We start from the raw sequence: 57671 nt of genomic DNA on the forward strand, positions 1-57671 counted from the left end.
ACGGCAAGCTGCTGCGCTCCAAGGGGTTTTTCTGGCTGGCCAGTAAGCACCGCGATGCCGGTAGTTGGTCCCAGGCCGGCGGCCTGATGCGCCATGGTTTTGCCGGCCGCTGGTGGCGCTTTGTGCCCAAGAGTCAATGGCCCGAGGATCAGGAAAGTGTCGCGGCGATCATGGGCAACTGGCAGCCGAGCACCGGGGATTGCCGCCAGGAACTGGTGTTTATCGGGCAGAACATCGACTTCGTGCGCCTGCGCGCCGAGTTGGACGCATGCCTGCTGACCGACGATGAAATGGCCTTGGGCGCTGAAGGTTGGCACCTGTTGGTCGATCCTTTTGGCCCTTGGTACGAGGAGGCAGCCGCCTGATGCTGGCACCTGTGATTCAACTGCGCCCGGTGATTCGCCAGACCCGTGGGGAAACCCCGTTGGCCCTCGCCGACATCCTGGATAACGGCGTCAACCTGGCGCTGTGGCAGCGCCAGTTGCCGCTGCACATCGCCGAGTTTGGCGCGTTGCTGGTCTCGCTGGGCGAGCCGCTGGCGGAGTCGCTGGTGGTGGAGCTGGACAGCGAAGACGCCGAACCCGACTTGCAGGGGCTGGCCGCAGGCTGTCGTGACCTTGAGGGCTACGAAGGCTTTATCGCCGATGTTGCCTGGCTGATCAGCGCTTTTGCCTGCCTGCTGGGCGCCAAGCGCATTGGCGTGCGGCTGAGGCTACTGGACAAGGCCATGTGCCCGCGCTTTCACGTCGATCACGTGCCTGTGCGTTTGATTACCACCTATGCCGGTATCGGCAGCCAATGGCTGCGCGAAGGGGTGATGGACCGAAGTCAATTGAGTCAGGCGGACGCGGAGCCCACCGAGCGCATCGAACAGATCCACTGTGGCGAAGTCGCCCTGCTCAAGGGCGAAAAGTGGCGCGGCAACGAGGGCCATGGCCTGATTCATCGCTCGCCGGCCCTGGCCGCCAATGAACGGCGGCTGATTCTGACGCTGGATTGGCTGGCATAACCGGGTAGGATCAGCGTCTCTACACGGCCTGAATAATGTCCACGATGCTGCAGAATATTCCCACGCATGTGATTGCCGGCCCCTTGGGTGCTGGCAAGACCAGCTTGATCAAGCACCTGTTCACCCAGCGCCCGGCCAATGAGCGATGGGCGGTGTTGATCAATGAGTTCGGGCAGATTGGCCTGGATGCTGCGCTGCTGACCCTGGATGACGACGGCATTGCCATCGGCGAAGTGGCCGGTGGCTGTTTGTGCTGTGTGAATGGTGCGCCGTTCCAGGTAGGGCTAGGCCGCCTACTGCGTAAGGCCAAGCCGCACCGGCTGTTTATCGAGCCCTCGGGGTTGGGGCACCCGGCGCAATTGCTGGCGCAGTTGCGCCAGGCGCCCTGGCAGACCGTGCTCGCTGTCCAGCCTTGTGTGCTGGTGCTCGACGCCCAGGCACTGGCGGCGGGCAGACCGTTGCCCGACGCGCAACGCGAAGCATTGGCCAGTGCCGGGTTGCTGCTGCTGAACAAGGCTGAAGGGTTGGACGCCGCGCAACGTAGCGCAATCGAAAGGACCCTGCCGGCCTGCGAGATTTACTGGGCGCGGCAGGCGCAGCTGCCATTGGTTCGGCTACCGGGGGTTGGCGCACAGGCCGGGGCGGCTGTGGATAACTTTCAAGTGCCCCAGGGGCTGGCGCAAATCCCGGCAATCTGGAGCGATCCGTGCGTGCCGATTTGCCTGCATCAGGCGCAGGCCGGCGGCTGGAGCATCGGTTGGCGCTGGCACCCAAGCCAGCAGTTCGACCCCACGCGGCTGTGCCAATGGTTGCAGAACCTGGAGTGGCGTCGCGCCAAATTGGTTATCCACAGCGCCGACGGCTGGGTCTCGGCCAACGCTTTGGATAACACCACACTCACCTGGCAGCCCAGCGAATGGCGTCGGGACTCGCGTATCGAGCTGATCTTTGGCGAAGAGCAGGATGTGGCAAAACTGCAAAAAGCCCTGGCCGCTTGCCGTCAGTGACGGCTCTTGCCGTGCTCCTGGCGCCACTGGCTTAGTTCAATCACTTCGGCGCTGGGCGGCGGCGTCTTTATTTCAAACGGGTAGGGCGCCAGTTCGATTTGCGCGCTGTGGGCCCCAAATTGGGTGATGGTGCCGGGATGGCGGGCTTCGCCGGTCACCGTGAACTCAAAATTGTAGACCCGTGCCAAACGCCGGCGCCCGCTGGCGTCCTTGACGAAACCGATGCGTTTCAAGGCCACGGCGCCGTCGAGCAGTTCGATGTCGAGCTTGGCGCAATGCTGTTTGACCCTCTCCAACGCGCGCTCGCGCAGGCCGTGGTTGTGCCACACCCAGGCGGCAGCCGCCGCCAGCAGCATCAGCACAAAGATATTTCCCAGGGTCAGCATTCGATTTGCTCCAACAAAGTAAGGCCAGCTTAACTGCGTCTCCGGTCTGTCGTACAGGCTGCGTTTAGTCGCATACTGCGCGGCCAGAATTTAACGGTTTTACGGAAGTTTCCTGCATGAAACGTACGCCTCATCTGCTTGCGATCCAGTCCCATGTGGTCTTCGGCCATGCCGGCAACAGCGCCGCCGTGTTTCCCATGCAGCGGGTGGGGGTGAATGTCTGGCCGCTGAACACTGTGCAGTTCTCCAACCATACCCAGTATGGCCAGTGGGCGGGAGAAGTGTTGGCGCCCCAGCAAATTCCTGCGTTGGTGGAGGGGATCGCGGCGATTGGCGAGCTGGGCAACTGCGATGCGGTGTTGTCCGGTTACCTGGGCAGCGCCGCCCAGGGCCGGGCGATCCTGACCGGTGTGGCGCGGATCAAGGCCATCAACCCCAAGGCCCTGTACCTGTGCGACCCGGTGATGGGTCATCCGGAAAAAGGCTGCATCGTGCCCCAGGAAGTCAGTGATTTCTTGCTCGACGAAGCTGTGGCCATGGCTGACTTCCTGTGCCCCAACCAATTGGAGCTGGACAGCTTTTGCGGGCGTAAACCGCAGTCGCTGTTTGACTGCCTGGGCATGGCGCGGGCCCTGCTGGCGCGTGGGCCCAAGGCGGTGCTGGTCAAGCACCTGGATTACCCGGGCAAGCTGGCGGACGGTTTCGAGATGCTGCTGGTGACGGCAGAAGGCAGTTGGCACCTGCGTCGGCCATTGCTGGCGTTTCCGCGCCAGCCGGTGGGGGTGGGCGACTTGACGTCGGGCCTGTTCCTGGCGCGGGTGCTACTGGGTGACAGCCTGCTGGCTGCCTTCGAATTTACGGCGGCGGCTGTGCATGAAGTGCTGCTGGAAACCCAGGCGTGCGCCAGCTACGAGTTGGAATTGGTGCGGGCCCAGGACCGCATCGCCCATCCGCGCGTGCGCTTTGAAGCCACGCCGATCAGCCTCTGACACCACCAACCCAATGTGGGAGCGAGCAAGCCCGCTCCCACATTTTGATTGGGGTTACACGTCGGCCTTGATTTCCTGGTAGCGCTTCTCCAGCTCCTGGCGAATCTGCCGGCGCTGCTTGCCCTGGATAAACCGGCGCTTGTCTTCACTGTTCTGCGGCTGCAATGCGGGCACGGCGGCCGGCTTGCGGTCGTCATCGACGGCAACCATGGTGAAGAAGCAACTGTTGGTATGGCGCACCGAGCGCTCGCGGATGTTCTCGGTGACGACCTTGATCCCTACTTCCATCGAGGTGTTGCCGGTGTAGTTGACCGAAGCCAGGAACGTCACCAACTCGCCGACATGGATCGGCTCGCGAAAAATCACCTGGTCCACCGACAGCGTGACTACGTAGCGGCCGGCATAACGGCTGGCGCAGGCGTAGGCCACTTCGTCGAGGTACTTGAGCAGGGTGCCACCGTGGACATTGCCTGAGAAGTTGGCCATGTCAGGGGTCATCAATACCGTCATCGACAGCTGGGCGTTTCCGGGTTCCATAGCACACTCACGGTTGTAGGCATTGGTTGGGGGGGCACCTCTGCGGATGCTGGAATCATTGCGGCGTCATCCCTTACGGGACGCCGGGACGGGCCTTGCCGTCACGCCCAAGGCGATCTGTTTCCATATATTGCACCGGCTTTCTGCCGGAAGTCGTGGTGTTACCCTTGAAAAGCCCATTTCAAGGGCATTTCTTACGATTAAGGCAGACTTCTCCTTCCGCACATTGCGCGCCGTTGTAGCGGCCGCGTGGAAACCGGGACAGCGCCAGTACCCTCAAGGAGCCCCTCGCCATGCACGCCATCAGCTTTATCCAGGATTTGGCCGTGATCATGCTGGTGGCAGGGGTGGTGACTATCCTGTTTCATCGCCTCAAGCAGCCGGTCGTCCTGGGGTACATCGTCGCCGGCTTCATCATTGGCCCGCACACCCCGCCATTCGGCCTGATCCACGACGAAGACACTATCAAGACCCTGGCCGAGCTGGGAGTGATCTTCCTGATGTTCTGCCTGGGCCTGGAGTTCAGCCTGCGCAAGCTGTTCAAGGTGGGCGCCACGGCGTTTATCGCGGCCTTCCTGGAAATCATCCTGATGATCTGGATTGGCTATGAAATTGGCCAATGGTTCGACTGGAACACCATGGACTCGCTGTTCCTCGGCGCGATCCTGGCGATTTCCTCGACCACCATCATCGTCAAGGCGCTCAACGACCTGAAGATGAAAAACCAGCGCTTTGCCCAACTGATCTTTGGCGTGTTGATTGTCGAAGACATCTTGGGTATCGGCATCATTGCCTTGCTGTCGAGCATCGCCGTCAGCGGTACGGTCAGTTCCGGCGAGGTGTTTTCCACGGTCGGCAAGCTCTCGCTGTTCATGATCGTGGCCCTGGTGATCGGCATTTTGCTGGTGCCACGGCTGCTGGCCTACGTGGCCAAGTTCGAAAGCAACGAGATGCTGCTGATCACCGTCCTGGGCCTGTGTTTCGGCTTCTGCCTGCTGGTGGTCAAGCTCGAATACAGCATGGTGCTGGGCGCCTTCCTGATCGGTGCGATCATGGCCGAATCCCGGCAGTTGCTGAAAATCGAGCGCCTGATCGAACCGGTTCGCGACATGTTCAGCGCAATCTTCTTTGTTGCCATTGGCTTGATGATCGACCCGCAGATCCTGCTGCAATACGCCTGGCCGATTGCAGTGATCACCGTGGCCGTGGTGTTGGGCAAGATGCTGTCCTGTGGCCTTGGCGCGTTTATCGCCGGCAATGACGGCCGCACTTCGTTGCGGGTGGGTATGGGCCTGTCACAAATTGGCGAATTTTCTTTCATCATTGCGGCGCTGGGGATGACCTTGCAGGTGACCAGCGACTTTCTCTACCCGGTGGCGGTGGCCGTTTCCGCCATCACGACGTTGCTCACGCCCTACCTGATTCGTGGCGCCGACCCATTGTCCTTGAAGATCGCGGCGGTGATGCCGCAACGCCTGAGCCGGGTGTTTGGCATGTATGGCGAATGGCTGCGCAGTATTTCGCCCCAGGGCGAAGGCGCGATGCTGGCGTCGATGATCCGCAAGATCATCCTGCAGGTGGGGGTGAACCTGGCGCTGGTGGTGGCGATCTTCTTCACCGGCAGCTTTTTTGCCGCGCGCATTGGTGGGTATCTGGAAGGTTGGATCAGTGATCCGAGCTGGCAGAAGGCATTGATCTGGGGCGGTGCGTTGCTGCTGTCGCTGCCGTTTCTGATTGCCGCATATCGCAAGCTCAAGGCGCTGTCGATGTTGCTGGCGGAGATGAGCGTGAAGCCGGAAATGGCCGGGCGCCATACCCAGCGCGTGCGGCGGGTGATTGCCGAACTGATCCCGATTATCTCGCTACTGGTGATCTTCCTGCTGTTGGCAGCCTTGTCGGCCAGTATTTTGCCGACCAACAAGTTGCTGGTGTTGATTGCGGTGGTCACGGCTGCGGTGGCCGCCGTGCTCTGGCGTTGGTTCATCCGCATCCATACACGCATGCAAGTGGCTTTGCTGGAGACCCTGGACAATCACAAGGACACGCCGGAGCACTGACCACCACCCTCAACTGAGCGATCCACCGTAGGCGCCGGCCGGCCGGCGCCTACAAAGGCATCAGCTTTCCAGCCAGACGTCCCGCGCCCAGTGCCACACCGACTCCCAGGACTCTTCGGTTACCAGTTCTTCTTCGCCGGACCACAAAACCACCGTGCCGTCTTCTTCGACGCAGTAGTAGTCGTCGCCATCCTGGCAAATCGGGATCAGTTCGCGAGGCACGCCGATATCCCAGGCATTGGCGGCGACTTCCGGCAGGTAAGTGTGGGACTGGGGGTCGGTGATGGTCACCGGCTCCAGGCTGCCATACACCACATCGCTGACGGTCAGCAGGAATTCCTTGAACACAAACGGGATGTTGATAAACAGCTGTTCCTCGACTTCCACCAACTGGTCTTCGTCGGGCAGTTCCAGAGGAACCGGTACCGGTTCGTTGGCTTCACGCAATTGTTCGATAACTTCTTCCACGGCCGGGATCCTCATGCTAGATGGCGCGGTTTATAGGGGCGTTTTATACAGTAGCTCGCTATAAGTGCAACCGCGAAATAGAAAACCCGGTGTTGTCGGTTAAAACTGCTTTTCCAGCTTTAGGCTGATGCTGTTTTTGTCGTAGGAATAAAGCCAGTCGACATTGCTGACGACCTTGTTGTACTTGACCGTCAGACTGGGCACCGCATCCAGCACCGCCAGGCGTGGGGCACGCAGGATAAAGGTGTAGCCTTGTTCTTTCTCATTGCGTCGGTCATCGACGATAGCGCTGTAGGCATCGTATTGGCGCTTGCGGTACGAGGCGAACAACACGGCGCTGACGCCCACTTCGAAATCCTTCGCCACCCCCAGCCGCACGCCCTTTTGCAGGTAGGCCGCCGTGCGGTCCTGGGTATTACGTTCGGTCAGGTCTACGCCGCCGAACAGCGTCCACCGTTGGGGCAGGGCCTGCCACAGGGTGGCGTAGACCGAACTGATGCCGCCGTCGAGGTTGCTATTGATCTGGTGTTTGTAGGTCATGTCCTTATATTCGCCTTCCAGCTTGAACATGCGGGTGGCCGACAGTGTATGAATCCATTCGCCGCGCAGCCCCCAGGCGCTGTACATGGCGTTATCACCAATCGTATTGAATTCAAACGACGGCCCGAAGGCGTACTGGTTTTTGGCGTCGTGGTAGCTGTAGCCAGCGTTATTGATGAGGGTGCTTTCGTTGTACTTGCTCTGTTTTTCATAGGCCTGGCCATAGAGCAGCGAGCGCATGAACACCCCGTGGTGGCCGCTGATGGCCACGCGCTTGTTGAGCGTGGCCTCGTAGTCCGCGCCGTGGGCAGACACGGCCTTGGGCAGTGAGCGTTTGACGTAGATGGTTTCGTCGGGGGTGACGTAGCGATAAGTCACCTCGCTTTCCGGGGACTGGTTGAGGTTGTAGCCCCAGGTCGGGCCGATAGCCAGGGAGCCTTGCCAGTCTTCACGGTGGTCCAGGGCCTGGATAAAACTGTCGACGGTCTTGCCCACGCCCATGGCTTGGGCGTCCGCTGGGCTGAGGCTGCTGCTGATCTGCCGGAACGCGGCGTTGGATTCGCCATCCTTGCGGTTCTCGAACAATACCCGCGCCAGCTCCAGGCGCCCCGGCAGGAAGTCGCCCTGCAACGCCAGCAGCTGGCGGTAGTAGCTTTCTGCTTGTTCAAGGTTGCCATCGGCGCGGGCCAGGCCGCCGTTGGCATAGGCGGTGAGCATCGGGTCGTGGCCGGGCAGGGCGGTGTAGCGCTTGAGGTAATCCCTGGCTTGCGGCCATTGCTGGCGCTCGATGGACAGGTACACCGCGCGGCCCAGTTCATCGAGGTTGTTGCCGACGCTGTAGGTTTGCCCATCGATATTCAACAGCGGCGGGGCGCCGTCGCTGGGCAGTTCATCCTTGAGCAACTCGCGCTCTTGCTGATTGGCGCGGTACTCGATGGTCTGGTTCAGGCGCAGGCTGGTGTCCTGGTCGGCGGCAAATACCGCCGGGGTCATGCACAGCAGCAGGGAAAAGGGTAAAGCGTGGAGCGTGAGGGATCGCATGCAATAGGGCTGGGGCATTACCGGGCTCTCGGGATCGCTTCAAAACGCCAAAAGCAAGTGCCTGGGGGCAGGCACTTGCTTGGGTGGTGCTACAACAGGTTCAACGTGCGATTACTTGGCGACACCACCGAAGGCGGTGTCGTAGTTGCGGTCGGTGAACTTGGCGATACCGGCCAGCGACGCGGTGGCGCCTGCGCCGAAGAAGCTGCCTTGTGAGGTGCCGGACGAAAGCAGTGCGTTGGTTGCGGTATTACGCGCCTGGGCAGTACCGGCGAAGCCTGCGGTGGCGGTGTCGATGGCCGCGGTGACTTGAACTTTAAGCGCGCTGTTGCTCAGCGAGCCGGTCAAGGTTGGTGTAGCGTTGCCGAACGAGGCGGTCAGGTCGCCAGACAGCACGTTCGCCCCGGAGTAGTTGTTGATGCCCTGTACCGCGTAGGTCACGTTGGCTGTTGGCAGTACACGGCCAGCGGTGTCGCCGGAGTAGTACACGACGCGGGTTGGATCATTGTTGGCGCCGGTCTGCGACCACTCTCCGTAGTACACCTGTTGGTTGGCGACTTGTTTGAAGTCGAAGTTGCCCAGTGTGGAGTGAGAGGGTGGCATCATCGCGGTGGTAATGGTGGAGACACCATTGGCATCGGTGGCAGCCATACCTTTCAAACCGCTGAAAGCGACTTTCGTGCCGTTGTAAAAAGCGTTAACGCCAATGGCTGGCTGGCCTGCGGAACCTGGGTGGTTAGTTGAGCCTGAACCACTGGAGCCGTCGACGACGATCGTGCCATCGTAACTTTGACCAGAAGAAGTGGCTGCTTGAGCAACGCCAGCCAGACCCAGAAGTGCCACTGCCAATACTGTGTAGTTGAAAGATTTCATTTCATCATCCGTTGAGTGATTTAAATTAAGTCAACACGTCAAGCGTTTGCCAATTTCTTCTTTAGCCTCCCATGCAGTACCTCCCAAGTTAAAAAGTAGTGGTGAAAGCGAGTTTCAACGTTCGACCGGGTGCGGGCATGGCCGAACGCGTGAGTGGGTCGATGTAATAAAGGTTGCTCAAGTTGGTGCCGGTTAACTCGATGGATGCGTCATCGGTCAATTTATAGTTAACGTAGGCGTCATAAGTGATGATCTTGTCCCATGACATGGGCGTATTCAGGTAATAACTGACCATGGCGCTGTTGGGGTAGTTGTCATAGAACTTGTTTTCATGTTGGCGGTAATAAATAGCCCGTCCGCCCACTTCCAGTTTGCGATCAAGGAAGCGCGCACCTAACCCGAGGTTGGCAGTCCACTCCGGCATTGCCATGCTCACCAGGTATCCGCCTACAAAACCGTCTTCCACGCAGTTGGGGGTGCTGCCGTCGGTGCTGACGGAGACAGCCGAGTTTTCATCGCAGACTCTGTTTTTCAGGACGTGGCCGATACTCATGTCGGTGAAAAACCGTCCGTTATCGTAGCGGCCCTGGAACTCCACGCCGGAAGTGACTTGCTTCTCAAGGTTACTGAAGCGCAGTTGTGGGTCGCGTTCGATCACGTTTTTTGTCGTGTTGTAGTAATAGCTCAGCTTGATGTCGGCGCTTTCACTGCCACCCCAGCCGGCCAGGTTATGGATGTAGGCGGCTTCGTAGTTATGCGCATGTTCTGGCTCAAGCCCCCAGGGGTTGACCGATGAGGAAAAGCCCATGGTGCTTTCAAACATGCTTGGGTAACGGATGGCCTCGCTGTAGCGCAGGTAGACCCGGCCATTTTCCGAGGTATAGAAGGTTGCAGAAAGCGAAGGTGTCCAGCCACTGTCTTTCTGGTGTTTGGCTTTGATATCTTTTTCGTAGCCCTTGCCGTTTCCGGAAGAGCTGCAGGAAATAATATTTTCGCCTGCACTCAATCCATTGATACATGGATTGTTATAGCGTGAATAACGACCTTTTCCGTCACTCGCCCAATCCGCCCTGTGCTGAGTGTCTTGCACACGTGGCGTTTGTTGTTTGATTACGTCAATTAGCTCCTGACGTTCCGACTCCGGGGTATCAAACATATCCCAGAAAACTTTGTTGCTTGCAATTTGTCGATCGATGTCGGCTTGCAACTCAGAGTCGGTCAGCGTCTTTCGCGTGGTGTAATCCACCCGACGCCCGGTATCTTCAAATTGTGTTGTTATCCCACTCTTGTCCTGGGCACTTTTCAAGTAATCATCAAATGCCCAATAAGACGAATAACGCATCCCCGCCTCAAATTTGGCAAAACTTACGGGCCGCCAGTCGAATTTGAAGTTGTACTCCTGTTCCTCGCGGCGCCCGGCCCGAGGGTACATGCGCAACGTGTCGCTGATGATAGGGTCGTAATAGTTGTCGTTCGATCCCAACTTTTCATGCTGATAACTACCACCCAGGGTCAGGTCGAGGCTGTCGAGCAACTTCAACTTATTGCTTGCGGTCAGGCCGATACGATCATGCTTGGCGTTGGCCAGGGCGGTATTGCGGTACACCGGGTCGGCAATGGTGGTTTGATTGGGGACGCCACCGCTGCTGTAGGTATCGCTGCGGGTGTTGGTCATCCACAGGTTGGAATAGAAATCCACCCACGGGTTACCTTCGGGCTTGAGGTTGTATTCCAGGTTGTAGGCTTTGCTTTGTACATGGCTCAACGGCCATTGCGGCACGCCGTTGGTGGCGGCGTCGTAAGTCGTGCCGGGTTTAAAGAACGAGATCCGTGATGGCAGGATCTCGCCGTACAGCGCATCGGTGTCGCGATAGCCGAATTCCAGGGACTGGTTTTCATCAATCTTGAGTTTGGCCTTGCCCAGCCAGGACTCCATCTTGCTGGAGGTGTTGGGCACTTCATCGCCCGGTTTGTAGATAGTGGCGAGGTTGGGAATGTAGTCAAACTCGCCGTTGACTTTCTTCCCGCTGGAATAGAAGCCGCTCTTGTTCTTGCCTGCGTAGTGGTTGCCTTTTTCACGGAAGGCGTAGGCTGCCAGCAGTTCGAATTTTTCCTGGCGCGTGGCCAGTGCCAGGCGGTAGGCGGAGTCATCGCTGGACAGCAGTTTGTTACTGCTGCTGGTGCGTGGGTGTTTGTACAGCGAGTGATCGTAATAGCCCCTGATGGGTGAATATTCATAACCGGGGCTGGGCATTTGCCCGGTCATCAGCGTCGGTAGTTTGGGTGACACCGAGTTGTTGCTGCCTTCGATTTTAAGTTCGCCACCATATTCCTGGTCCTGCTTGAGCACATCGTCGACGTTTAGAGTGCTGGCCACCACTGCGCCGCCAATGCCGCTGTAGACGTTACGCTCCAGGTTCGGGCCCTTGAGCACCTTGATGCTGCCGATCAGGTTGGGGTCGATGTAGTTGCGGTTGTTGGCGCCCATGTAGCCGCGGTAAGCGGTGATTGCCTGTTCGGTACCGTCGATGGTCACAGGCACGCGGCCGGGGCCCTGGATGCCGCGGATGTTTGGGTCCAGTGCGCCGCTGTTGCGCGAGTCGCCGCTGTACACGTTGAGCATGCCCTTGAACATATCGGCGGGGGCTGCGCCTTTGTAGCGTTCGATCTGCTCCTTGCCGGCATACACCGAGGAGATGTCCTGGTCGTAGATATCGTTGTAGCCCTTTTCGTCCCGGGACTGCTTGCCTTCCATGCCCATGACGTAGGTCGGGTGCAAGTCGCCGGCCTGGATACCCGCCGAGTTCGGTGCCGATTGCACCTGGATGATCGGGCGCTCGGCTGAGCCGGTGAGGCTGTAGCTGACTCCTTGGTTGGCCAGCAGCGTTTGCAGCGCGGTGTCCAGGGACAAGCGCCCCTTGACCGGGTTGCCGTAGCTGTTGGTGAAGTCGTTGCTGCCCAGGTACAACTCGACACCGGCCTGGCGCGCCAGCAGGACCAAGGCTTGATCCAGCGCCAGGGCGGGCACGTCGAAGTTGTGCACGTCAGTGGCCGGGGCGTGGTTTGCGCTTGGCGCTGCCAGCACCGGGCTGATGGTGGCGGCATTGGCGACCAGCGCAATGGCGGCCGACGCAATCCCCAGGCTCAGTCGGGTGCGTTTTGTTGCCTGGCGTTTTTTGTTGTTCTCTTGCGTCTGCAAAACCGGCCTCACTAAAGTAAATAAGATTTATTCACATGTAGTAGAAACGGCCCAGCTGCAAAAACGCGATAGATCGTTATGATCTATAAATATTGTTATTTATATTTTTTTGAAATTGACGCCGTGCGAGGCGGCTCAGTAGATCAGTGTCAGTCCTGGCAGCTCGAACATGCGCCCGTGGACTTGCGCCACCAGATGTTCAAGCGCGGTGTCGAGGTTATCCAGGCGCATTACCGCACTGACCCGCACGTTGCGCAGGGCCTCGCCCTTGACCAGCACCAGCCCCGGTCGGTAACGGTTGATGCGGGCGGCGGCGTCGGCCAGGGATTCGCGTTGGAATACCAGCCGGCCTTCCTGCCAACTGGCCAGTTCCTCGGGGCTGGTGTTCAGCGGCACCAGGCCCGTTCTGGGGCTGAAGTGCAGGCTGTTGCCCTGCTCCAGCAGCGCGGAACCTGCGGCTTCATCGCGCCCGTGCTGGGTCAGGTTGACCTCGACCCGATGCTGCAGCACCCCCACCCAGCCTTCGCGATCCTTGCCGACACCGACCAGGTAACGCGTGCCTCGCGCGGTGATATCGGCCCCGGGCGCTTGTACGGTGAAGGGCCGCCGCTCCTGTTCATTCATTGGCGCAGGGGTGAAGACCGCCTCGCCCTGGCTCAAGCGCACCCGACGGGTCTGATCGTCGTAGGCCAGGCTCAGGATGCTGTGGCTGCCCAGTTGCACCTGGCTGCCGTCGGCCAGGGTGATCTGGCGCACCTCGCCAAACCCGGTGTGATAGTCGCTGTTCAGGGCCTGGACCCAGAAAGGTGGTGCCAGCAGCATCCAGCAGCCCAACGCCAGCGCCGCCACGGCGCTGCCGCCGACCACCGGCATGCGCAACCAGGCAGAGCGCGGCGGGCGTTGGGGTTTTACATAGCCGGGACGTTGCTTGAGCTGCGCGGTGGCCAGCCAAGCACGATTGGCGCGCTCGGCGGCAGCGGCGTGCAAAGGGTCGGCGGCCAGCCAGCGCTGAAACGCCTCGAGTTCACGTGCCGAAAGCTGTCCTTGGCGATGGCGCATCACCCAGTCGGCAGCTTTGCGCTCTACCGGGTCGATAGTCTGTGGGGAGGCGTTCACGGTTCGGTCTATTTACCTTTTGGCTCTTTGTCGTACACAAGGCTCAGCCCTCTTGGTCCGGCTCAAGCGCCCGGCCAATCCTGGCCAGGGCCATTGCCATGTGTTTTTGTACAGAGCTTGTGGATATCCGTAAATAGCGCGCGGTCTCTTTGTGCGTCATGCCTTCCACCCGGCACAGCATGAACACATCGCGGGTACGCGGCGGCATGCGTTGCAGCAGGCTTTCCAGGTGCTCCAGTTCCAACGCGCCGAGGGCCTGTTCTTCAGGGCAACTGGTTTCGTCTACCAGGGTGGCGAAGAAGGCGCTGGGGTCGTTGTCGTAGCGCTTTTCACCATAGCGGCGGTGATGGTCGATCATCAGGTTGTGCGCTACCCGAAACAGATAGGACGGCGCGCACAGCACGCGCTCCAGGCTCTCCAACTGGGCGATGCGCAGGAAAGTGTCCTGTACCAGGTCCGAAGCCAGGCTTGGGGAGCACTTTTTGCGCAACAGATACCGATGCAACGCGGGTGCATGTTGAGTGAACAGTTTTTCCAGCACGGCGGCACTTTCCTATGCTCGGGCAGAACCGGGGAGGGCGAGTATAATGAGAGTCGTTCTCATTAATCCAGCAAAACCCCATGCTGACTTTTCCACAGGCAAAAAAACACCCCGGCTGTGCAGGCTTCTTAAAGCGCTGCACAAGACCGGGGTGTTTCTTACAGCAGGCTGTAGGCCTTTGCGGATCAGCCGTTCTGGCGGATACCGGCTACCAGCCAAGGCTGGTTTTCGCCCTGTGGACGTTCCATGTTCCAGCTTTCGCTGAACACTTCGCCCTGGTCGAAGCGCGAAGTCTTCGACGTACCGCTGAAGGTCAGGGTAGCGATGGTCTTGTCGGCGCGATCATCCACACCTTCCAACTGCACGCGCAGGTCGTCGATGTAGGTCGACTGGAAGCCGTCGCCCAGTTCGGCACGTTCGCGCTTGAGGAACTCCAGCAGTTGCGGGGTCACGAACTCGGCGATCTTGTCCATTTCGTTGGCGTCCCAGTGTTGCTGCAGGGACTGGAAGTGGTTGCGGGCCGCTTCGACGAAACGCTCTTCGTTGAACCAGGCTGGCGCGTTGATCACCGGACGAGCGGCAGCAGGTGCTGCCGAGCCGCCGAAGATCGAACCCATGGCAGGCTTTTGCTCGAACACTTCACGCTGCATCGGCGCGCCGGCTGGAGCCAGGTGCTCCTGCTGCTTGCGGCGACGGGCGGCGATGAAGCGGAAGATCACAAAAGCGATGACCGCCATGATCAGGATGTCGAAGATCTGCATGCCCTGGAAGCCGCCGCCCATGAACATGGAAGCGAGCAGGCCACCGGCAGCGATACCGGCCAGAGGGCCCAACCAGCGCGAAGCACCGCCGGCCTTGGCAGCAGCGCCAGCGGCACCGGCTGCACCTGCGGTGGCAGCCGCTCCGCCCATGCCGCCAGCGGCTGGGGCCATTTGGCTGGTCTGGTGGCTCGGTGCTGCGCCGGAGCTTTTACCGCCACCGAAGCGTTTGGCGTTGGCGTCGAGGCTCATCGTCAGGCCGATGCACAACGCCATGGCGATGCTAAGAAAACGTTTCATAAAGGGAATTCCCATTTGTGGATTGCACGCGCGCCATGTTGCACAGGTGCAGAGGCAGTGGCTAGCGGCATAATGTTTCGGGCTTTTGCGTAAGACCTTTGCGAATGGTCTGTAGGACTAATTACAGATATTGGCCCGTACTGGTTAAAAACAAGGGCAAGGCGACCCATCTCACCGAGGCAGAGCGCCCGATCGTTCCCACGCAGAGCGTGGGAACGCTCAGTCAGACCGCTTCGAGCTTGGCGTAACCCATCATCAGCCACTTGCTGCCTTCGGCGAAGTTCACCTGCACCCTGGCCTGGGCTCCGGCGCCTTCGAAGTTGAGGATCACCCCTTCGCCAAAGATCGCATGCCGGACCTGCTGGCCAAGGCTGAACGGGGTCTCGGGAATTTCCGAGCCGGCAAACATGTTGCTGGAGTTCTGCTGCTGACCGCCACCAAACGGCCGGCTGACGCTATTGGACAAGCGCACTTCCTGAATCAGCCCTTTGGGCACTTCCCGTACGAAACGCGACACCTTGTTGTAGGTCTCGCTGCCATACAGGCGTCGTGTCTCGGCGTAGGTCATCACCAGGTTCTGCATCGCCCGAGTGATACCCACGTAGGCCAGGCGGCGTTCTTCTTCAAGGCGGCCGGGCTCTTCCAGGCTCATCTTGTGCGGGAACAGGCCTTCTTCCATGCCCACCAGGAACACGTAGGGGAATTCCAGGCCCTTGGCACTGTGCAGCGTCATCAGTTGCACGCTGTCTTCGTGCTCGTCGGCCTGGGTATCGCCGGCTTCCAGGGAGGCGTGGCCGAGGAACGCCGCCAGTGGCGACAGGTCGGCATCTTCCTCGCTGTTCTCGAACGCGCGGGCGGCGCTGACCAGTTCCTCAAGGTTTTCTACCCGAGCCTGGCCTTTCTCACCCTTTTCCGCCTCGTGATAAGCGATCAGGCCGGATTGTTCGATCACGGTCTGGGTCATCAGGTGCAGCGGCATTTCCAGGCATTTGGCGGCGAGGCTGTCGATCAACTCGACAAACCCACCCAACGCTCCGGCAGCGCGGCCGGTCAGGCCTTTATTGGCGATCAGCAGACGCATGGCCTCCCACATCGACACATCGCTGTGACGCGCATGTTCGCGGATCGCCTCGACGGTTTTCTCGCCGATGCCCCGTGCCGGTACGTTGATCACCCGCTCCAGCGCGGCATCGTTGCCGCGACCTTCCAGCAAACGCAGGTAGGCCATGGCGTTCTTGATTTCTGCGCGCTCGAAGAAGCGCTGGCCGCCGTAGATGCGGTATGGAATGCGCTCGCGCAGCAAGGCCTCTTCGAGTACCCGTGACTGGGCGTTGGAGCGGTACAGAATGGCGATATCACTGCGGGCCAGCCCGGTTTTCAGGGCGCTTTCAATGGTTTCCACCACGTAGCGCGCTTCGTCGTGCTCGTTGAAGGCCGCGTACAGGTTGATTGCCTCGCCTTCGCCGCCGTCGGTCCACAATTCCTTGCCCAGGCGCCCGGTGTTATTGGCGATCAAGGCGTTGGCGGCCTTGAGGATCCCGGCGGTGGAGCGATAGTTCTGCTCCAGGCGAATGGTCTCGGCGTCTGGGAAGTCGTCGGAATACTGGTAGATGTTCTCGATTTTCGCGCCGCGCCAGCCGTAGATCGACTGATCGTCGTCGCCCACCACCATCAGGCTGTCGCCGCCCTTGGCCAGCAGGCGCAACCAGGCGTACTGCACGGCGTTGGTGTCCTGGAACTCGTCCACCAGGATGTGCCGGAAGCGCTTCTGGTAATGGGCCAGCAAGCCGGGGTTGTCGCGCCACAGGTCGAGGGCCCGCAGCAGCAGCTCGGAGAAGTCGATGACGCCGGCACGCTGGCAGGCCACTTCATAGGCTTCATAAATGCTGCGCATGGTGGCCAGGAACAAGTCGCCACTGGCCTGGATATGTTGCGGGCGCAGGCCTTCGTCTTTCTGGCCGTTGATAAACCATTGGGCCTGACGCACCGGCCAGCGTTGTTCATCCAGGCCCAGCTCGCGGATCACCCGCTTGACCAGGCGTTGCTGGTCATCGCTGTCGAGAATCTGGAAGGTCTGGGCCAGGCCCGCCTCCTGCCAGTGGGCCCGCAGCAAGCGGTGCGCCAGGCCGTGGAAGGTGCCGACCCACATTCCGGCCGGGCTGATGCCCATCAACTGCTCGATGCGGTGGCGCATCTCGGCAGCGGCCTTGTTGGTGAAGGTCACCGACAGGATGGAATGCGGCGACGCGTTCTCGACCTGGATCAACCAGGCGATACGGTGCACCAGCACTCGGGTTTTACCGGAGCCAGCACCGGCCAGGACCAACTGACGGCCAACGGGGGCTGCTACGGCCTGGCGTTGGGCATCGTTGAGGGAATTCAGCAAAAGGGAGAGATCATCGCGCATCGGCGCATTCTAGGGTGCCGGGGGAAGGGGGGCAAATCCCATTGCCGGGTGGTCGGCACAAAAAAATCCGCGGCGATCTTCAATCGGCAAATAATCGATCCACGGTGATGACCGGTAAGTCATCGCCTGTAGCCCGCGCCCTGTCTTGTTCAGCCCCTCTGGGCCCAAGGTTTGCGATGGTTTATTCGCCGATTTTTATGATCCAGAGCAGTTTGGTCTGCCCGCCCGCTTGTGTATGCTCCGTCGACGTTTCGGGCTCACCATTATAAGAACACTGCCTATGACCCTCAGCACCGACTTGCCTGGCCCTTCTGTCGCGCCGGCGCAAGTTATCCGCAAGCACTACGCCATGGAGATGGCGGTCGAGCGCACGCGTCTGTTGTACCAAGGTTCGTTGCTGCCCACTTTATTGATGTTGATTAACGGTCTGGTCTGCGCCTGGTTGCTCTGGAGCCCGCAGCGCTACGTGCTGGTCGGCAGTTGGCTGGTGTGGTTGCTGGCCCTGGTGGCGATGCGCGTGATCCAGGTGGCGGCCTTCGATAGCGCCCTGCCCAGCCGGCAGGCGCAGCCGGTCTGGCGGCGTATGTTCATGTTGGGCTCGGCGGCCAGCGGCCTGACCCTGGCGAGCGCGGCCATTGTCCTGGTGCCCCTGGACAGTTTCGTGCAGCAGGCCTGGATCTTCGGCCTGATTGGCGTGGCCACCTTATCGGCCAGCGTGGCCTACGCGGTGAGCGTGCCGGCGTTTTTATCGTTTGCCTTGCCCTGCCTGGTGCCCACCATCCTCTATTTATTCTGGAGCGGCGAACCGCAACTGCAGGGCTGGAGTTACCTGGGCCTGATTCTGCTGGCATCCCTGAGCCTGGTGGCATGGCAGGTCAACCGCCTGATCCAGCGCGGTTTGCTGCGCCGGTTCCAGAACCAGGCCCTGATCGAGCACCTGCAGCAGGCCCGCCAGCGCAGCGAGCAGTTGAATCAGGACCTGGTGCGCGAGGTTGAGCAGCGGCGCCAGGTCGAGCAGGAGTTGCGTGAAGCCCAGGTCGGCCTGCAACACCGTGTCGAACAACGCGGCCAGCAACTGGACGCCGCCAGCCTGGCCCTGAGCAAAAGCGAAGCGCGCCTGGCGATGGCATTGCAGGCCAGTGAGTTGGGTTTGTGGGACTGGAACCTGCAAACCGACGAGGTCCACCACACCCAACTCAAGGAGTTGTTCGGCCTGGAGCCGGAATACGTCACGGCGATGTTGCGCGACCTCACGCCTCGCCTGCACCCGGACGACTTGCCGCTGCTCAAGCGCGCGCTGGTGGAGCACTTGAAAGGGCGCAGCGAGGACTACCAGGTGGAGTACCGCGTGCGCCATGGCGACGGGCGCTGGGTGTGGATCGAGGACCGTGGGCGCGCCGTGGAGCGTGCGGCCAGCGGGCGCGTGACGCGCATGCTCGGTACCCGGCGCGATATCAGTGCCGGCAAGGCGGTGGAAGAACAGCTGCGGCTGGCGTCCACGGTGTTCGAGGCGGCCAGCGAAGGCATCGTGATCCTGGACCCGGAGTACGTGCTGATTGCGGTCAACCAGGCCTTCAGTCGCGTGACCGGCTTTGATATCGACGACATGCTCGGGCGCAATGTCGTGGAGTTGCCGTGCAGCCGCGATGCCCGCCGACACTTCCCGGTGATCCGCCAGGCGTTGTTGAGCCACGGCAGTTGGCAGGGCGAATTGGTGGAGGCGCGCAAGAACGGCGAGCTGTACCCGCAATGGCTGCAACTGAGCGTAGTGCGCGATGTTCGGGGAAACGTGAGCCATATCGTGGGCTTCTTCGCCGATCTGTCGGCGCGCCGCGAATCCGAGGAGCGCATGCGCTACCTCACCCATTACGACGAACTGACGGGCCTGGCCAACCGCTCGCTGTTTCGCGAGCGCCTGCGCGAGGCCCATCAGCGGGTGCGCCAGGGCGGCCGCAGCCTGGCGTTACTGCATATCAACCTGGACCGCTTCAAGCTGCTCAATGACAGCCTGGGCCATGAAGTCGCCGACCAATTGCTGCAAAAAATGGCGCGGCGCCTGATCAACGCGTTGCCGGAGGCCGACACCATTGCGCGGTTGTCCGGCGATGAATTTGCGGTGTTGTTCGACGCTTATGGCAGCCTGTCGAGCCTGGCGCGAGTGGCCACCCGGCTGCTGGCCAAGTTGCGGGTGCCAGTGGCGGTGGAGGGACATGAGTTGGTGGTCAGCGCCTCAATCGGTGTCAGCCTGTTGCCGGATAACGCGCGGGAAATTTCCGCGTTGGTCAGCCAGTCGAACATGGCTATGCAGCACGCCAAGCATTTGGGCGGCAATAACTTCCAGTTCTACACCGACAGCCTGCAAGCCAGCACCCTTGAGCGCCTGCAGCTGGAAAACCAACTGCGCAAAGCCATCGATGAACGCCAATTGAAGGTGTTCTACCAACCCAAGCTGTGCCTGGCCACTGGCAAGATGAACGCCGCCGAGGCGCTGGTGCGTTGGGATCATCCGCAATGGGGCAGTGTGCCGCCCGGTGATTTCATTGGCTTGGCAGAAGAAACCGGATTGATCGTGCCGTTGGGCGAGTTCGTGCTGCGCCAGGCCTGCTGGCAGGCGTGTGAATGGCAGCGCCAGGGCCTGGCGCCGATCCGCGTGTCGGTCAACCTGTCGGTGCACCAGTTGCGCCAGGGCAAGCTGGTCAGCCTGGTGCGCCAGGTGCTGGACGAAACCGGGCTGGCCCCGCAGTACCTGGAGCTGGAGCTGACCGAAAGCCAGTTGCTCGACAGCGTCGAGCACATCATCGCCACCTTCCAGCAACTGCGCGACCTGGGGGTGAAGCTGGCGATTGACGACTTTGGCACCGGCTATTCGTCCCTCAGCTACCTCAAGCGCATCCCCGTGGATTACGTGAAGATCGACCAGACCTTTATCCGGGGCCTGGGCCAGGGGCGCGAAGACTTGGCGATTACCCGGGCCATCATCGCCATGGCCCATGGCTTGGCGCTCAAGGTGGTGGCCGAGGGTGTGGAGGATCAGCAGCAGCTGGATTTCCTGCGCGCCGAAAACTGCGATGAGGTACAGGGCTATTTGATCAGCCGGCCGATCGAGGCCGAAGGGCTGGCGGATTTGTTACGGAAAAATGCGGATTTTCCTGGCTGCTAGCGAGGCGCCATCGGGTGCTACATCGCATATGCCCGCTGATTCAGGGGGTAGTAGGGCGATTTAGTGATGCATCGAACGGGCAAATCCGCAATTCTTGTAGTATAACTACAAGCTTGCTACATCCCTGGCGCCTGCCAATAACAAGAGTCCTGCCCTTTGAACCTGTTGCAACATATCGCCCAGTCGCGCCACCTGTTACGCAAATCGGAACTCAAGGTTGCCGATCACGTGCTGCTTGACCCTGCGGCCGTGATGCACAGTTCCATGGCTGACCTGGCCCACAGCGTGGGGATCAGCGAGCCGACCATCGTGCGCTTCTGCCGCGCCATCGGTTGCTCGGGGTTCCAGGACTTGAAGTTGAAACTGGCCCAGAGCCTGGCGGCCGGTGCCAGCTTCGGGCAGTTTGCGATCCACGAAGACGACTCCGTCGCCGACTACAGCCTGAAAATTTTCGATACCACCCTGCACACCCTGATGGAAGTGCGGGAAAAGCTCGACCCGATCGAACTGCAAAAAGCCGTGACCGCCATGTCCCAGGCCCAGCGCGTGGAGTTCTATGGCTTTGGTGCCTCCGGCGCGGTGGCGGCGGATGCCCAGCACAAATTTTTCCGCCTGCTGCTGACGGCGGCGGCCTACAGCGACCCACACATGCAGGCGATGTCAGCGGTGACGTTGAAGCCCACCGACGTGGCGATCTGTATTTCCCAGTCGGGCCGTTCCAAGGACTTGTTGATCACCGCCAACCTGGTGCGTGAAAGCGGCGCGTCGCTGATCACCTTGTGCCCGAGCCAGACGCCATTGGCGGAGCTGTCCACGGTCAACCTGGCGATCGATGTGCATGAAGACACCGAGATCTATACGCCGCTGACCTCGCGCATCGCCCACCTGGTGGTGATCGACGTGCTGGCGATGGGCGTGGCGATGGCGCGTGGCCCGAGCCTGGTCAACCACCTCAAGAGCGTCAAGCGCAGCTTGCGCAGCCTGCGTCTCTCGCCCAAATCGGTCAAAGCCCTCGACGACTGACCCAAGGTCGCACTCGATCAACTGTAGGAGCTGGCTTGCCTGCGATAGCGGTCTGCCAGCCCCACACTTATCGCCTGAGGCACCGCCATCGCCGGCAAGCCGGCTCCTACAGTTTTGGCCGGTGTTGCATTCGCAAGATTCATCGTCCTGTAACCCTCGCGCCGCCAAACCGTCATCCCCCGCGCCCATCCTGAACTCCCCGTACTCGCATTGGGAGACTCGAAATGGCCCGGCACTACGAAGACAGCACCAGCACCGTCAAGACCCGTCGTCAGCAGGAAGACCAGCGCCGCATGGCATTCCGACGTGCAATTGAAGATCGCTGTGAACAACGCCAACTGCTGCAAAGCATCAGTGACTACCCGGAGCTGCACTGGCAGGCGCCCGCGGCTGCCCAGCGAAACGTTCAGCCAGCGCGCTGATCTGCACCCGTTCGCTGCGGATAAAGCCCAGGAACGCATGGGCCACCGGTGACAGGCGCTTGGCCTTGGCCTGCACCAGGCACCAACTGCGGTACAGCGGCAGCTCTTCCACCGCCAGCTCCTTGAGCCCACCGGTGGCCAGCTCCAGGTTCAGGGCGTGGCGCGTCAGCAGTGCCACGCCCAACCCCGCCACCACGCACTCGCGCTGCGCCTCGGCCGAGGCCACTTCCACCGTCTGGGTAAAGTGCACGCGCTTTTCCTTGAAGTATTCCTCGCAGGCCAGCCGTGTCCCTGAGCCCGGCTCGCGCAGCAACAAGGTGTAAGGCTCCAGGTCCTGCAGGCGCAGCGGCCCTTGCAGGCTCAGCGGATGGTCCGGCGGGGCCACCGCCACAATCGGGTTATTGAGAAACGGCAGGAATTCCAGGCCCATGTCCTGGGGCACCATGGACATGATCACCAGGTCATCACGGTTGTCCGACAGCCGGCGGATCACCTGGGCGCGGTTGACCACCGTCAGGTGCAACTGCACCTCCGGGTGCTGGCGCTTGAAGGCGGCGAACAAGTGCGGCACGAAGTATTTGGCGCTGGATTCCACGGCCAGCTTCAATTGCCCCTGCAGCGAGCCTTGCATGTCCGAGAGCTGCATATCGAGGTTTTCCAGGCGTCCGAAAATGTCCCGGCTGGCCCGTTGCAGGGCTTCGGCGGCTTCGGTCATGTAGAGCTTTTTGCCGACGTAGTCGAATAGCGGCTGGCCGATCAGCTCTTCAAGCTGGCGAATTTGTAGGCTGACGGCGGGTTGCGTGAGGGACATTTCCTCGGCAGCGCGGCTGTAGGAACGCAAGTCGCAGACTTCATTGAAGATTTGCAACTGGCGTAATGTCATACGCATCAATGACTTACGCATAATTCAAGACGGCTCGCTGGGTTTGTACGGCCAACTATAAGTCTTTACTTATACACAACCCAATAATTATTGATTTTTGTTAATCCCTAAGTGCGCATAGTGTGTGTCTCGCGACTGGCTTGAAACATTTGGTCACGCGCCGACCTGGTCTAGCAGGTCGATGAACGCAGCAATCGGCTCAAGGGAATTTCCAAGTGATAACAAAGATCCTGATCGCCAACCGTGGTGAGATTGCCGTCCGCATCGTGCGGGCCTGTGCCGAAATGGGTATCCGTTCGGTGGCGGTCTATTCCGACGCAGACCGGCATGCCTTGCACGTCAAGCGCGCCGACGAGGCCCACAGCATTGGTGCCGAGCCCCTGGCCGGCTACCTGAATCCGCGCAAGCTGGTGAACCTGGCGGTGGAAACCGGCTGTGATGCATTGCACCCAGGCTACGGCTTCCTGTCGGAAAACGCCGAACTGGCGGATATCTGCGCCGAACGCGGCATCAAGTTCATTGGTCCATCGGCCGAAGTGATTCGCCGCATGGGCGACAAGACCGAAGCGCGCCGCAGCATGATCAAGGCCGGCGTGCCGGTGACGCCGGGCACCGAAGGCAACGTCGCCGACATCGCCGAGGCGCTGACCGAAGGCGACCGCATCGGCTACCCGGTGATGCTCAAGGCCACCTCCGGTGGTGGCGGGCGCGGCATTCGTCGCTGCAACAGCCGTGAAGAACTCGAACAAGCCTTCCCCCGCGTGATCTCCGAGGCCACCAAGGCCTTTGGTTCGGCGGAAGTGTTCCTGGAAAAATGCATCGTCAATCCCAAGCACATCGAGGCGCAGATCCTCGGTGACAGCTTTGGCAACGTGGTGCATCTGTTCGAGCGCGATTGTTCGATCCAGCGCCGTAACCAGAAGCTCATCGAAATCGCCCCCAGCCCCCAGTTGACCCCCGAGCAGCGCGCCTATATCGGCGACCTGTCGGTGCGTGCGGCCAAGGCTGTGGGCTACGAGAACGCCGGCACCGTGGAGTTCCTGCTCGCCGAGGGCGAGGTGTACTTCATGGAGATGAACACTCGGGTGCAGGTGGAGCACACCATCACCGAAGAAATCACCGGCATTGATATCGTCCGCGAGCAGATCCGCATCGCTTCCGGCCTGCCGCTGTCGGTAAAACAGGAAGATATCCAGCACCGTGGCTTTGCGTTGCAGTTTCGTATCAACGCCGAAGACCCGAAGAACAACTTCCTCCCAAGCTTCGGCAAGATCACCCGTTACTACGCCCCCGGCGGCCCTGGCGTGCGTACCGACACGGCGATCTACACCGGCTACACCATCCCGCCGTTCTACGACTCCATGTGCCTGAAGCTGGTGGTGTGGGCGTTGACCTGGGAAGAAGCCATGGACCGCGGCCTGCGTGCCCTGGACGACATGCGCCTGCAAGGCGTGAAGACCACCGCCGCCTACTACCAGGAAATCCTGCGCAACCCGGAATTTCGCAGCGGCCAGTTCAACACCAGTTTTGTGGAAAGCCACCCTGAGCTGACCAACTACTCGATCAAGCGCAAACCCGAAGAGCTGGCCCTGGCCATCGCCGCCGCCATCGCCGCCCACGCAGGCCTGTGAGGAACATTCCAATGTCTAAGAAAATCTTCGTAACCGACACCATCCTGCGCGACGCCCACCAATCGTTGCTGGCCACCCGCATGCGCACCGACGACATGCTGCCGATCTGCGACAAGCTCGACAAAGTCGGCTACTGGTCCCTGGAAGTCTGGGGCGGCGCGACCTTCGACGCCTGCGTACGCTTCTTGAAAGAAGACCCATGGGAGCGCCTGCGCAAACTGCGCGCGGCGTTGCCTAACACGCGCCTGCAAATGCTGTTGCGTGGGCAGAACCTGCTGGGCTACCGCCACTACAGCGACGATGTGGTCAAGGCCTTCGTCGCCAAGGCCGCGGTAAATGGTATCGACGTGTTCCGCATCTTCGACGCGATGAACGACGTGCGTAACCTGCGGGTGGCCATCGAAGCGGTGAAAGCTGCGGGCAAGCACGCCCAGGGCACCATCGCCTACACCACCAGCCCGGTGCACACCATCGAGGCGTTCGTGGCCCAGGCCAAGCAGTTGGAGTCCATGGGTTGCGATTCCATCGCGATCAAGGACATGGCCGGCCTGCTGACCCCGTACGCCACCGGTGAACTGGTCAAGGCGCTGAAGGCCGAGCAGAGCCTGCCGATCTTTATCCACTCCCATGACACCGCTGGCCTGGCCGCGATGTGCCAACTCAAGGCCATCGAAAACGGTGCCGACCATATCGACACCGCCATCTCCAGCTTCGCCTGGGGCACCAGCCACCCGGGCACCGAGTCGATGGTCGCCGCCCTCAAAGGCAGCGAATTCGACACCGGCCTGGACCTGGAACTGCTGCAGGAAATCGGCCTGTACTTCTACGCCGTGCGCAAGAAATATCACCAGTTCGAAAGCGAATTCACCGCCGTCGACACCCGCGTGCAAGTCAACCAGGTGCCGGGCGGGATGATTTCCAACCTGGCCAACCAGTTGAAAGAGCAGGGCGCCCTCAACCGCATGAGCGAAGTGCTGGCGGAAATCCCACGGGTGCGCGAAGACCTCGGCTTCCCGCCGCTGGTCACGCCAACCTCGCAGATCGTCGGCACCCAGGCGTTCTTCAACGTGCTCGCTGGCGAGCGCTACAAAACCATCACCAATGAAGTGAAGCTGTACCTGCAAGGCGGCTACGGCAAGGCGCCGGGCACCGTGAACGAGAAATTGCGGCGCCAGGCCATCGGCAGCGAAGACGTGATCGACGTGCGTCCAGCCGACCTGCTCAAGCCGGAAATGACCAAGCTGCGCGGCGAGATCGGCGCATTGGCCAAGTCCGAAGAAGACGTGCTGACCTACGCCATGTTCCCCGATATCGGGCGCAAGTTCCTGGAAGAGCGCGATGCCGGCACCTTGTCCCCTGAAGTGCTGCTGCCGATCCCTGAAGCCGGTGGTGTAGCCCGTGCTGGCGGTGAAGGTGTGCCGACCGAGTTCGTCATCGACGTACACGGTGAAAGCTACCGCGTGGATATCACCGGTGTTGGCGTCAAGGCCGAAGGCAAGCGCCACTTCTACCTGTCCATCGACGGGATGCCGGAAGAAGTGGTGTTCGAACCGCTCAACGAGTTTGTCGGCGGCGGCACCAGCAAGCGCAAGCAGGCCAGCGCGCCGGGCCATGTGAGCACGGCGATGCCGGGCAATATCGTCGATGTTCTGGTCAAGGAAGGCGACGTGGTCAAGGCCGGCCAGGCCGTGCTGATCACCGAAGCGATGAAGATGGAGACCGAAGTGCAGGCGGCCATCGCCGGCAAAGTCACCGCCGTTCACGTAGCCAAGGGCGACCGGGTCAACCCGGGCGAAATCCTGATCGAAATCGAAGGCTGATATCCAGCCTTCGACACTACCGCTTAATCCTCGGGGGGGCATGTTGCCCCCTTTTTTTGCCTGTAATAAAGCGCCAATCAGAAGCTCAGGGTCCATTGGCCCATGACGGCCTGGCTGTTGCTGCGGGCGCCAAAATCGCCGGTGTAGGTCAGGCCGAGGCTTTGGCTGGTGGAGATGCCCAGGCCCAGCCCGGCTTGCAGCGCCATACTGTCGCGGTCCAGGGACGTGCCTTCGATGGTGAAGGTGCTGTTGAACTCGTCCTTGTTCACCCATGCCGACGACTGGCGCACGCGGCTGTCGACGTCGCCGTACAAGTGCTTCCAGCTGGCGCTGGCGTGGGGTTTGAGGGTCATCTGGTTGTCCAGGGTATAGAGGCTGGTCATGCGCAGGCCGAAGGTGCTGTTGAGGTTCGCCTGGGTCTGCTCGCCGACATTGAGGGCGCTGAGGCCGCCTTTTTCCTTGAAGCGCTCGCGTTGGTAACGCTGATAACCGACGCCCGCGAACGGTTCGACGGTGAAACTGCCGTGGTCCACGCGATAGCCCAGCTCGCTGAAAAGCGTCTGGCTTTGCGCAGAATACTTGCCCTTGAGCTGCTCTTGATGGTCGATGAAATCAAAATCGACACTGCGCTTGTTCAGCCCGGCGTGGTGGCTGTGGATTGCCCCCAGGCGCAACGCCAACGGTCCGTCCTGGCGCACCGCGTATGCCCCCAGGTGCCAGCTGTCGAGCGCGGCCTTGAAGCGTTTGGCGCTCAGGTCACTGGTCGTCTTGGCCCCCATTACACCCACGCGCCAAGCGGGGTCCACGGCCCAATCGGCGCCCAGCACCAGGCCCTGGTTACGCTGTTGCAAATCACCACCGCCGTGCTGGCCGTCCAGGCTGCCGGCGTTGCCCAGGCCTTGCAGCCAGACGCGGCTGTTGGCGTCGCCGTTCATCTCGCCCATGGCCGACAGCAAACTGCTTTGCAGTGGCTTGAGGCTGCTTTGGGTGACGTTGCCCAGGTTGGCGTTCTGGCTGCCGGCCAGTTGCTCAAGCACCGCGCCGATTCTTCCGGGGGCCAGGTTGCCCATATAGCGGGCGTCATCTGCAATCAGATACTGCTCGCGCACGCTCAGGTTGCCTGACTCCAGCAAGGCATCCACTGCACGGTCCAGCACCTGGGCCACGCCCCGGCCATTGCCGGTGGTGGCGTAGTCAATGAAATAAAAAGGGCTGGCCGGGTCCGGTTCGCTGGGCGGTGGCCCCATATCCCCGCGTGCGGCGGCCAATTGAATGCTCAAGGCACTCAGCATGAAAGTGATGGCAAGGGCGAGTCGCTTGGATGTGCAGTGCATAGGGTCCGACCTCTGATATGTGAGGCGGGGAATTTAGCGAGGCGGCGGAGGGATAACTGTCAGGAGCAGCGTTTTAGGTGGGAGGGAGATGTCTTTAGTCCGGGGCGAATACGTACGTGCGGGTTGTGGCCTGGACACGCGCTTTGTTGATCCAGAGCGCAAAGCAGGGCCTGGCCGAAGGCACCCTGCAGATCGGCGAAGCCGTGCGTCGGCTGGGCGTGGACGCCACCGGAGTGCACCAGAGCCAATGCGCCAGGATGTGCAAGATTTCCCTGCGCACCCTGGTGCATATCGAGCATGGCGGGGGCAATCAGACGCTCAAGTCGTTGAACGCGGTGTTCCGGCCGTTCGGTTTGCAGATGGGTGTGGTCAAGGTCCAGCGGTCGCTGAACTGACCGTCAGCCCCGGCATTGCGCCAGGCTTTTCGCCTGCCCATCCGCTGTCTGGTTAGTCTCGGATAGCCACGCCTCAAACCCCGCGCCTACCTTCGGCCATTCCCCATCGAGGATCGAGTACCACGCGGTATCGCGGTTCTGCCCCTTGACCACCATATGCTGGCGGAACACCCCTTCAAAACTGAATCCCAGCCGCTCGGCGGCGTATTGGGAGCGGGCGTTGCCGTTGTTGCACTTCCATTCCAGGCGGCGGTAGCCCAGCTCGAACGAGTGCCGGGCCAGCAGGTACACGGCCTCGGTGCTTTTGGGTGAGCGCTGCATCGGTGCGCCGAAGGTGACGTGGCCGATTTCGATGCGGCCCTGGGCCGGGACGATCGACATCAGGCTGAGGATGCCCTGCACGTCGCCGCTGGCGCGGTCGATCACGCTGAAAAAGTATGGGTCGCTGTTGGCCGCGTGGTTGTTCAACCACGCGTCGAACGCGGCGCGCTCGGGAAACGGGCCGTAGGGCAAATAGTCCCACAGCTTGGGGTCGGCGCCGGGGCCCTGGAGGGCTTGCCACAAGCCATCGGCGTGGCGGGCCGGGTCGAGTTTTTCCAGGCGGATAAAGCGTCCTTCGATCAATTGGGCGGTGGGCGCGGGGGCGCCTTTCCAATCTGCAAGTGAGGTCGACATGGGGTACTCCTTAAAGGCCTTTGCGAAATTGGATAAAGCCGGGACGTTCGGCAATGCGTTCATACAACTGGATCGCCGTGGCGTTGCTCTCATGGGTCAACCAGTGGACCTTGGCGCACCCCTCGGCCTTGGCGGTGGTGTAGACGAACTCGATCAGTTGGCGACCAACCCCGGTGCCGCGTTGGCCGGGTTCCACGAACAGGTCTTGCAGGTAACAGGAGTTTTCGATGCTCCAGTTGGAGCGGTGATAGATAAAGTTGACCATGCCCACCGCCTTGCCATCCTGCCAGGCCAGGGCCGAATGGGTCGGTTCGCTGGGGTCGAGCAGGCGTTGCCAGGTGCTGGCGCTGACCGCGTCAGGCAACTCGGTGTTATAGAAGCGCAGGTAGGCCTGCCACAGCGGTAACCAGGCGGCGTGCTCGGTGGCTGCTACCCGGCGGATTTCGATCTGGCTCATGTGCGGTCCTTGGGAATGAATCGGGCGAGGGTTTGGTCACGCATATCAACGCTGGCGGCCAGTCCTTCGCGCACCCCGGCAATGTCGGCCGCGCTGCGGTTCTGGCTGAGCTTGCGTTTGCCGATCAGGCGCTCGATTGGCAGGACGAAGCCGACGATGGCCTTGAGCATGCCGTCAATGTAGCTGGCCGGGGCGTCGCTGACTTTCCATGGCTGGGCGCGGCGGCCTTCATGGCGATCGGTCAGCGCACTGACCACCGCCAGCAAGCGCTCGGCATCGGTAAACACCTGGGCCTTGCCGTAGGCGTGTACCGCCAGGTAGTTCCAGGTTGGTACCACTTTGCCGTGTTCGGCCTTGGCCGGGTAGAACGCCGGGCTGACGTAGGCCTCGGCGCCCGCGAAGATCACCAGCGCTTCGCTACCATTTTGTAGGTCGCGCCACTGAGGGTTGGCCTTGGCCAGGTGCCCGTAGAGGGTGCCGTTGGGGCCCTCGTCGGGGTTGAGCAGCAGCGGCAGGTGGCTGGCTTGCAGGCCTTGTTCGCCAAAGGTCACCAGTTGCGCCAGGCGCGTGTGCTGGATCAGTTGCTGCTGTTCGGGCAAATCGTCGAGAGCAAAGGCGGACGGTGTGTACATGAATTTTTTCCTTGGCGAATACGTGCATCCTAGGCAGGCTAATGGTCCGTTGTAAGAGCCATCTCAGACCAATTTCATAGGTCCAATATGTCGCCCATGTCGTTTAACCCTGCTGGTATCGAGCTTGATCGTCGCCAAGGCCTGACACGCCAGTTGTACGAGGCGCTGCGCCAGCGCGTGCTGGATGGGCGACTGGCCAGTGGCACTCGCCTGCCGGCTAGCCGCGACCTGGCAGCGGCCCTGGGGATTTCCCGCAATAGCGTGGTGCGGGCCTACGACCAGCTGTATGCCGAAGGCTTTATCGAAGGGCGGGTGGGTGACGGGACCTATGTGGCGCAATTGGAAAAAAAACTATCCACAAAAGTGTCCACAGGGTTATCAACAGGCTTATCCCCAGCTTTATCCACAATTCACGCCGACCTGCCTGGATTTTCATCCAGTGCAGTTATCCACAGCGGCGCCTTGGGACGTCTGGAAAGCAACCATTTACCCTTGCCGCCGGCTGGCCCGCCACGGGCTTTTCGCGTGGGTGTGCCGGCCTTCGATCTGTTCCCGTTTGACGTGTGGGCCAAGCTGAATGCGGCTTTTTGGCGCAAGCCGAACCTGCAGCAGTTGTGCTACGGCGACCCGGCAGGGGACGCGCGCCTGCGCGGGCTGATCGCCGCCTACTTGCGTAGCTCGCGAGGCATGCAGTGCACTGCTGAGCAAATAGTGATCACCAGTGGCGCGCAACAGGCGATCAGCCTTTGTGCACAGCTGCTGGTGGAGCCCGGGGATGGAGTGGCGATTGAAAATCCCGGTTATCGGGCGGCCGGACATGCGTTCGCCATTGCCGGGGCGAAACTCCAAGGCGTGGCAGTGGACGCTGGCGGCATCGACTGCACCGCGTTGAACGCGCTCAGCGATTGCCGCCTGGCATACGTCACGCCCTCGCACCAATACCCGACGGGAGTGGTGATGAGCCTGGCCCGGCGCCTGGAGCTGCTGGCCTGGGCCGAGCGCACCGGTGGCTGGGTCATCGAGGACGACTACGACGGCGAGTACCGCTACAGCGGCGCGCCCTTGGCCCCGCTGGCCGCCCTGGACCGCAGTGGCCGGGTGCTCTACGTGGGCACCTTCGGCAAGGTGGCGTTCCCGGCGTTGCGCCTGGGCTATCTGGTTTTGCCCCAGGCGCTGGTGAGTGCCTTCACCCGCCGCCGCGCCGTGGATGTGCGGCACTCTGAGGTCAGCACCCAGGCAGTGATGGCCGAGTTCATGGCAGCGGGGCACTTCCAGCGGCATATCCGCCGCATGCGTCGCGCCGCCCTGAGCCGGCGCAATGCCGTGCTGGCCGGCTGGCCGGCCGATGTGCCGGGCGTGGGGAGCCTGCCCGGTGTTGCGGCCGGCTTGCACCTCACCGTGCGGGTGCAGGGCCTGGCCCGTGAAGCGCAACTGGTGGCCCAGGCCTTGGCCGCGGATGTGGAGATCAACGCCCTGAGCAGCTACTGGCTGCCCGATACCGGGCCGGCACCGGAGCTGCGTGCCGGCCTGGTGCTGGGTTTTGCCGCCGTGCCCGAAGAGGCTATTGCCCAGGCGCTGGCCCGGTTGCGCCGGGCCTGGCAGGCCGGTTGAGCCTCAGTTCTGGAAGAACAGGGCACGCGCCAGTGGCGGGCGGATTTCACTGCGATAAATCGCGATCTGGTCGCGCTCGCTCAAGCCCGTACGGTGGATCGCGCCGCCGAGCTTTTGCTGGTCGCGGGTCTTGAGGTGGCCGGCGGTGTAGTTGTCGAGTTCGGCTTGCGGCGATTCGTAGTGGAAGTGCGCATACCACAGCACTTCCTGGCTTTGGTGATCGCGGATGGCGTACTCATCCAGATAGTTTTTGCCGGGCCCCTTGAGGCGTCGGCGGGTGACCACCTTGACGATATTTACCTTCCCCAGGCTGTGCAGCCATTCCACCCGTTCGGCGGTGGGCAGTTGCTGTTTGGTCATGCTGATACGGGTGTTGGTGCCCAATTGGTAGAGGCGTTGCGCCGCCTCGTTGAGTTTGCGGTTGAGTGTGGCAGCAGAGGGGCGATCGCTTTCGGTGAGGTTGCGCTGGGTCAGCGCCTCCTCGACCGTGTTAACCGCCTGCTCCAGGCGTGCCGCGTACTGATGCAGCATTTCTTCGATCTCTACCGGGATGCGTCCGGCTTTTTTGGCATGCGCCAGCACCCGCTGCGTGGCGGCGGGTTCCTCATCCAGCAGGTGCTGACCATCGTTCATGCTGGTATTGAGGTCGGCAGCCTGTGGCTTGGGCAGCTTTGCGGCAGGCCTTGCGCGTTCCACCCACACGCCGGGGCTTTTTTCGTGGAAGGTGGCAATGACCTTGCCCGTCACCGGCGCCCTGACATCCAGCAGGCCTGCCTCGTCAGGCCGCAACTCCCCCACCAGCACGCCGCTGAAACGGGTCTTGATAACCTTTTTTTTCGGCGTCTGCGGCGTTCTGGACGAGCCGGCCTTGGGTTCCGGGGGCTTGCGCTCACGCAGCAGCAGCACCAGTTCGTGAGTCGCCTGCTGGTTGAATTCGTCGATCCGCTGGCGCAGGTCTTCCAGGGGCTCTCGCTGCACGTGTTCAGGGTATTCGGCGTGCAGGTCCAGCAAGCGCTGGTCAATGATGGCGAACTGTTCTACCAGGCTGTTGAGCACATCGAGGCGCTCGTCCGGGTTGCTGATGGTCGATTCGCTCAGGGTCTCGACCCAGGTCAGGATGTTGATATCGGCGCAGTTGACGATTTCATCGAGCTGGCGGTGCGCATCGGTGAACGCTTCGCCGGTGCCTGGCGTGATGCACAGGTAGCGGGTCAGGGTGATTTGCAGGGCTTTGAGGTCGTACAGCTTGAAGTGGGGCAAGGCGCGCAGCGTGGTCTGGATGATTTTGGTGCCCTCGATACCGAGCTTTTCCAGCTCGCGATAACGCGACTCGGCGTATTGCAGGCGCTTGATCATGTCCAGGTTGAGCTTTGATACCGTTCCGGCGAGCTGCGCCTGAAGCTTGGCGTCCCGCGAGGTGATCGTTTCCAGCTCCTGGAGCGTGGTCAATAGCTTGGTGCGAAACATGGGCAGGCGTTGCGCAACGGCCGAACGGGTCAGCAGCAGTTGTTGGCTCAAATAGTCAATCATGTTGCCCTGGTAATTGGGCACCGTGTCGATGATGTTCAGTGCCCGCAGTTGGCGGATGGGCACGTCGTATTCGGCCATGCGGGCGTCGACCTTGTCGATGTACGCCTCGCGCTGGCGCTCGGAGGAGGGGCCTGGCTTTGGCTCTATCGCCGCATGTGCCTGGGTGATTTCGGTTTGCCCGCGTCGCTGGTCGGCGTTGAACGCGTTGAGTTTTTGCCGCAGGTCGAGGATGCGCGAAGGTGCTTTGGCTTGCGCAGCTTTGCGGCGGTTCCTGAACCCGGCACCGCGCAGGCGCAGGCGGGTGTCGACAAACCATTGGCCGGCCAGGTTGCTTAGCAGCAAGGGGCCGTTGTGGGTGGGGCGTTTGGGGTCGATGATCATGACGTTGTCGTTCTCATCCACCGTCACCTCGAACCAGCGTGGGCCGACCGGTGCGTACCATTTATCGGCAAGGGCATAGAGATGCAGGTGCACCCCGGCCTCCGTGATCGGCTCCCCCAGCCCCTCGGGTTTGTCAATTTTGAAGCGATCCAGGGTCGCCCCCAGGCTTGAGCGCGCACGACTGAGTGCGCCGCTGCTGTGCAGGGGGCCTTGATGACGTGCGGCCAGGTCGCTCTCGGACACGTTGGCTTGCTGGCTGACGAGGACTTTGGGCGCCGGCGGCAGTGCTTTTTGCGTCTTTTCCAGAACCGTGGTTTCAGGTTCTACCGGTGTGGGTTCAGGCTCCACCAGCGCCACCTTTTGCGCTGCTCGCTCAGGTGGATGGCGCAAGGTCACGTGCAGCACCAGGGCCATGCCCAGGTTGAGCAGCAGGTCGACCTGAGCCGTCCAGGAAACCTCCCCATTGGGCCCCGGTTCGGCCTGGGCCGTGGCTTGCAGGTCGTCCATGATTTGCCAGATCCATGCGGCGATCCCCACCGTGCGCCCCAAAAAGGGCAGCGCCGCGCCGAAGATCATCCAGCCGGCCTGCCGGTAACTGGCCCAGCGCTTCTGCACATTGGACACCGATTGGCGGTTGGCCAGCTCCACCAGCGCATTGGCGTTGTCCGTGAACAACGTCGCCAGGGCATCATTGCCCAGCACTTCGTCGCTCAGGGCCATGGGGCCACTCATTTGCAGCACCACTTGCGGTTCCACCAGCGCGCGCACCACCGTCCATGGCGAGGGCAGGGCGGCGGGGAACACGTACTGCTCGTAGTTAAAGCGTATGTCTTCGGCCAGCCAGGCCAGCACCGAATCGCGCAGGGTGCGCTGATGCTTGATCGCATACAGCAGGTTTTGCCGGGACGGGAACTGGATCAGCACCGGAGCCAGCAACGGGCGATACAGCAGGCACGGGCCCTGGGTGTGGTCGCGGGGGCCGATCACGAACATATTCGCCACCCCATCCTGTTCCTTGCTGGGGCGCAAGGTCGGGACAAAGGCCAGGCGGCGGAACACGATCTCTTGCCCTTCCACCTGGCGCTCGTGCGCCTCTGCCTGCACGGCCGCCGCCACATAGCGGTAACCGCGCTCGTCGATGCCATGCAGGCGCTGGATTTTCCACTGCAAGGCCAGCAGCGGCAGTTGCACCCGCAAGTGCGAGGTGTAGAGGGTCTGCCGGCTCTTCGACTCAGCTGGGTCGTCGAGCAGGGTGCGTTTGATCAGCGCCGGGTAGTGTTCGCCGATATCGAGGGTTTCGATCAGGTCCTTGAGGTAGGTGTAGGTCAGCCAGGTCGGGCTCTTGCCGCCGTTGTAGAGCACGCTGGTTGTTCCTGTGGGCAGCCCGGTGAGGTTTTCCAGGGCCAGGTCGATCAGGCTGCGCCGGGTGATGTCGCTGGCCCCGGGCAGCACAAAAGTGCCCCAGACCACCGGGCTCTCGATGCTGATCTCGACCTTGTCCAGGTTCAGGCTCGCGCCATTGGGTTGCTGTTTGAGTGTGCCTTGCAACTGCTCCCGGGCGTAGTCGCGGATTGCCGGGATACCGTCCTGGAACGTGCGCCCGTGGTTGTGGGTGTGCAGTTCGGCCAGGTCGATCAGGTAGCGGCTGTAGGTCGAGATGTCGAGGTCTGAGGCGCCGGTCAGCCACTCGGGAAGCTCTTCATGTATCTGGCGGATGTTCGACAGTGAGTGGCTGCTCAGGTCCTCAATCACCGGCAGGATGCGAGCGACCGCCTTGCCGCCGACCGCTGCTGCGGGAGGTGCTTCGATAGCGGATGAGCCCACCGAGCCGATGGCCTCCAGTTGCAGGGCGACCAGGTTACACGCCTGGCTCTCGAAGAAATCCCCCTGCGGTTCGTACAGGCGCCATTGCACGTTCACCTGCGCCGCACTTTGCGTCAGGCCTGTGGGCAGGGCTTGGCCGAAGGCGTCCAGGGAGTCGAATTTCGCATAACCAGTGCTCAGCGAATACGTGAGGATGCGCTGCTGTTGCTCATGTACGCCGATCAGCACCGCGATATCCGACAGGCCAACGTGAATGGACTGGTTTTCGTGGCTGGCATCAATGTCGACCAGGTAAGCGTGGGTCTGGAAGGTATCGGAGGTTTTGCGCCTGGCCAGCTGCGGGAAGTGGAACAGCGTCCTGGCCATGGCGCAATCTTGCTCATCCCAGCCTTCCTGGGCCGTAACGTTCCACACGTTGCGCAAGGAATGGGCGAGTGTCTGCCAGCGGGGGCCTGCCAGGCCGTTGGAGGCATTCCAGTAGTCCAACTGCTGCTCCTGGAAAGCGCTGAAGATCAGGGCCGACAGCTCGTTGACCAGCCGCGCGATAGCATCGATTTTCACGGGCAGGTGGTCGGGGGGCTGGGCTGCGGGCTCCAGGGTGAGGAAATGCTCGCCGTCGATATAGATCACCGGCTCAGGCGACAGGGCCTGGTTGGCCAGGACCGAGGTCAGAGATTCGGTAGACGCCGGCGCTGCCTGGATCGCATCGCCGACGATGCGCCAATGCGGTGTGACGACCATGGCCAGGTCCGGCTCGATGTTCAGTGTCGGGTATTGCTCCTTGAGGGCTGCACGTAGCAGGTTCGCGGCGACTTCACGGATGGAGGGGCCGGTACTCAATTGCATCAGCAGCTCATAGGCACTTGGCGGACGGTTATGGGGGGCGGGTGAGTCGTTGGGCATTTGCAGCTCCTTGGCCAGTGGAAGGCTTGAAGAGCTGCACGGTAGTTTCTGCGGCGGCGGCGAAGACGGTAGATAAATACCCTGGCCGGGGCCGGCGCGCCCAGGCCAAGGTCGATCAGGTGCCGGACTTGATCTTGCTCCAGGCCCGGGTCCGCGCACGCTCGGCGTCGCGCTCCAGGGGCTTGAGGGTGTAGAGCGTGGCCATCGCCGCTTCGGTGGGATACAGGTTGGGGTTGTTGCGAATCGCCGGGTCGACGTGCTCGGTCGCATCCTTGTTGGGGTTGGGGTAGCCGACAAAATCACTGATGGGCGCGATCACCTGGGGTTGCAGCAGGTAGTTGATGAAGGTGTAGGCGTCCTGCGGGTTTTTCGCGCCCTTGGGAATGGCCAGCATGTCGAACCAGATCGGCGCGCCTTCCTTGGGCAGGCGCATGTCGACAATCACCCCGTTCTTGGCCTCCCGGGCGCGGTTGGCGGCCTGGGAGAAACTGCCGGAGTAACCGACGGCCACGCAGATATCCCCGTTGGCGATATCGGCCATGTATTTGGATGAGTGGAAGTAGGTGATGTAGGGGCGGATCTTCATCAGCAACGCTTCGGCTTTGACATAGTCCTTGGGGTTGCTGCTGTTGGGGTCCAGGCCCAGGTGCTGCAGGGCCAGGGGCAGGATTTCCGACGGTGAGTCCAACAGTGCCACGCCGCATTGCTTGAGCTTGCTGATGTGCTCTTCTTTGAAGATCAAATCCCAGCTGTCCACCGGTGCGTCGGCGCCCAGGGCGGCCTTGACCTTGTCCGGGTTGAAGCCGATGAGGATGGTGCCGTACATGTAGGGCACCGCGTGTTTGTTGCCCGGGTCGTTGGCCTCGATCAGCTTCATCAGCTTGGGATCGAGGTGGTTCCAGTTGGGCAACTGGCTGCGGTCCAGGGGTTGGAACACCCCGGCTTCGATCTGCTTGGCCAGGAACACATTGGACGGCACCACCACGTCATACCCGGAGTTGCCGGTCAGCAACTTGGCTTCCAGGGCTTCGTTGGTGTCGAAGATGTCGTACACCAGCTTGATCGCCGGGTTCTGCGCCTTGAAATCTTCCAGGGCCTTGGGCGTGATGTAGTCGAACCAGTTGTAGACCCGCAGGGTTTTTTCTTCGGCGTGGGCGGCGCTGCTGAGCACGGCGGCGCAGAGCACAAGCGACTTGAGCATGTTCATTGGGCTGCCCCTTCAAAACCTTCGAGAACGTTGACGGCATTGATGCCGATTTCTGCCACCGCGTAACCGCCTTCCATCACAAACAGCGTCGGCTTGCCCAGGCGGGCGATACGCGCGCCCATGGCCAGGTAGTCCGGGCTGTCGAGCTTGAATTGCGAGATGGGATCGTCCTTGAACGTGTCCACGCCCAGGGACACCACGATGATGTCGGCGCCATAGCCCTCGATCTCCCGGCAGGCCTGCTCCAGTGCCGCGCTCCAGGTGTCCCAGGCGGCACCGGCCGGCAACGGGTAATTGAAGTTGAAGCCTTCGCCGGCACCCTCGCCCAGCTCGTCGGCATAACCGAGGAAAAACGGAAACTCGGCCTGCGGGTGCCCGTGGATCGAAGTGAACAGCACATCGCTGCGCTCATAGAAGATCGACTGGGTGCCGTTGCCGTGGTGGTAATCCACGTCGAGGATCGCGACCTTTTTGTGGCCCTGGTCGATAAAAGCCTGGGCGGCGATGGCGGCGTTGTTGAGGTAGCAGTAACCGCCCATCAAGTCGCCAGCTGCGTGATGCCCCGGTGGCCGGCACAAGGCGAAGGCGCTGTGGGCGCCTTGTTGGATCGCCTGCTGCGCGGTCAGCGCGACCTGCGCCGCGCTGTAGGCCGCCTGCCAGGTACCGGCGGTGATCGGCGCACCGCCGTCGAAGCTGTAATAGCCCAGTTGGCCGTGCAGGCTGGTGGGCAGCACGCGGCGCAAGGTCCGGGCGGGCCAGGTGTAGGGCAGCAGGTCGCCGTCCTGGCCGAATTCGACCCAACGGGCCCAGGCACCCTGGAAGAACTCCAGGTAGTCGCGGCTGTGGATGCGCTGCAGCGGCGCCAGGCCAAAGTCCTGGGGCGCTTGCACCGGGCCCAGTGCACGGTCCTTGACCCGTTGCAGCACATGGTCGGCGCGCGAAGGCATTTCGAAGCAGGGCATCAACTGGCCGTCCATCAATTCGCAACGGCCATGGTGCAGGTGGTGATCGTGCGAGTAGATCGTCAGCATTTTTATTGTTCTCCGCAGGCAGGTTGGGATGCCTTGCAGTGTTGCGGTGCGCACAGGTTTGGAGAACGGCAGGAGCGGCCAAAAGGGGATAAATATGGCCAAATTGTCTGTCCGAAATTCGCCCCTACATGGGGCGTCAGGCTCGAAATTGACTCGGCGCTACACCGCTCCAGCGTACAAAGGCATGCCGGAAGCTCGCGGTCTCACTGAAACCCAACTGCTCGGCGATGCGGTAGATCGGCCACTGGTCTTGCGCCAACAACTGCTTGGCGCGCTCGAAGCGCAGTTCGTCCAGCAGTTCCTGGTAGCTGCAGCCCAGGTCGTGCAGGTGCCGGCGCAGGGTGCGCGGCGAACAGTTCATCTGCTGGGCCAGGCCATCGAGCCCCGGTGCGGCGTGCAGTTGTGCCGCGAGCAACTGGCGGACCCGCCCCAGCCAGGCCTCGCGCCCGGTGAATTCGGTGTTCTGTTTGCGGCAGCGTTCGGCCATGGCCCGGTGGGTCACGGTGTCGGCCAGGGGCAAGGGTTGGGCGAGCCAGCGCTGGTCGAAGGCGAACGCATTGGCCGTGGCCTGGAACTGCAACGGGCAGTCGAAACACTCGGCATAGCGCGCCTGGTAATCCGGCGCAGCATGCTCAAAGCGCGCGCCCAGCAAGGGCAGCGGATGGCCGAGCAGGTCGTCGCAGATCACCTTCAGCGACCCCAGGCACAGCTCCACGTTGAAGGCGGTCAGCGCCGGGCTCTCGCGGTAATCGCTGGCGGTGAACCAGATACGCTCTCCGTCTTGCTCAAGGCTCAGTTCGAACAGTGTTCCCAACAGCGCCGGATAACGCAGGGCCAGGCGCAAAGCGTCACCGAAAGTGGCACTGGTGAGCAGGGCATAGCCGAGCATGCCGTACGCCGATACGTGCATCCGTCGCCCCACGATCAGCCCGATATCGCGCTGCAAGGCCACGGCATTGGCGCACACTTGCATCTCCTGGTGCGTGGCGATGCGTGTGTCGGCGCGGCTCAGGTCCGCCGCACAGATGCCACTGCCGGCCAGCAGCGCTTCGGCGGGCAAGCCTTCGGCCTTGAAGGTGCTGAGCACCAGGGAAACGGCGTTGAGGGTAGTGAGGTGGGAGTGCAGCATGGGAACTTCCAGCCAGGGGATGGCTGGAAGTGGAGCAAGTTATATGCCGCTCAGCTCAGTTCGCCGCACAGGTCCAGCTCGACCAGGCGCCGTACTTCGTCGTTGGGCAGCCCGGCGCCGAGCAAGGCTTGCAGCTTGCCGAACACGGCTTCGCGGGTCATGCCGCCACCGGACAACACACCGACCCCACGCAGGCGGCTGCCGGCTTCATATACGTCCAGTTCCACACCGCCTTCATGACATTGGGTGATCGCGACGACCACGATGTGCCGAGCCTGCGCACGTTGCAGGCTGGCGAGGAACGCCGGGTTATCGCTGGGCCCGGTGCCGCTGCCAAAGCATTCGAGCACCAGTGCCTGGATGCCGCTGTCGACCAGGGCATCCAGTTGCCCGGCATCAATGCCCGGCACCAGCGGCAATACGCCGACATTGGCCAGGGCCTTGGGCTGGCGGTAGTCCAGTGCGGCAGGCAGCGCCTGGGCCTTGGCCACGCCGCCGTTGCGCTGCAGTGCAGCAAAGGGATGGCGGCCAAAACTGCGGATTTTCGCACAGCGGGTCGGCGCCATCAGTGCGCCGTGGAAGTACAGGTGCACCCCGGGCGCCAGGCCTTCACCCAACGCTGCCAGGGCGCCGCTGACGTTTTCCCAGGCATCGCTGTCGGGCACGCCGGCCGGCAGCATCGAACCGGTGAACACCACCGGCGCCGGCAGGCCCAGCAGTTGGAAACTCATGGCCGCCGCGCTGTAGGCCAGGGTGTCGGTGCCATGCAGAATCAGCACGCCATCGCAGCCCTCGTCCACAGCCTCGACCACGGCGCTGCGCAGGTGTTGCCAGTAGGCGGGCGTCATATTGGCGCTATCGATCAGCGGCGACATTTCCCGAAAGCGCCAGGCTGGCGCTGGTAGGTGGGCAAGCTGTTCGCGCATGCGCGCTTCAAAGCCCGAAGCGGGCGCCAGGCCGTTGGCGCTGGCTTGCATGCCGATGGTGCCGCCGGTGTAGAGCACCATGAGGGTGTTAGCTTTGGACATCGAACAATCTCCTGAACGAAAAACGCCGCCGGGCCCAGAGCATGCCCAAGGCCGGGCGGCGTGTCATCTATCTAGGCTCAGCGTTGCACTTGGGCGTTCAGCTCAGCAGTCGCTTGAGCGGTTGGCTCAGGCTGCACCGGGTTGGCCGGCCAGGCCTTGCGGTCCAGGTCCAGGTCCGGGAACTGGCTGGAGTCGAACACCGGGGTCTTGATGCCCGCCGCGCGCTGGTTGTCGTAGTCGTTGAGGATACGCATGGCGATCTTGAACAGGAACGCCAGGGCGAACAGGTTGACGAACGCCAGCATGGTCATGGTGATGTCGGCGAACGCGAACACGGTGCTCAGGTTCTCGATCGAACCCCAGAAGATCAGCACCAGTACCAACGCGCGATAACCGATCAGCACCTTGCGGTTGTTGCCCACCAAAAAGCGCAGGTTGCTCTCGCCCAGGTAGTAGTTGTACATGATCGATGTAAACACGAACAACGCCAGGGCCACCGAGATAAACATCCGCCCCCAGTCACCGACCACCGCCGCCAGGGAGTTCTGGGTCAGGGCAATGCCGTCGCCTTCGAAGCCTGGGGTGTAGAAGCCCGAAAGCAGGATCAGCAGGGCGGTGCAGGTGCAGATGATAAAGGTGTCGAGGAACACGCTGAACGCTTGCACCACACCTTGAGCGACCGGGTGTTCCACCGAGGCTACCGCGGCCACGTTGGGCGCGCTGCCCAGGCCCGCTTCGTTGGCGAACACGCCGCGCTTCACACCCATGATGATCGCGCTGCCCACCAGGCCACCGAAGGCCTGGTCCAGGCCAAAGGCGCTCTTGACGATGGTCGCGAGCATGGCCGGCACCTGGTCGAATTGCAGCACGATCACGTAGACCGTCACGGCGATATAGACCAGGGTCTTGACCGGCACCAGCAGGTCGGCAATCGAGGCAATGCGCTTGATCCCGCCGATAAACACCAGGCCCAGCAACACCGCCAGCGCCAGGCCGGTGTAGGTGGTGTCGAAACCAAAGGCGTTATTGAGCGAGTGGGTCACGGCATGGGCTTGCAGGCCGTTGAAGGCGAACCCGAAGGTCACCAGCAGCAGGAACGCCATGACCATCCCCAGCCAGCGTTTTTGCAGGCCGTGCTGGATGTAATAGGCCGGGCCACCACGGTAGGTGCCTTCGGCGTCGGTGCGTTTGTAGAGCTGGCCCAGGGAGCACTCGATAAAGCTCGACGACATGCCCACCAGCGCGGTGACCCACATCCAGAACACTGCGCCCGGGCCACCCAGGGTCACGGCAATGCCGACCCCGGCGATGTTACCGGCGCCCACCCGCCCGGCCAGGCTGAGCATCAGCGCCTGGAACGAACTGAGTTGGCCGGCGCTGCTTTTGAGGCTGTCGCGAAACACCGCGAACATATGAAAGAAGTGACGAAACTGAACGAAACGCGAGCGGATCGTGAAGTAACCACCGAGCCCGACAATGAGCACGATCAGTACTTTTCCTGAGAGGAAGTCGTTGATGACTTCTAGCATGGAGTATTCCTCGCTGTTTTTTTGTAAAGGCAAAAGCCGGACGGGTCGAAACATCGCGTTACACACCGTCGCGCAGGCAGCACGATAGGTGGGGCGAGTGCTCGTCCCGGTTCCAAGTCGCGGGTTGTTATTAGTTCGGCGTTCGCATGCGGTTGACGATCGTGCATGCGAAGAGGGGCGGCACTATACCTAGGTGTGCGCCAGCCGTCTGCAAGCAGCGCAACTGAGCGAGGAATGGTCGAAGCGTCACACTGACCTGATGTGGGGGCTGTCGAGCTTTGGTGAGGCTGCGTTAGGCATGAGTATCTACACGACTTGCTCTTTTTTGGTTGTGGGGTGTGAGTACATATCCGTTGCTGCGGTCATGGCCACTTAGGGTTCCGCCCTTACGGCGGCTCACTTTGGAAAAGCCCCAAAGTAAGCAAAGGGCTCTTGCCCCACCACTCGGCACCTCGCCTAGGCTCGGTGTGCCCGTCATCCGACATTGATTTGGGGGGCCGCCGCGATGGGCCATCCCTGGCCCAGCGCGGCTAACCCGGCGTCCTGCCGGGTTACCCCCCAAATCAATATCGGATGACGGCCAGCGTGGTTTAACGGGGCGCTGGGATCAAAATCACAAGCAACGCGAGGCGGCCTGACAGCCGACCTGATCATCGAGGCGTACGCGTACCCTGTAGGAGCTGGCTTGCCTGCGATAGCGGTGTATCAGTCGATGAATCTGTTGGCAGACCTGCCGCCATCGCAGGCAAGCCAGCTCCTACAGGGGAATGCAGCTTCGCGCTCTGGCTTTGCTGTTGCTCTGTTTTTGATCTGGCTTTTGATCTCAGGCGCCCCGTCAAACCACGCTGGCCGCAGGCAGGTATTGCGCAGTGGGCACCCCGGCAGGATGCCGGGGTAGCCGCGACACGGCCATGGATGGCCGATCGCGGCGGGCCCACGGAGCAATGCCTGACTGCGGGCATGCCGAGCCTAGGCGAGGCACCGAGTGGTGGGGCAAGAGCGCTTTGGTTACTTTCGCGCTTTTCGAAAGTGACCCGCTGTAAGAGCGGAACCAATAGCCGCCATGACCGCAGCAACGGATATGTACTCACCCCCCCCACCTTTGTTTTTTGTTGCCTGGTTAAAAGTAGTAACCAATATTCACGTTGGTGCGGTAATACCACTCGTTGCTGCCCACCGAACTGGTGTTGGTAAAACCACTGCCATTCTCTGCGCCGCCATAGGGGTTGGCGTTGCGCGCCCAGGTAAAGTCGACCCAGGCCATCACCGGCATGGCCAGGAACTGCGCGCCTACGGTGAACATCTGCGAATCATCCCAGTCGCTCTTGTCTTTCATCATCCGGCTGTAGTCGGTGTACAACTTGACCTTCTTCAACTGCCCCAGCCTCGGCGTGTAGACGTCATAGCCGAGATTGATCGACGCCAGGCTGGCCTTGGACGCGATCAGGTACGCCGGGGTCAGGCCGTTGCCGCCCATCAGCACCGAGTCCTTGCTGACGCCGGTGGGGTTTTCGGGATCGTATTCGTAGCGGATGGCCTGGGTGGTGACGGTCCACAGCCCCTTGTTGATGATGGCGTGTACACCGGCGGCCCAATAGTCGCCATCGTCCTTGGTGGTGGCGTTGTACAGCTGGGCGGTGGCCAGCGAGGCGCCGATCTCGGTTTTCCAGCCATTGCTGTTGAAGGTGCGCGCCACGCGGGCGTTGAGCTGGTTGCGCTTCTCGTTGTCCTGGCGCGACTGGGTGAAGGCAATCGCGTTGTCGTTCAGGTCGGCGTAACGCCCGACTTCAGGCGAGTAGCGAAGGTCGCTGGGCAACATACGTGGGAAAAAGCCAAGCTGCACGTCCCAATCCTGATCCTTGTAGCTGTACTTGAGGCCGGTGCCGGCACTCACTGCATAGCCCATGAAAAACGGCAGGTGGTAACTCCAGCCAAATTGCGGATACGGCTCCAGGCCAAACGGCTTGAACGGTGCGCCCAGTTGCAGGTTGGAGTTGGCATTGAGCCGATAGCCAACGAAGCCACGGTCGATGGAGCGCTTGCCGTCGTCCTGGAACCAGTAGCCGATATCGCTATAGAGGCTCTTGTAGGTGGCCTGCACGTCCAGGCGGAATGTGTCGAAGAGGAAGCGGCCATTGTTCTCGGTGGTGTCCCAATGCTCGTCGCGATAGTTGGTGCGCAGCGCGCCGCCGATGTCCAGGCTGGCGTCCCCGGCGTCACTGCGCCAGGCAATGTGGGGGAAAGGTTTATTGGCGGCGTTGGCCCGCACCGGCTCGGAAGGGATGGGTTCTGCGGCGAAACCGCTGAAACTGGCAAACATCAATCCTGCACATAAGACACGCTTCATAGAGACCTCTCTACCGGGTGATCGGCAACACTCGTCCGCTTGCCTTTAAAGGCAACTAAGGAGGGAGCGGGTCTTACCGGGTTTAAGTGTTGGTTCTTATTGTTTTATCGGCGAAACGCCGTTTAATCAGTGGATGCACGGGAGTAGAGCAGGAAGTGTGCCAGGCGGTAAATTAGTTTGGATTTTATAAAAAACCGCTTAAAAACAATTGTTTATATGGGAAACAAAGCGCTGTGTATAACCCATGAAACAATCCGTAAGTGCGGTAACAAAGTTGCCCGTGATAGGTGCGTCTTTATTGCACGCTGCCAATGAAACGGGCACTTTGCGGGTGATCCTGTAGGCGCGAGCGAAGAACTTGAGGGTAACGCGGTTATTCAGGATAAACCGCGTTATCGTTAACGTTCTTCGCGAGCAAGCTCGCTCCTACAGGGGGGCTAGAGGTCCAGCACCAACCGTTGGCTCTTGCAGCCCGAAACACACACCATCATCGATTTGTTCGCCGCGCGCTCGGCCTTGGTCAGCACCCCGTCGCGGTGGTCGATCTGGCCTTCCACCACCCGGGTTTCACAGGAGCCGCACACCCCCTCGCGGCAGCTGTGATCGATGTCGCAACCGGCTTCGAGCAGCACATCCAGCAAGCTCAAGCCGGGCTCCACCGACAGCGTCTTGCCGGACTTTTTCAACTCCACGCTATAGCGGTTCTGCGCATCTTCGCTGGGCGGCAGTTCGGCGGCGGTAAAGCGCTCGATATGGGCATGGGGATAACCCAGGCGCTCACAGGTGCCCTCGAACGCATCCAGCATCGGCGTTGGGCCGCAGCAGTAGAAGTGCGTATCCGCAGGTTGGCCGGCGAGGTAGGCGGCGAGGTCCGGCGGCACGCCTTTTTCGTCGTTGAAGTGGTACACCACCCGCGCACCCAGGCCGTTCAAGGCTTCCACCAATGCCGCTTCCTGGCGCGAGCGCGCGCAATAGATCAGCTCGGCGGATTTGCCCTGGGCCAGCAGTTGGCGAAACATGCAGTAGATCGGCGTAATGCCGATGCCACCGGCCACCAGCACACTGTGGCTGGCGCTCAGGTCCAGCGCGAAGTTGTTGCGCGGCGCCGAGATCGACAGCGCCATGCCGACCCGCAGTTGGCTGTGCACATACTCCGAGCCGCCGCGGCTGTTGCGGTCACGCAGGATGCCCACGGTGTAGCGCCCCTGGTCGCTGGGAGAATTGAGCAGCGAGTAGCTGCGCACCAGGCCGTTGGCCAGGTGCAGGTCGATGTGCGAGCCGGCCTCGAACGGCGGGAACACGGTATCGCCCAACGGCCGAAACTCCACGCTGATGATGCCTTCGGCTTCATAGCGCAGGGTGTGTACGCGGGCGTTGAGCAGGGAGGGCTTAGACATCATTCACCTCTGTGACGGTACGCAGGTCGACATCGAGCCGGGCACTGGCCTCGATCTCGACCCGAAGTTCAGGAAACACCAGCGCGCTGACGGCCACCAGGGTGGACGTGGGAAATACGGCCTGCCCGGCGAAGAAATCGCGGCGTGCGCGGCCCACCTGGTCCTTGTCGGCGATATCGGTGAGGTACACCGTCAGCCGGTAGATATTGCCCAGATGCCCACCGGCCGCCGTCACCAGCGCCTGGATCTTGCCCAGCACCACCAGGGTCTGGGCGTAGCAATCCAGGGTCGCGTCGCGGCTGGCGGGGTGTGCGGTCATCCCGGACATCACCACCTCGCGACCGATCAGCAGCGCATTCGACCAACTGGCCCCGGCGGGCGCCACCACGACCGGGTTCATGGCAGTTGCTTCGCGTCGATCAGTTCGAGCTGGGCCTTGGCCGCGTTCTTCAGGTAACGGCGCATGCGCACCACACCCAGGTCGTGCTGGTAGAGGTTTTCGCGCTGGTTGGCGTCCGGTTCCATGAACTCCAGCAGCACCCGATCCTGCTCCAGCACGGCCCAGTGCCGCGCTTCCAGGCGGTTTTTGTAGAGGAAGCGCCAGGTGTCGCGCTGCCAGCCGGTCAGCGGTCGGCAGCGCCAGTGGAACACCGCCGAGAGCGCGCGGCTGCTTGGGGTGTAGCTGCCGATAATGGTGAAGTTGCCGCCCGGGCCGCCGGTTTTCGGGTAGGGGATTTCCAGGCGCAGCCAATGGCAGCCGTTGTCCATGAACTCGGTCCAGTCGAAGTTCACCCCGCGCTGGCCTTCCTTCTCGAAGAAGAACCCGTTGTCAGTGTCGCGGGTGACGAACTTGGCGGTGGCTTCGCCTTCACTCATCGAGTGCGACATCTTGTGCAGGTAGGTGCCGTGCATCGGGTCCATGACGTTGTCGATCACGTAGCGGTAGTCGCCTTTCCACTCGGTGTAGCAGACGAAGCTGCTCCACTCCGGGGACGTCAGTTGCTCGGGCAGCACCAGGTCCGGCGGGGTCGCTAAATGCGGGTCGGTGGCATTGAACAAAAAGATCGCGCCTGCCGCTTCGCGGGTATGGAACATGCGGGTCGGGCGGCTGCCTTCGAGTTTGCAGCCAGGGCTGCCCGGTACCTTGGTCACGGTACCGTCACAGCGCACTTCGATGCCGTGATACGGGCATTGCAGGCGATCACCCAACACCGGGCCCTGGGACAGCGGCGCACCGCGATGGGGGCAATGGTCTTCGAGGGCGTGCACGCGGCCATCGTTGTCGCGCCACAGGGCGATCTTGTAGCCCAGGCGGCGTACCGATACCGGCTTTTCACCCAGCAGGTCCGAGGGTAATACCGGGAACCAGAGGTCTTTGAGGCCATTGGCCAGATGGTTTTCAACAGGGTCGACGGTCAATTGCATAGTCATTGTTTTATTCCTTCTGCCGGGTCATTCGCCCAGCCGGGCCATCAGGGTTTGATAGGCATCTGCCGTCCACTCGCCGCTGGTCAGCGGGCAGGGCGGGCCGGCCAGGTTGAGGTGGGCGAGCAGCGCCGCCAACTCGGTCACGCCGTTGCCGAAGGCGCGCTCGATGGAGTCGCCCAGCAGCTCTTCAAACTGGGTATTGGGCCGTTTGCGCGCCTGATGGGGCTCGAGGAATCGTTCGGTAGTGCTCATGTCATTGACCTCCGTTGCGTACCCGTTCGCGGATGGTTTCGCGCACCGGGATAAAGTCGTATGTCGGGAAAACTTCAGTGCTGAACACGCCCCACGCCGAGCGCTCAAGCTCCACGTTAAGGGACGGCAGCAGGCCCGGCGCCAAGCGCAGGGTGACGATCTGGCCCAGGCCCATGGCCACGGTCCAGCTCACCACCTCCACGCCTTGCGGTGGAAAGCGCTCCCACCAGTCCTGCTGCTTCATGTGCCGCTGAATGTCTTCCAGGTTTTTTGATTGGTCGTGCTTGAGCAGCACGGTCACCAGCAAGGTGTCGCTCATGGTCAGGCCGCGCTTTGGGTGGGGATGGTCCAGGCGTCGTAGCCGTAGACCCAATCGGCATTGCCGCCGTCCTTGAGCCACTGGTTGCCGCGCGAGCCGATCTGGATCTGGCTGGTGCGTTCCAGGCGCGCCTGCTGATAGCCCTGCAAGGCAGCGGCGACCTGGGACGGGCTGTCGAGGTCTTGCAGGTAACGGGCGAGCACCACCGCATCCTCGATGGCCTGGCCGGCACCCTGGGCCATGAACGGCATCATCGGGTGGCACGCATCGCCCAGCAGGGTGATCGCGCCCTTGGACCAGAACGGCAGCGGGTCGCGCTCATACAGCGCGGTCTTGAGCACATCGCTGCACGCATCCAGCAGGGCACGGGCGTCGGGGTGGAATGCCTGGTAGTGGCTGCGCAGTTCGTCGGCATCGCCGGCGCTGGTCCACGACTCTTCATGCCAGCTGTCCTGGGCGGTAGTGGCGAAGATAAAGATGTCCTTGCCCTGGTTCAGCGGGAACGTAACGATCTGGCTCTGCGGGTTGGGGCCCCACCATTTGGTGAAGGCCTGGATATTCGGCACATGGGCCACCAACTCGGCCGGCACCACCGCGCGGTATGCCACCACCCCGGTAAAGCGCGGGTGCTCTTCGCCGAACAGCGCGTTGCGCACCACCGAGTGGATACCGTCGGCGCCGATCAGCACGTCACAGCGGTGCTGGCTGCCATCCTTGAAATGCAGGCAGATGCCGTCGTCAGTGTGCTCGATCCGTTCGGCACGCTTGGCGAACTGCACCTGCTCCAGCGGGAACACTTCGGCCAGGGCCGCCAGCAGATCGGCGCGGTGGATGGTCAGTTGCGGGGCGCCGTACTTCTGCTCGGCGGCGTCGGACATTTCCAGGCGTGACGTCTCTTCGCCGCTGTCCCACATCCGGCTGATACGGTGGGTCGGCCGCGCGGCCGGGATGCGCACGGCGGCGCCAATTCCCAAGCCATCCAGCGCCCGTACCGCGTTGGGGGTGAGGTTGATGTCGGCACCGACCCGCAAAAAGGCCTTGGACTGTTCAAACACGGTGACCTGGTGACCGGCGCGGTGCAGGGCGATCGCGGCGGTCAGGCCGCCGATGCCGGCGCCGGCGATAGCAATATTTAAGGAAGGCATGTGCGACTCCTGCTCAAGGTTTCGGTTTGTCGGTGAGGAACTTGCCTTGCGGCGCCTCGACGTGTTGCTGGCGCCGGGTATTGCCGTCGATACCGCCGGCAATCGCCCATTCGGCGAACACCGTGGGCCCCGGCTCAAAGGTGCGGGGCTGCCATTCGCCGGTCAGTTGGTCTTCGTCGGCGTAGTACTCCACCAGCGCGCCAGCGGGGTTTTTGAAGTACCAGAAAAACGCCGAAGACACCGGGTGGCGCCCAGGGCCGATCTCGGTCGGCCAGCCGCTGCGGGACACGTGCATGCCGCCGCCAAACACCTCGTGCACATCGCGTACGGTAAAGGCCACATGGTTCAGCCCCGCCCGTGGCGCCGGCAGTTGCAGCATGAACAGGTCGTGATGGCCGCCTTCCTCGGCGGTGCGCAAAAAGGCCCCGCGGTCCGGGTAGCGGTCCGAGGCCTGGAAGCCGAAACGTTCGTGGTAGAAGGCTTCGCAGGCGTTTACGTCCTTGACGAAAAACACCACGTGGCCGACCTCAATCGGCGTGGCGCGCTCGTAGATCGGCGCCGCCTTGTTGATCCGGCCCTTGGTCTGCCAGGTGTTGTGGCCGCTGCACTCGATCTCCAGCTCACGCTTGCGCGTCACTTGCAGGCGGATCGCCAAGCCGTTGGGGTCGGTGCAGCCGATACGCCCGTTGCCCTCGACAAACCCCGGGTCGTTGGCGATGCGTTCGGCGTACAGCGCAAGGTCCGCCGCGTCGGCCACGCCCCACACCACTTCGCGCACGGTCGAGCCGGCCTCGATGGCGGGCGGCAGGCCGGGTTTGTTCAGGTCGGCGAGCACTACGCGGCAGCCGTTGAGGGTCTCGAAGATCACCTCATCGGGTTGCGCGCTGACCTGGGTCAGGCCCCAGTCGCTGAAAAAACGCACGCAGGTGTCGAGGTCCTCGACGCCATAGGTGACTTCATCAATACCTAAAACGCTCATCACGCTACCTCGTGTGGCACACCGGCCCAGGCCAGTGGCTGTTGGTTCATGCCCCAGTAGAGGCTCTTTTGTTCCATGTATTGCAGGATCCCCAGCCGGCCTTTTTCGCGGCCCAGGCCGCTGTCGCGCCAACCGCCGAACGGCGTGGAAATCGAGAACTGCTTGTAGGTGTTGATCCACACCGTGCCGGCCTGCAAGTGCCGGCCCAGGGCCCAGGCGCGCTTGTAGTCGCGGCTCCAGATGCCTGCCGCGAGGGCGTACAGGCTGTCGTTGGCCTGCTCCAGCAGTTGCTCTTCATCGTCGAAGGGCATGGCCACCAGCACCGGGCCGAAGATTTCTTCCTGGCACACCTGTTGTTGGTTGTGCAGGCCTTCGAGGATGGTCGGCGGGTAGAAGTAGCCCTGGTCATACAGGCCACCGCTGGGGCGCTGCCCGCCCAGGCGCAGGCGCCCGCCTTCGGCCAGGCCGAGGGCGACGTAGCGTTCCACCGATTCACGATGGCTGGCGCTGATCAGCGGGCCCATCTGCGTGTTTTCGTCGGCCGGGTCGCCCATGCGCAGGTTCGCGGCGGCGGCTACCAGGCGTTGCATGAAGGGTTCGTACAGGGCGCGCGCGACAAACAGCCGCGAGCCGGCAATACAGGCCTCGCCCGAAGAGCTGAAGATGCCGTAGAGCACGCCCGCCACCGCGTGGTCGAGGTCGGCGTCATCAAGGACGATGGTCGGCGACTTGCCGCCCAGCTCCAACGACACCGGCATCATCTTGTCGGCGGCGATATGGGCGATGTGCTTGCCAGTGCGGGTGCCGCCGGTGAACGACACGCGCTTGACCAGCGGGTGGCGGGTCAGCGCGTCGCCCAGCAGCGAGCCCTTGCCGGGCAGCACGCTGATCAGGCCCTTGGGCAGGCCGGCCTCTTCACACAAGCGCGCCAGGCGCAGGGCCAGCAGCGGGGTGATTTCCGCTGGCTTGATCACCACCGCATTGCCCGCCGCCAGGGCTGGCGCGACCTTTTGCGCCTCGCTGGCAATCGGCGAGTTCCACGGAGTGATCGCGGCGACCACGCCCATCGGCTCATACACGCTCATGCTGACGAAATCGCCGCGCGAGGGGGTGATGGTTTCTTCGAGGGTTTCGCAGGCGGCGGCGAAGAACTGGAAGGTGCCGGCCGCACTGGCCACCAGCGCGCGGGTTTCATTGATCGGCTTGCCGTTGTCCTGGCGTTGCAGCTGCGCCAGTTCTTCACTGTGCAGGCGGATCAGCTCGGCGATGCGGTACAGCACGCTGGCCCGCTCATGGGGTTTGCGCTGGGCCCAGCCGCTGTGCAGGAAGGCCTGGTGTGCGCCCTGGATGGCGTCTTCTACATCCTGCAGATCGGCAGCGTTAAGCCAGGCCACGGCCTCGCCGGTGGCCGGGTAGCGGCTGGCGTAGCGTTCGCCACGGCCCAGGCGCCAGTGGCCGGCGATGCAGATCGGTAAAGTCTGTTCGAGAGTCATCGACGGGCTCCTAAATTGAGATGGCATGGGCGTGGTTGCCCAGCGCACGGACCACGCTGTACACGGTCAGCGCCGAGGTCTTGGGGTTGGCCAAAAGCGGCTTGCCGCGCAGGCTCAACTCGAAACGGCCAAAGGCGCCACGGGCTTCGAAGTGGTGGACGTTTTCGTCGCTGTGGGGGTCGGCGATCAGCGTGACGTGGGTGCGATCCAGGCCCAGCCCGGCCAGGGACAGGGTGGCGGCGACGTTGGCGTTTTTCGGATACAGCCGCGCGGCTTCGCGGGCGCTGCCCTGGAAGATCACCGTGGCTTGGCTGATGGTGTCGAGGTCGCACGCCTGCTCGCCGGGAGTGTTTTTCCAGGCGCGGGCCGGCTTGCGCCCGGTGTAGTTGACCGAATCCAGGCCGCCGACCTTGGCCGCCGACAACGCATCAATACCGCCAATCGCACCGGGCAGCAGCTCGATGCGGGTCTTGCCGCGCTCAGCGGCTGCTTCCAGGCGCTCGACCAGACCCACTTCGGACAAGGCGCCGACCGACACAATCAGGCAGGCAATCCCACGCTCCAGGGCCGGCAGCACATGTTCCTCGATAGCGCGGTGGCCGGCGCACTCCACCAGCAAATCCGGGCGCGTATCGGCGGGCAAGGCGGTGAGCACCTGCGGCGGTCGCTGGAAACTAGCCAGGCGCTGGCGCACCAAGGCTTCGGAGCCCTCGGAGGCGATGACGTAATCCACGCACAGCTGCGGATCGTTCTCCAGCAGCTCCAGCACGCCGACGCCAATGGCGCCGCAGCCGATCATGGTGATATGCAACATGCGGCGATCCTCAGGCGGTGGCCTTCTGGGCTTTGGTTTCGCTGTTGGGCGGGCCGGCGAACTGGGTGGCGAAATTGCCCACGCTGAGCATGTCCACTTCCAGCAGGAACGGGCCGGGTTGGCTCAGGGCGCTGTCGACCACCTTGCCGAAATCCTTGAGGTCGGTGACCAGGCCGTGGCGCAGGCCCATGGATTCGGCGAGCTTGGTGTAGTCCGGGGTGTGCAGGTCGACATAGCAATGCCGGCTACCGTAGACCGCGTCCTGGATATTGCGGATGACCCCATAGCGCTGGTCGTTCATCAGCAGGATCACCAGGTTGGCGCGCTCCTGGACCAGGGTCGCCAGCTCACCCAGGTTGAGGATGAAACCGCCATCGCCCGCCAGGGCGAACACCTTGCGCTCGGGCGCGGTTTCAGCGGCTGCGACCGCGGCGCCGATGCCCATCGCCAGGCCTTGGCCGATACCGCCGCCCAAGGCGTGAACCCCGGCACGCGGGTGGTACAGGTTGAGCAGGCGGTTGCCCCAGATGCTGTTGGACAGGGTCACATCGCGCACCCAGGAGAAGTTGCGCCCGGTGCTGGCCTGCAATTGCTCGACCATCGCCGAGTACGGGCCCAGGTCCGCCACCAGTTGGTTGCGCGATTGCTCGCGCACGGCCTTGAGTTCGACGAGGAATTGCGGATCGGTATGCAGGCGGCCTTCCAGGCGGTCAGCCAGGCCGTCCAGGGCCAGGGCCGTATCGCCGCAGATAAACAGCTCGCTGGCATAGCTGCGGCCTTCGATGGCCGGGTTGGCGTCGATGCGCAGGGTGTTCTGCGGCAGCTTGAGCGCGTACTTGAAGGTCTCGTTGCTGCGCAGGCGCGACCCGGCGATCAGCAGTGCATCGCAGGTTTGCAGGAACTGCTCGACCCGTTTGTTCTGCGAAAAGGCCCCCAGGCAGCGCTCGTCGTCTTCATTGACCACGCCACGGCCTTGGGTCGAGGTGATCACCCCCACGCCCATCGCCAGCAGGCGCTTGACCTGCGCCCCGGCATGCCGTGCGCCGCCACCGAGCCAGAGCATCGGGCGCTTGGCACTGGCCAGGCGCGCGGCCACCAGTTCGAGGGCTTCCGGTGCCGGCACGGCAACCGGGATCGGCAGCGGCGACAGGTCGGTAGGCATCGGGATAAAGGTCGACTGGATATCGATCGGGATCTCGACGCTGACCGGGCCGGTGGGCGCGGTGAGGGCGGTCTGTACCGCGAGCTTCAGGGTGCTGATGGCGGTCTCGACGCTGCGCACGCGAAAGGCGGCCTTGGACACGGCCTTGAGCATGTTCAACTGGTCGCGGGCTTCGTGGATATACGCCAGTTCCTGATCCAGGTATGGCGTCTCGATCTGCCCGGTGATGTGCAGCAGCGGGGTGCCGGCAGTCTGCGCTTCAACCATGGCGCCGGCGGCATTGCCGGCGGCGGTGCCGGTGGAGGTCAGGCACACGCCCAGGCCGCCGGTGGTACGGGCATAGGCGTCAGCCATGTTGGCGGCGCCGGCTTCACCCCGGGCCATGACAAAGCGGATATTGCCGCGCACGGCGAAGGCATCGAGGATCGGCATGTTGTGGATCGAGATCACGCCAAACGCGGCCTTGACGTCGCATTGTTCGAGAAAGGCGGTGATGGCAGCGCCCACGGTGACAGTGTTTTCATTACGCATGGCGGGACAGGCCTCCGGATACATCGATATGGCTGCCTGTGGTGTAAGCCGACAGAGGCGAGGCCAGAAACAGGATCGCGCGGGCCGCTTCAATCGGCAGGCCCAGGCGCCCCAGGGGAATATGTTTTTGTTGGGCCAGGCGGGCGGTCCATTGCGCCCAGTCGAGGTCGCGTTCTTCACGCGCTTCGAAGCGGCGGCGCCATTGCCCGGACTCCACCAGGCCAATCAGGATGCCGTTGACGCGGATGCCTTGCGGGGCGAACTCGGTGGCCATCGAGCGCACCAGGTTCTTGATCCCGGCGCGGGCGGCCGAGGTGGCGACCATGTGCGGCTCCGGCTGGCTGGCCAGCAGTGAGTTGACGCAGACGATGGCGGCATCGGCCTGGTTTTGCAGCTGCGGCTTGAAGGCGCGGACCGGGTTGATCACCGAAAAAAACTTCAGGTGCAGCTCTTCGGTCCAGGCGCTGTCGGTGGTGTCTGCGAAGGTCGAGACCCGGCCTTGCCCGGCGTTGTTGATCAACACACTGGCGGCGCCCAGCGCGGCCTGGCTGGCGCTGGCAAAGGCGTTGACCGCTTCGCCATCGAGCACATCGCACACCTGGGCCAGCAGTTGGCCTTGGGGGAAACGTTGGCGCAGGTCGCTTTCGGCACGGCGCAGGCGTTCTGCATCGCGACCGCAGAACGCAACGGCGGCGCCGGCTTCCAGCAGCAGCTCGACGCACGCCAGACCAATGCCCGAGGAGCCTCCGGTGACGATTGCAGTGCGGCCCTGCAATGGATAAAGGCTCATCTCAATCTCTCATCAAGGCAGTGACGCGGGGCTGGCTGCTGTGGGCGCCGCCGTTGTAGTTGAGCAGGCGCGACAGCTCGTCGGCGCTGCGTCGTACCTGGGTCAACAGCTCTTCAAAATTCACATGACCGATCTGCGTGGTCGGGATGGTTACGCCGAGGGCGGCCACGATGTCGCCGCTCTGGTCGCGCACGGGCGCGGCCACTGTGGAAATCGCCGATTCAAAGAACCCTTCGCCGCTGACAAAGCCGCGCTGGCGGTCGGCCTGGAGCATGTCGAACAGCTCCATCACGGTTTTGGGGGTGCAGTGGGAGTGCTGTTCCAGGTGCTCCTCGGGGTACAGCTCGCGCAGTTCGGCCAGTGACAGGTCTTCGAGGAGGATGCGCCCCAGCACCGTGGCATGGGCCGGCAGGCGGGTGCCGACGTTGACCGCGTTGGAGAACACCGACGGCGGCGAAACCTTGGCCACATAGACGATGGAACGCCCGTCGCGCACCACCAGGTTGCTGGGGTAGTTAACCCGGTCGCACAAACGGGCCAGCAGCGGCTGGCCGAGTTCGGTCAGCTCCAGCGAGGCCAGGTACTCGAAGCCCAGGCGCAGCACCGACATGCCCAGGCGGTATTCGTTGCCGCTGCGGGTGACGAAGCCCATGGTTTCCAGGGTGGTCAGCAGGCGGAAAATGGTCGAGCGCGGCAGCGCCAGGCGCCGTGCCAGTTCCGGCGCGGTCAGGGTGCGGTTGCGCCGGCTGAACTCGCAGAGCAGCAGCAAGCCGCGCTCCAGGCCCGGCACGATGTATTTGTCCTGAGCATCCTTCAGCAGATCTGAGTCGTTCATAGGGTTCTACCTGTCAGGGATTGTTTGAGGGCGTAGGCCAGGCGACCGGCAACCACCAGCGGTTGTTCGATGGGGCTGGCATGGCCTGCGTCGGCGATCAGGTTGAAGCTGGCACCCAGGGCCTTGGCTACGCCCAGGCAGGTGTCGGGCGTGGTGATGGCGTCGGCTTCGCCGCAATGCACTTCGCAGGGCATTGCAGGTTGGCCGTGGCGCAGCAAGTCGTCGCCGCACAGCAATTCGATGGCCTGGCGATAACCCAGCGGGTTCAGGCGGGCCATGTTCCAGTGCACCCAGGCCAACGCTTCGGGCTGGGCCCGCGACGAGAGCATGTGGGCGCTACGTTGTGCGGCCAGGCCGGCGATACCCAGGCGTTGCAGGTTATCCAGGCGTTGCTGGCGTACTTGCTGGCGCTGCTGGCTGCGCTCGGGTGCGCCATAGCCGCGAGCCGGGCTGATCAGCACCAGGCGGCTCACCCGCTTGGCCTGGGCACTGCGGGCCAAGGCCAGGGCGGTCAGTGCGCCCAGGGAATGGCCGACCAGCACGCACTCGTTCACCTCCAGCGCATCGAGCATCTGCACCAGGCGGGCGGCGTATTGCTCGGCCTTGGGCACGTCCGACTCCAGGGGGCTGGAGTCGCCATAGCCGGGCGCGTCCCAGGCGATGACCCGGGCCTGGGCCGCCAGGTGCTGTGCCACTTGCAGCCAGGACGCCGCGCCCGAGCCGATACCGTGCAGCAACACCACCGCCGGCCCCGTGCCGCATTCGCGCAGGGCCTGCTGGCCACCGGCGGCGGCGACCAGGCGCTGGGGGAAGTCGCGCTGCAGTTGGGCTTGCAGGTCGGCCGTCGGCGCGGCTTGGGTGAGTCCTGGCAACATGGGCTTACCCGCGCTTGATCGAGGCCAGAGGGTGCTCTGGCGGATAGGTCGGGGTGATCGGCTTTTTCGCGCCGAGCATCACGCACATCAGCGCGTCTTCGTCGCCGATATTGATCTCTTCGCGGTACACGCCCGGCGGCACGGAAATTACGTCGCGGTCGGTGAGGATGGTTTCGAAACGCTCGCCGTCCTTTTCCAGTACCACCTTGAGTTTGCCGCGCAGCACGAAAAACACTTCTTCGACGTCAATGTGCAGGTGCGGCGGGCCTTCGTGGCCGGCCGGGATGACCATGGTGGAAAAGGTGAAGTGCTCCGACGGGATGGTGTTCATGTCGGTGCTGATGCCGGTACCGCCAGTGCCGATGTAGCGCATTTGCGCACGGCGGAACTTGGGGTCGTAGTCGGCCTGGAACTTCAGGGCATCCCAGTCGTACTTGCGCGTCTCGTAGCGGGCGATGCGCGTGCTCATCCAGCTTTCCAGGCTGGCGCCGGCAGGGCGGTCCCAGCTTTTCGGGGTGTCGTTTTGGGCAGATAGATCAGTCATGACAGTCTCCAGATCAAGGCATGACGAACCCGCCGTTGACCGGCAGGGTTTGTCCAGTGATAAAGCGGGCAAGGTCGGACAGCGCGAACAGCACGGCGCCGCTGACGTCTTCGGGCAATTGCGGGCGTTGCAGGGCCCGTTGGTCGTTGTACAAACGGTGGCGCGCCTCGGGCACGTAGGCGGTGGCTTCCACCAGCACCAGGCCGGGGGCGATGGCGTTGACGGTGATGTTGTCGCTGCCCAGCTCACGGGCCAGGCTGCGGGTCATGGCGATGATCGCGCCCTTGCTGGCGACGTAGGCCAACAGGTTCGGTGCACCCCACAGCGGGGTGTCCGAGGCCAGGTTGACGATGGCGCCCTGGCCGCTGGCGCGCAGGGCCGGCAGGCAGGCGGTGGTCATCAGCCAGGTGCCGCGCACGTTGACCTGCATCACCTGGTCCCAGGTGTCGATGCTCAGCTCTTCGCAGCCCTTGCCCCCGGAGTTGGTGATCGAGGCGTTGTTCACCAGGCCGTCGAGGCCGCCCAGCAGGCTGATCGTTGCGTCGACACAGGCCTGGATCGAGGCGGGTTGCGCCAGATCGACAGCCACGGCCTGCACGTCCAGGCCCAGCGCCCGTAATTCACCGGCGGCCTGCTGTACACGCTCGTGCAGCACATCGGCAATCACCACCCGGGCGCCGGCCTGGCCGATGGCCTGGGCAAAGGCATAGCCCAGGCCCCGGGCGCCACCGGTGACCAGCACGCGGCGGCCTGCAAGCAAAAGGTCATGGCGGCTCATCATTGGGTGCTCAACATGGCTTTGGGCATGTAGTGCAGGACGCGTTTTTCCGCCCACACCACTGCGCCGTAGGCGATCACCCCAATCAGGGTCAGCGCGACAATGGCGACGAACACCCCAGCGGTGTTGCCCTGGCCCTCGGCGTCTAC

General features: G+C 62.4%; 50 protein-coding genes (2 of these 50 only partly in view). 12 read left to right on the plus strand and 38 right to left on the minus strand.

Annotated features, from left to right (window positions below; all coding sequences use genetic code 11):
* The 3 genes in view from zigA to AC19YY_RS06540 are tightly spaced (at most 44 nt apart) and all read left to right on the plus strand, a layout consistent with a single transcriptional unit that may run on beyond the window.
* Positions 1-365: the final stretch of a zinc metallochaperone GTPase ZigA gene (gene zigA, locus AC19YY_RS06530; protein ID WP_500603981.1), read on the plus strand. The gene continues 844 nt to the left of window position 1, outside the view; 365 of the gene's 1209 nt are visible here — the last part of the coding sequence; its start codon lies off the left edge, out of view; it ends in the stop codon at positions 363-365.
* Complete coding sequence (locus AC19YY_RS06535) at positions 365-1009, plus strand: DUF1826 domain-containing protein (protein ID WP_172313810.1); 645 nt, start codon at positions 365-367, stop codon at positions 1007-1009. The genes zigA and AC19YY_RS06535 overlap by 1 nt, the downstream gene beginning before the upstream one ends.
* A 44-nt stretch (positions 1010-1053) precedes the next feature.
* Positions 1054-2016, plus strand: coding sequence for a CobW family GTP-binding protein (locus AC19YY_RS06540; RefSeq protein ID WP_500604084.1), 963 nt, complete (start codon positions 1054-1056; stop codon positions 2014-2016).
* Here the strand turns inward: AC19YY_RS06540 and AC19YY_RS06545 are convergent.
* Positions 2010-2402, minus strand: a complete 393-nt coding sequence (locus AC19YY_RS06545; protein ID WP_057961211.1) for a DUF3301 domain-containing protein — start codon at positions 2400-2402, stop codon at positions 2010-2012. The two genes, AC19YY_RS06540 and AC19YY_RS06545, sit on opposite strands and share 7 nt — an antisense overlap.
* Positions 2403-2518: 116 nt before the next feature.
* On the opposite strand from AC19YY_RS06545, the gene pdxY reads away from it, so the two are divergent.
* On the plus strand, positions 2519-3391 hold the full coding sequence (gene pdxY / locus AC19YY_RS06550; protein WP_169954031.1) for a pyridoxal kinase PdxY: 873 nt from the start codon (positions 2519-2521) through the stop codon (positions 3389-3391).
* Between the two features lie 54 nt (positions 3392-3445).
* Here the strand turns inward: pdxY and AC19YY_RS06555 are convergent, their stop codons facing one another.
* Entirely contained in the window at positions 3446-3928 is a 483-nt protein-coding gene (locus AC19YY_RS06555; protein WP_029290061.1) for an acyl-CoA thioesterase, read from the minus strand.
* Positions 3929-4221: 293 nt separating this feature from the next.
* Between AC19YY_RS06555 and AC19YY_RS06560 the strand changes: the two genes are divergently transcribed.
* Positions 4222-5985: a cation:proton antiporter gene (locus tag AC19YY_RS06560; protein WP_500603982.1), complete on the plus strand. Its 1764-nt coding sequence runs from the start codon at positions 4222-4224 to the stop codon at positions 5983-5985.
* A gap of 60 nt (positions 5986-6045) precedes the next feature.
* Here AC19YY_RS06560 and AC19YY_RS06565 read toward each other — a convergent pair whose 3' ends face one another.
* The 8 genes from AC19YY_RS06565 to uvrD form a co-directional block, all read right to left on the minus strand.
* The gene (locus AC19YY_RS06565) at positions 6046-6453 is read right to left on the minus strand and encodes an SMI1/KNR4 family protein (RefSeq protein ID WP_029290059.1); all 408 of its coding nucleotides are present in this window, start codon (positions 6451-6453) and stop codon (positions 6046-6048) included.
* Between the two features lie 99 nt (positions 6454-6552).
* The gene (locus AC19YY_RS06570; protein ID WP_500603983.1) at positions 6553-8052 is read right to left on the minus strand and encodes a surface lipoprotein assembly modifier; all 1500 of its coding nucleotides are present in this window, start codon (positions 8050-8052) and stop codon (positions 6553-6555) included.
* A 93-nt stretch (positions 8053-8145) separates the two neighbouring features.
* Positions 8146-8907, minus strand: a complete 762-nt coding sequence (locus AC19YY_RS06575; RefSeq protein WP_262376958.1) for a Slam-dependent surface lipoprotein — start codon at positions 8905-8907, stop codon at positions 8146-8148.
* 88 nt (positions 8908-8995) lie between these two features.
* Positions 8996-12106, minus strand: coding sequence for a TonB-dependent receptor domain-containing protein (locus AC19YY_RS06580; protein ID WP_170042032.1), 3111 nt, complete (start codon positions 12104-12106; stop codon positions 8996-8998).
* A 135-nt stretch (positions 12107-12241) separates the two neighbouring features.
* The gene (locus AC19YY_RS06585) at positions 12242-13222 is read right to left on the minus strand and encodes a FecR family protein (protein ID WP_492633900.1); all 981 of its coding nucleotides are present in this window, start codon (positions 13220-13222) and stop codon (positions 12242-12244) included.
* 43 nt (positions 13223-13265) lie between these two features.
* Positions 13266-13763 carry a sigma-70 family RNA polymerase sigma factor gene (locus tag AC19YY_RS06590; protein WP_169954026.1) on the minus strand — a complete coding sequence of 166 codons (498 nt, stop codon included), beginning with the start codon at positions 13761-13763 and terminating at the stop codon, positions 13266-13268.
* Positions 13764-13948: 185 nt separating this feature from the next.
* Complete coding sequence (locus AC19YY_RS06595; protein WP_169954025.1) at positions 13949-14821, minus strand: Tim44 domain-containing protein; 873 nt, start codon at positions 14819-14821, stop codon at positions 13949-13951.
* 223 nt (positions 14822-15044) lie between these two features.
* Complete coding sequence (gene uvrD, locus AC19YY_RS06600; RefSeq protein WP_169954024.1) at positions 15045-17228, minus strand: DNA helicase II; 2184 nt, start codon at positions 17226-17228, stop codon at positions 15045-15047.
* Between the two features lie 280 nt (positions 17229-17508).
* Here uvrD and AC19YY_RS06605 point away from each other — a divergent pair, with 280 nt between their 5' ends.
* The 3 genes from AC19YY_RS06605 (at position 17509) to AC19YY_RS06615 (ending at position 21833) form a co-directional block, all read left to right on the plus strand.
* The gene (locus AC19YY_RS06605) at positions 17509-20388 is read left to right on the plus strand and encodes an EAL domain-containing protein (RefSeq protein WP_170042033.1); all 2880 of its coding nucleotides are present in this window, start codon (positions 17509-17511) and stop codon (positions 20386-20388) included.
* Between the two features lie 156 nt (positions 20389-20544).
* Positions 20545-21411 carry a transcriptional regulator HexR gene (hexR, locus tag AC19YY_RS06610; protein WP_029290040.1) on the plus strand — a complete coding sequence of 289 codons (867 nt, stop codon included), beginning with the start codon at positions 20545-20547 and terminating at the stop codon, positions 21409-21411.
* Positions 21412-21635: 224 nt separating this feature from the next.
* Complete coding sequence (locus tag AC19YY_RS06615; protein WP_262376960.1) at positions 21636-21833, plus strand: PA3496 family putative envelope integrity protein; 198 nt, start codon at positions 21636-21638, stop codon at positions 21831-21833.
* Here AC19YY_RS06615 and AC19YY_RS06620 read toward each other — a convergent pair.
* Entirely contained in the window at positions 21763-22737 is a 975-nt protein-coding gene (locus tag AC19YY_RS06620) for a LysR family transcriptional regulator (RefSeq protein WP_500603984.1), read from the minus strand. The genes AC19YY_RS06615 and AC19YY_RS06620 overlap by 71 nt on opposite strands.
* 194 nt (positions 22738-22931) lie before the next feature.
* Between AC19YY_RS06620 and AC19YY_RS06625 the strand changes: the two genes are divergently transcribed.
* The gene (locus tag AC19YY_RS06625) at positions 22932-24347 is read left to right on the plus strand and encodes an acetyl-CoA carboxylase biotin carboxylase subunit (RefSeq protein WP_029290035.1); all 1416 of its coding nucleotides are present in this window, start codon (positions 22932-22934) and stop codon (positions 24345-24347) included.
* An 11-nt stretch (positions 24348-24358) separates the two neighbouring features.
* The gene (gene oadA / locus AC19YY_RS06630) at positions 24359-26167 is read left to right on the plus strand and encodes a sodium-extruding oxaloacetate decarboxylase subunit alpha (protein ID WP_170042035.1); all 1809 of its coding nucleotides are present in this window, start codon (positions 24359-24361) and stop codon (positions 26165-26167) included.
* 77 nt (positions 26168-26244) lie between these two features.
* Here oadA and AC19YY_RS06635 read toward each other — a convergent pair whose 3' ends face one another.
* On the minus strand, positions 26245-27501 hold the full coding sequence (locus AC19YY_RS06635) for an autotransporter outer membrane beta-barrel domain-containing protein (RefSeq protein WP_500603985.1): 1257 nt from the start codon (positions 27499-27501) through the stop codon (positions 26245-26247).
* Positions 27502-27617: 116 nt separating this feature from the next.
* On the opposite strand from AC19YY_RS06635, the gene AC19YY_RS06640 reads away from it, so the two are divergent.
* A complete protein-coding gene (locus AC19YY_RS06640) occupies positions 27618-27896 on the plus strand; it encodes a transcriptional regulator (RefSeq protein WP_500603986.1) in 279 nt (92 codons plus the stop codon).
* A gap of 3 nt (positions 27897-27899) precedes the next feature.
* On the opposite strand, the gene AC19YY_RS06645 is transcribed toward AC19YY_RS06640, so the two are convergent.
* From AC19YY_RS06645 to AC19YY_RS06655, 3 genes are read right to left on the minus strand one after another with little or no spacing between them, the layout of a single operon-like run.
* Positions 27900-28571: a GNAT family N-acetyltransferase gene (locus AC19YY_RS06645; protein WP_500603987.1), complete on the minus strand. Its 672-nt coding sequence runs from the start codon at positions 28569-28571 to the stop codon at positions 27900-27902.
* Positions 28572-28581: 10 nt separating this feature from the next.
* Positions 28582-29028, minus strand: coding sequence for a GNAT family N-acetyltransferase (locus AC19YY_RS06650; protein ID WP_169954017.1), 447 nt, complete (start codon positions 29026-29028; stop codon positions 28582-28584).
* Positions 29025-29660: an FMN-binding negative transcriptional regulator gene (locus AC19YY_RS06655; RefSeq protein WP_170042039.1), complete on the minus strand. Its 636-nt coding sequence runs from the start codon at positions 29658-29660 to the stop codon at positions 29025-29027. Before AC19YY_RS06655 ends, AC19YY_RS06650 begins: the two co-directional genes overlap by 4 nt.
* Before the next feature lie 87 nt (positions 29661-29747).
* On the opposite strand from AC19YY_RS06655, the gene pdxR reads away from it, so the two are divergent.
* On the plus strand, positions 29748-31271 hold the full coding sequence (pdxR, locus tag AC19YY_RS06660) for a MocR-like pyridoxine biosynthesis transcription factor PdxR (RefSeq protein ID WP_170057511.1): 1524 nt from the start codon (positions 29748-29750) through the stop codon (positions 31269-31271).
* A 3-nt stretch (positions 31272-31274) separates the two neighbouring features.
* On the opposite strand, the gene AC19YY_RS06665 is transcribed toward pdxR, so the two are convergent.
* From AC19YY_RS06665 to AC19YY_RS06775, 23 genes are all read right to left on the minus strand, one after another.
* On the minus strand, positions 31275-35909 hold the full coding sequence (locus AC19YY_RS06665; protein WP_500603988.1) for a dermonecrotic toxin domain-containing protein: 4635 nt from the start codon (positions 35907-35909) through the stop codon (positions 31275-31277).
* Positions 35910-36024: 115 nt separating this feature from the next.
* Positions 36025-37116: a polyamine ABC transporter substrate-binding protein gene (locus AC19YY_RS06670; protein WP_169954013.1), complete on the minus strand. Its 1092-nt coding sequence runs from the start codon at positions 37114-37116 to the stop codon at positions 36025-36027.
* Complete coding sequence (locus AC19YY_RS06675) at positions 37113-38147, minus strand: histone deacetylase family protein (RefSeq protein ID WP_169954012.1); 1035 nt, start codon at positions 38145-38147, stop codon at positions 37113-37115. Before AC19YY_RS06675 ends, AC19YY_RS06670 begins: the two co-directional genes overlap by 4 nt.
* A gap of 136 nt (positions 38148-38283) precedes the next feature.
* Positions 38284-39276, minus strand: a complete 993-nt coding sequence (locus AC19YY_RS06680) for an AraC family transcriptional regulator (protein WP_057440561.1) — start codon at positions 39274-39276, stop codon at positions 38284-38286.
* A gap of 50 nt (positions 39277-39326) precedes the next feature.
* On the minus strand, positions 39327-40304 hold the full coding sequence (locus AC19YY_RS06685) for an asparaginase (protein WP_170042045.1): 978 nt from the start codon (positions 40302-40304) through the stop codon (positions 39327-39329).
* A 77-nt stretch (positions 40305-40381) separates the two neighbouring features.
* Positions 40382-41833, minus strand: coding sequence for an alanine/glycine:cation symporter family protein (locus tag AC19YY_RS06690; protein WP_432754792.1), 1452 nt, complete (start codon positions 41831-41833; stop codon positions 40382-40384).
* Between the two features lie 1120 nt (positions 41834-42953).
* Entirely contained in the window at positions 42954-44180 is a 1227-nt protein-coding gene (locus AC19YY_RS06695) for a hypothetical protein (RefSeq protein WP_169955451.1), read from the minus strand.
* A gap of 437 nt (positions 44181-44617) precedes the next feature.
* On the minus strand, positions 44618-45577 hold the full coding sequence (locus tag AC19YY_RS06700; RefSeq protein ID WP_172313788.1) for a PDR/VanB family oxidoreductase: 960 nt from the start codon (positions 45575-45577) through the stop codon (positions 44618-44620).
* Positions 45570-45977, minus strand: coding sequence for a Rid family hydrolase (locus AC19YY_RS06705; protein WP_500603989.1), 408 nt, complete (start codon positions 45975-45977; stop codon positions 45570-45572). The genes AC19YY_RS06700 and AC19YY_RS06705 overlap by 8 nt, the downstream gene beginning before the upstream one ends.
* Positions 45974-47008 (minus strand): Rieske 2Fe-2S domain-containing protein, encoded by a 1035-nt coding sequence (locus tag AC19YY_RS06710; protein ID WP_172313786.1) that lies wholly within the window; start codon positions 47006-47008, stop codon positions 45974-45976. The genes AC19YY_RS06705 and AC19YY_RS06710 overlap by 4 nt, the downstream gene beginning before the upstream one ends.
* A gap of 21 nt (positions 47009-47029) precedes the next feature.
* A complete protein-coding gene (locus tag AC19YY_RS06715) occupies positions 47030-47257 on the minus strand; it encodes a recombinase-like helix-turn-helix domain-containing protein (RefSeq protein WP_029289990.1) in 228 nt (75 codons plus the stop codon).
* A gap of 1 nt (position 47258) precedes the next feature.
* On the minus strand, positions 47259-47576 hold the full coding sequence (locus AC19YY_RS06720) for a hypothetical protein (protein ID WP_169955447.1): 318 nt from the start codon (positions 47574-47576) through the stop codon (positions 47259-47261).
* A 2-nt stretch (positions 47577-47578) separates the two neighbouring features.
* Positions 47579-48721: an FAD-dependent monooxygenase gene (locus AC19YY_RS06725; protein ID WP_492633895.1), complete on the minus strand. Its 1143-nt coding sequence runs from the start codon at positions 48719-48721 to the stop codon at positions 47579-47581.
* Positions 48722-48734: 13 nt separating this feature from the next.
* Positions 48735-49700 (minus strand): VOC family protein, encoded by a 966-nt coding sequence (locus AC19YY_RS06730; RefSeq protein WP_169955445.1) that lies wholly within the window; start codon positions 49698-49700, stop codon positions 48735-48737.
* Complete coding sequence (locus tag AC19YY_RS06735) at positions 49700-51193, minus strand: aldehyde dehydrogenase (protein WP_500603990.1); 1494 nt, start codon at positions 51191-51193, stop codon at positions 49700-49702. The genes AC19YY_RS06730 and AC19YY_RS06735 overlap by 1 nt, the downstream gene beginning before the upstream one ends.
* A gap of 10 nt (positions 51194-51203) precedes the next feature.
* A complete protein-coding gene (locus AC19YY_RS06740; RefSeq protein WP_500603991.1) occupies positions 51204-52007 on the minus strand; it encodes an aspartate dehydrogenase in 804 nt (267 codons plus the stop codon).
* 10 nt (positions 52008-52017) lie between these two features.
* Positions 52018-53700: a thiamine pyrophosphate-binding protein gene (locus AC19YY_RS06745; RefSeq protein WP_500603992.1), complete on the minus strand. Its 1683-nt coding sequence runs from the start codon at positions 53698-53700 to the stop codon at positions 52018-52020.
* A complete protein-coding gene (locus AC19YY_RS06750; RefSeq protein WP_170057518.1) occupies positions 53693-54490 on the minus strand; it encodes an SDR family oxidoreductase in 798 nt (265 codons plus the stop codon). The genes AC19YY_RS06745 and AC19YY_RS06750 overlap by 8 nt, the downstream gene beginning before the upstream one ends.
* Before the next feature lies 1 nt (position 54491).
* Positions 54492-55325, minus strand: a complete 834-nt coding sequence (locus AC19YY_RS06755; protein ID WP_169955440.1) for an IclR family transcriptional regulator — start codon at positions 55323-55325, stop codon at positions 54492-54494.
* Positions 55322-56200, minus strand: a complete 879-nt coding sequence (locus tag AC19YY_RS06760) for an alpha/beta fold hydrolase (RefSeq protein WP_172313780.1) — start codon at positions 56198-56200, stop codon at positions 55322-55324. The genes AC19YY_RS06755 and AC19YY_RS06760 overlap by 4 nt, the downstream gene beginning before the upstream one ends.
* A gap of 4 nt (positions 56201-56204) precedes the next feature.
* Complete coding sequence (locus AC19YY_RS06765; protein ID WP_029289969.1) at positions 56205-56744, minus strand: cupin domain-containing protein; 540 nt, start codon at positions 56742-56744, stop codon at positions 56205-56207.
* Positions 56745-56757: 13 nt separating this feature from the next.
* Positions 56758-57522, minus strand: coding sequence for an SDR family oxidoreductase (locus AC19YY_RS06770; RefSeq protein ID WP_500604085.1), 765 nt, complete (start codon positions 57520-57522; stop codon positions 56758-56760).
* Positions 57522-57671, minus strand: the end of a protein-coding gene (locus AC19YY_RS06775; RefSeq protein ID WP_076963115.1) for an ABC transporter permease. The gene runs 624 nt beyond the window's last position; the window shows 150 of its 774 coding nt (coding positions 625-774); the start codon falls outside the window, past its right edge — the gene reads right to left on this strand; its stop codon occupies positions 57522-57524. The genes AC19YY_RS06770 and AC19YY_RS06775 overlap by 1 nt, the downstream gene beginning before the upstream one ends.

The organism is Pseudomonas sp. MF09156 (genome assembly GCF_059862305.1).

Coding starts and splice junctions, on each gene's coding strand:
- AC19YY_RS06735 (WP_500603990.1), bottom strand. CDS start 51,193: ATGACTCTCGAACAGACTTTACCGATCTGCATCGCCGGCCACTGGCGC.
- AC19YY_RS06755 (WP_169955440.1), bottom strand. CDS start 55,325: ATGAACGACTCAGATCTGCTGAAGGATGCTCAGGACAAATACATCGTG.
- AC19YY_RS06730 (WP_169955445.1), bottom strand. CDS start 49,700: ATGAGCGTTTTAGGTATTGATGAAGTCACCTATGGCGTCGAGGACCTC.
- uvrD (WP_169954024.1), bottom strand. CDS start 17,228: ATGCGCGATGATCTCTCCCTTTTGCTGAATTCCCTCAACGATGCCCAA.
- AC19YY_RS06670 (WP_169954013.1), bottom strand. CDS start 37,116: ATGAACATGCTCAAGTCGCTTGTGCTCTGCGCCGCCGTGCTCAGCAGC.
- AC19YY_RS06720 (WP_169955447.1), bottom strand. CDS start 47,576: ATGAGCGACACCTTGCTGGTGACCGTGCTGCTCAAGCACGACCAATCA.
- AC19YY_RS06620 (WP_500603984.1), bottom strand. CDS start 22,737: ATGCGTAAGTCATTGATGCGTATGACATTACGCCAGTTGCAAATCTTC.
- AC19YY_RS06575 (WP_262376958.1), bottom strand. CDS start 8,907: ATGAAATCTTTCAACTACACAGTATTGGCAGTGGCACTTCTGGGTCTG.
- AC19YY_RS06770 (WP_500604085.1), bottom strand. CDS start 57,522: ATGAGCCGCCATGACCTTTTGCTTGCAGGCCGCCGCGTGCTGGTCACC.
- AC19YY_RS06750 (WP_170057518.1), bottom strand. CDS start 54,490: ATGAGCCTTTATCCATTGCAGGGCCGCACTGCAATCGTCACCGGAGGC.
- AC19YY_RS06635 (WP_500603985.1), bottom strand. CDS start 27,501: ATGCACTGCACATCCAAGCGACTCGCCCTTGCCATCACTTTCATGCTG.
- AC19YY_RS06705 (WP_500603989.1), bottom strand. CDS start 45,977: ATGAACCCGGTCGTGGTGGCGCCCGCCGGGGCCAGTTGGTCGAATGCG.
- AC19YY_RS06680 (WP_057440561.1), bottom strand. CDS start 39,276: ATGCTGCACTCCCACCTCACTACCCTCAACGCCGTTTCCCTGGTGCTC.
- AC19YY_RS06745 (WP_500603992.1), bottom strand. CDS start 53,700: ATGCGTAATGAAAACACTGTCACCGTGGGCGCTGCCATCACCGCCTTT.
- AC19YY_RS06690 (WP_432754792.1), bottom strand. CDS start 41,833: ATGCTAGAAGTCATCAACGACTTCCTCTCAGGAAAAGTACTGATCGTG.
- AC19YY_RS06695 (WP_169955451.1), bottom strand. CDS start 44,180: ATGAAGCGTGTCTTATGTGCAGGATTGATGTTTGCCAGTTTCAGCGGT.
- AC19YY_RS06645 (WP_500603987.1), bottom strand. CDS start 28,571: ATGTCGACCTCACTTGCAGATTGGAAAGGCGCCCCCGCGCCCACCGCC.
- AC19YY_RS06655 (WP_170042039.1), bottom strand. CDS start 29,660: ATGTACACACCGTCCGCCTTTGCTCTCGACGATTTGCCCGAACAGCAG.
- AC19YY_RS06675 (WP_169954012.1), bottom strand. CDS start 38,147: ATGCTGACGATCTACTCGCACGATCACCACCTGCACCATGGCCGTTGC.
- AC19YY_RS06765 (WP_029289969.1), bottom strand. CDS start 56,744: ATGACTGATCTATCTGCCCAAAACGACACCCCGAAAAGCTGGGACCGC.
- AC19YY_RS06715 (WP_029289990.1), bottom strand. CDS start 47,257: ATGAGCACTACCGAACGATTCCTCGAGCCCCATCAGGCGCGCAAACGG.
- AC19YY_RS06665 (WP_500603988.1), bottom strand. CDS start 35,909: ATGCCCAACGACTCACCCGCCCCCCATAACCGTCCGCCAAGTGCCTAT.
- AC19YY_RS06700 (WP_172313788.1), bottom strand. CDS start 45,577: ATGTCTAAGCCCTCCCTGCTCAACGCCCGCGTACACACCCTGCGCTAT.
- AC19YY_RS06740 (WP_500603991.1), bottom strand. CDS start 52,007: ATGTTGCATATCACCATGATCGGCTGCGGCGCCATTGGCGTCGGCGTG.
- AC19YY_RS06760 (WP_172313780.1), bottom strand. CDS start 56,200: ATGTTGCCAGGACTCACCCAAGCCGCGCCGACGGCCGACCTGCAAGCC.
- AC19YY_RS06605 (WP_170042033.1), top strand. CDS start 17,509: ATGACCCTCAGCACCGACTTGCCTGGCCCTTCTGTCGCGCCGGCGCAA.
- oadA (WP_170042035.1), top strand. CDS start 24,359: ATGTCTAAGAAAATCTTCGTAACCGACACCATCCTGCGCGACGCCCAC.
- AC19YY_RS06725 (WP_492633895.1), bottom strand. CDS start 48,721: ATGCCTTCCTTAAATATTGCTATCGCCGGCGCCGGCATCGGCGGCCTG.
- AC19YY_RS06555 (WP_029290061.1), bottom strand. CDS start 3,928: ATGGAACCCGGAAACGCCCAGCTGTCGATGACGGTATTGATGACCCCT.
- AC19YY_RS06535 (WP_172313810.1), top strand. CDS start 365: ATGCTGGCACCTGTGATTCAACTGCGCCCGGTGATTCGCCAGACCCGT.
- AC19YY_RS06710 (WP_172313786.1), bottom strand. CDS start 47,008: ATGACTATGCAATTGACCGTCGACCCTGTTGAAAACCATCTGGCCAAT.
- AC19YY_RS06615 (WP_262376960.1), top strand. CDS start 21,636: ATGGCCCGGCACTACGAAGACAGCACCAGCACCGTCAAGACCCGTCGT.
- AC19YY_RS06545 (WP_057961211.1), bottom strand. CDS start 2,402: ATGCTGACCCTGGGAAATATCTTTGTGCTGATGCTGCTGGCGGCGGCT.
- AC19YY_RS06560 (WP_500603982.1), top strand. CDS start 4,222: ATGCACGCCATCAGCTTTATCCAGGATTTGGCCGTGATCATGCTGGTG.
- pdxY (WP_169954031.1), top strand. CDS start 2,519: ATGAAACGTACGCCTCATCTGCTTGCGATCCAGTCCCATGTGGTCTTC.
- pdxR (WP_170057511.1), top strand. CDS start 29,748: ATGTCGCCCATGTCGTTTAACCCTGCTGGTATCGAGCTTGATCGTCGC.
- AC19YY_RS06540 (WP_500604084.1), top strand. CDS start 1,054: ATGCTGCAGAATATTCCCACGCATGTGATTGCCGGCCCCTTGGGTGCT.
- AC19YY_RS06595 (WP_169954025.1), bottom strand. CDS start 14,821: ATGAAACGTTTTCTTAGCATCGCCATGGCGTTGTGCATCGGCCTGACG.
- AC19YY_RS06650 (WP_169954017.1), bottom strand. CDS start 29,028: ATGAGCCAGATCGAAATCCGCCGGGTAGCAGCCACCGAGCACGCCGCC.
- AC19YY_RS06685 (WP_170042045.1), bottom strand. CDS start 40,304: ATGTCCAAAGCTAACACCCTCATGGTGCTCTACACCGGCGGCACCATC.
- AC19YY_RS06570 (WP_500603983.1), bottom strand. CDS start 8,052: ATGCCCCAGCCCTATTGCATGCGATCCCTCACGCTCCACGCTTTACCC.